The sequence below is a fragment of the Lentzea sp. NBC_00516 genome (genome assembly GCF_036346835.1).
GTDB classification, from domain to species: domain Bacteria; phylum Actinomycetota; class Actinomycetes; order Mycobacteriales; family Pseudonocardiaceae; genus Lentzea; species Lentzea sokolovensis.
The window spans coordinates 5,269,605-5,323,343 of the sequence record NZ_CP107840.1 but is presented as its reverse complement, the minus strand read 5'-3'; the positions used below and the strand labels follow the sequence as shown (position 1 = coordinate 5,323,343).

General features: G+C 68.8%; 69 protein-coding genes and 2 tRNA genes (2 of these 71 running past the window's edge). 41 read left to right on the top strand and 30 right to left on the bottom strand.

Annotated elements, in window-relative coordinates:
• Positions 1-55, top strand: the end of a protein-coding gene (locus OG205_RS23475; protein ID WP_330270250.1) for a hypothetical protein. 122 nt of this gene lie to the left of the window's left edge; 55 of the gene's 177 nt are visible here — the last part of the coding sequence; the start codon falls outside the window, past its left edge; it ends in the stop codon at positions 53-55.
• Here the strand turns inward: OG205_RS23475 and OG205_RS23470 are convergent.
• Genes OG205_RS23470 through OG205_RS23430 form a run of 9 tightly spaced genes read right to left on the bottom strand, consistent with a single transcriptional unit; the run spans position 52 to position 8,281 of the window.
• The gene (locus OG205_RS23470) at positions 52-747 is read right to left on the bottom strand and encodes a sirohydrochlorin chelatase (protein ID WP_330270249.1); all 696 of its coding nucleotides are present in this window, start codon (positions 745-747) and stop codon (positions 52-54) included. The two genes, OG205_RS23475 and OG205_RS23470, sit on opposite strands and share 4 nt — an antisense overlap.
• A complete protein-coding gene (locus OG205_RS23465) occupies positions 744-1,616 on the bottom strand; it encodes an ABC transporter permease (protein WP_330270248.1) in 873 nt (290 codons plus the stop codon). Before OG205_RS23465 ends, OG205_RS23470 begins: the two co-directional genes overlap by 4 nt.
• Entirely contained in the window at positions 1,600-2,376 is a 777-nt protein-coding gene (locus OG205_RS23460) for an ABC transporter ATP-binding protein (RefSeq protein ID WP_330270247.1), read from the bottom strand. Before OG205_RS23460 ends, OG205_RS23465 begins: the two co-directional genes overlap by 17 nt.
• Before the next feature lie 31 nt (positions 2,377-2,407).
• A complete protein-coding gene (locus tag OG205_RS23455; protein ID WP_330270246.1) occupies positions 2,408-3,457 on the bottom strand; it encodes an ABC transporter substrate-binding protein in 1,050 nt (349 codons plus the stop codon).
• A 14-nt stretch (positions 3,458-3,471) separates the two neighbouring features.
• Positions 3,472-4,818 (bottom strand): sulfate adenylyltransferase subunit 1, encoded by a 1,347-nt coding sequence (locus tag OG205_RS23450; protein ID WP_330270245.1) that lies wholly within the window; start codon positions 4,816-4,818, stop codon positions 3,472-3,474.
• Positions 4,819-5,718: a sulfate adenylyltransferase subunit CysD gene (gene cysD / locus OG205_RS23445; RefSeq protein WP_330270244.1), complete on the bottom strand. Its 900-nt coding sequence runs from the start codon at positions 5,716-5,718 to the stop codon at positions 4,819-4,821.
• A complete protein-coding gene (locus tag OG205_RS23440) occupies positions 5,715-6,410 on the bottom strand; it encodes a phosphoadenylyl-sulfate reductase (protein WP_330270243.1) in 696 nt (231 codons plus the stop codon). Before OG205_RS23440 ends, cysD begins: the two co-directional genes overlap by 4 nt.
• On the bottom strand, positions 6,407-6,565 hold the full coding sequence (locus OG205_RS23435; RefSeq protein WP_030472080.1) for a hypothetical protein: 159 nt from the start codon (positions 6,563-6,565) through the stop codon (positions 6,407-6,409). Before OG205_RS23435 ends, OG205_RS23440 begins: the two co-directional genes overlap by 4 nt.
• Positions 6,566-6,601: 36 nt before the next feature.
• The gene (locus tag OG205_RS23430) at positions 6,602-8,281 is read right to left on the bottom strand and encodes a nitrite/sulfite reductase (RefSeq protein ID WP_330270242.1); all 1,680 of its coding nucleotides are present in this window, start codon (positions 8,279-8,281) and stop codon (positions 6,602-6,604) included.
• 369 nt (positions 8,282-8,650) lie between these two features.
• Between OG205_RS23430 and hemW the strand changes: the two genes are divergently transcribed.
• A complete protein-coding gene (gene hemW, locus OG205_RS23425; RefSeq protein ID WP_330270241.1) occupies positions 8,651-9,859 on the top strand; it encodes a radical SAM family heme chaperone HemW in 1,209 nt (402 codons plus the stop codon).
• On the opposite strand, the gene OG205_RS23420 is transcribed toward hemW, so the two are convergent.
• Complete coding sequence (locus OG205_RS23420; protein ID WP_319978633.1) at positions 9,860-10,054, bottom strand: hypothetical protein; 195 nt, start codon at positions 10,052-10,054, stop codon at positions 9,860-9,862.
• A gap of 125 nt (positions 10,055-10,179) precedes the next feature.
• On the opposite strand from OG205_RS23420, the gene hrcA reads away from it, so the two are divergent.
• The 6 genes from hrcA to OG205_RS23390 all read left to right on the top strand — a co-directional run bounded on the left by hrcA (position 10,180) and on the right by OG205_RS23390 (position 15,187).
• Positions 10,180-11,202: a heat-inducible transcriptional repressor HrcA gene (gene hrcA / locus OG205_RS23415; protein ID WP_330270240.1), complete on the top strand. Its 1,023-nt coding sequence runs from the start codon at positions 10,180-10,182 to the stop codon at positions 11,200-11,202.
• A 43-nt stretch (positions 11,203-11,245) separates the two neighbouring features.
• Positions 11,246-12,394 carry a molecular chaperone DnaJ gene (dnaJ, locus tag OG205_RS23410; protein ID WP_330278210.1) on the top strand — a complete coding sequence of 383 codons (1,149 nt, stop codon included), beginning with the start codon at positions 11,246-11,248 and terminating at the stop codon, positions 12,392-12,394.
• Positions 12,391-13,122: a 16S rRNA (uracil(1498)-N(3))-methyltransferase gene (locus OG205_RS23405; protein WP_319978631.1), complete on the top strand. Its 732-nt coding sequence runs from the start codon at positions 12,391-12,393 to the stop codon at positions 13,120-13,122. The genes dnaJ and OG205_RS23405 overlap by 4 nt, the downstream gene beginning before the upstream one ends.
• Before the next feature lie 482 nt (positions 13,123-13,604).
• Positions 13,605-14,261 carry an alpha/beta hydrolase family protein gene (locus tag OG205_RS23400; protein WP_330270239.1) on the top strand — a complete coding sequence of 219 codons (657 nt, stop codon included), beginning with the start codon at positions 13,605-13,607 and terminating at the stop codon, positions 14,259-14,261.
• A 9-nt stretch (positions 14,262-14,270) separates the two neighbouring features.
• The gene (locus OG205_RS23395) at positions 14,271-14,861 is read left to right on the top strand and encodes a TetR/AcrR family transcriptional regulator (RefSeq protein WP_330270238.1); all 591 of its coding nucleotides are present in this window, start codon (positions 14,271-14,273) and stop codon (positions 14,859-14,861) included.
• A gap of 8 nt (positions 14,862-14,869) precedes the next feature.
• A complete protein-coding gene (locus OG205_RS23390; RefSeq protein WP_330270237.1) occupies positions 14,870-15,187 on the top strand; it encodes a histidine triad nucleotide-binding protein in 318 nt (105 codons plus the stop codon).
• On the opposite strand, the gene OG205_RS23385 is transcribed toward OG205_RS23390, so the two are convergent.
• Complete coding sequence (locus OG205_RS23385) at positions 15,184-15,966, bottom strand: GNAT family N-acetyltransferase (RefSeq protein WP_330270236.1); 783 nt, start codon at positions 15,964-15,966, stop codon at positions 15,184-15,186. The two genes, OG205_RS23390 and OG205_RS23385, sit on opposite strands and share 4 nt — an antisense overlap.
• A gap of 11 nt (positions 15,967-15,977) precedes the next feature.
• The gene (locus tag OG205_RS23380) at positions 15,978-16,724 is read right to left on the bottom strand and encodes a GNAT family N-acetyltransferase (RefSeq protein WP_330270235.1); all 747 of its coding nucleotides are present in this window, start codon (positions 16,722-16,724) and stop codon (positions 15,978-15,980) included.
• A gap of 145 nt (positions 16,725-16,869) precedes the next feature.
• Here OG205_RS23380 and OG205_RS23375 point away from each other — a divergent pair, with 145 nt between their 5' ends.
• From OG205_RS23375 to OG205_RS23325, 11 genes are read left to right on the top strand one after another with little or no spacing between them, the layout of a single operon-like run.
• Positions 16,870-17,919 (top strand): PhoH family protein, encoded by a 1,050-nt coding sequence (locus OG205_RS23375; protein WP_330270234.1) that lies wholly within the window; start codon positions 16,870-16,872, stop codon positions 17,917-17,919.
• 5 nt (positions 17,920-17,924) lie between these two features.
• A complete protein-coding gene (gene ybeY, locus OG205_RS23370) occupies positions 17,925-18,470 on the top strand; it encodes an rRNA maturation RNase YbeY (protein ID WP_030474423.1) in 546 nt (181 codons plus the stop codon).
• 4 nt (positions 18,471-18,474) lie between these two features.
• Positions 18,475-19,761, top strand: coding sequence for a hemolysin family protein (locus tag OG205_RS23365; RefSeq protein ID WP_330270233.1), 1,287 nt, complete (start codon positions 18,475-18,477; stop codon positions 19,759-19,761).
• Positions 19,754-20,086, top strand: a complete 333-nt coding sequence (locus tag OG205_RS23360; protein ID WP_319978623.1) for a cytidine deaminase — start codon at positions 19,754-19,756, stop codon at positions 20,084-20,086. Before OG205_RS23365 ends, OG205_RS23360 begins: the two co-directional genes overlap by 8 nt.
• A 53-nt stretch (positions 20,087-20,139) precedes the next feature.
• On the top strand, positions 20,140-21,036 hold the full coding sequence (gene era / locus OG205_RS23355; RefSeq protein WP_330270232.1) for a GTPase Era: 897 nt from the start codon (positions 20,140-20,142) through the stop codon (positions 21,034-21,036).
• Positions 21,036-21,788, top strand: a complete 753-nt coding sequence (recO, locus tag OG205_RS23350) for a DNA repair protein RecO (RefSeq protein ID WP_330270231.1) — start codon at positions 21,036-21,038, stop codon at positions 21,786-21,788. Before era ends, recO begins: the two co-directional genes overlap by 1 nt.
• Positions 21,789-21,835: 47 nt before the next feature.
• Positions 21,836-22,660: an isoprenyl transferase gene (locus OG205_RS23345; protein WP_330270230.1), complete on the top strand. Its 825-nt coding sequence runs from the start codon at positions 21,836-21,838 to the stop codon at positions 22,658-22,660.
• On the top strand, positions 22,657-23,055 hold the full coding sequence (locus tag OG205_RS23340) for a YbjN domain-containing protein (RefSeq protein WP_189159908.1): 399 nt from the start codon (positions 22,657-22,659) through the stop codon (positions 23,053-23,055). Before OG205_RS23345 ends, OG205_RS23340 begins: the two co-directional genes overlap by 4 nt.
• A 23-nt stretch (positions 23,056-23,078) precedes the next feature.
• Positions 23,079-23,510, top strand: coding sequence for a hypothetical protein (locus OG205_RS23335; RefSeq protein ID WP_330270229.1), 432 nt, complete (start codon positions 23,079-23,081; stop codon positions 23,508-23,510).
• Positions 23,507-24,517 (top strand): permease, encoded by a 1,011-nt coding sequence (locus tag OG205_RS23330; RefSeq protein WP_330270228.1) that lies wholly within the window; start codon positions 23,507-23,509, stop codon positions 24,515-24,517. Before OG205_RS23335 ends, OG205_RS23330 begins: the two co-directional genes overlap by 4 nt.
• Entirely contained in the window at positions 24,514-25,215 is a 702-nt protein-coding gene (locus tag OG205_RS23325; RefSeq protein WP_330270227.1) for a TIGR03943 family putative permease subunit, read from the top strand. The genes OG205_RS23330 and OG205_RS23325 overlap by 4 nt, the downstream gene beginning before the upstream one ends.
• 583 nt (positions 25,216-25,798) lie before the next feature.
• Here OG205_RS23325 and OG205_RS23320 read toward each other — a convergent pair.
• Genes OG205_RS23320 through OG205_RS23310 form a run of 3 tightly spaced genes read right to left on the bottom strand, consistent with a single transcriptional unit; the run spans position 25,799 to position 26,834 of the window.
• Complete coding sequence (locus OG205_RS23320) at positions 25,799-26,197, bottom strand: Fur family transcriptional regulator (RefSeq protein ID WP_090100492.1); 399 nt, start codon at positions 26,195-26,197, stop codon at positions 25,799-25,801.
• Positions 26,194-26,544 carry an ArsR/SmtB family transcription factor gene (locus OG205_RS23315; protein ID WP_089950753.1) on the bottom strand — a complete coding sequence of 117 codons (351 nt, stop codon included), beginning with the start codon at positions 26,542-26,544 and terminating at the stop codon, positions 26,194-26,196. The genes OG205_RS23320 and OG205_RS23315 overlap by 4 nt, the downstream gene beginning before the upstream one ends.
• A gap of 11 nt (positions 26,545-26,555) precedes the next feature.
• Positions 26,556-26,834: a hypothetical protein gene (locus tag OG205_RS23310; protein ID WP_330270226.1), complete on the bottom strand. Its 279-nt coding sequence runs from the start codon at positions 26,832-26,834 to the stop codon at positions 26,556-26,558.
• A gap of 17 nt (positions 26,835-26,851) precedes the next feature.
• Here OG205_RS23310 and OG205_RS23305 point away from each other — a divergent pair, with 17 nt between their 5' ends.
• Positions 26,852-27,226: an antibiotic biosynthesis monooxygenase family protein gene (locus OG205_RS23305; RefSeq protein WP_330270225.1), complete on the top strand. Its 375-nt coding sequence runs from the start codon at positions 26,852-26,854 to the stop codon at positions 27,224-27,226.
• Here the strand turns inward: OG205_RS23305 and OG205_RS23300 are convergent.
• Positions 27,213-27,890 (bottom strand): hypothetical protein, encoded by a 678-nt coding sequence (locus tag OG205_RS23300; protein ID WP_330270224.1) that lies wholly within the window; start codon positions 27,888-27,890, stop codon positions 27,213-27,215. The two genes, OG205_RS23305 and OG205_RS23300, sit on opposite strands and share 14 nt — an antisense overlap.
• A gap of 93 nt (positions 27,891-27,983) precedes the next feature.
• On the opposite strand from OG205_RS23300, the gene OG205_RS23295 reads away from it, so the two are divergent.
• The 3 genes from OG205_RS23295 to OG205_RS23285 are packed head-to-tail and all read left to right on the top strand — an operon-like array spanning position 27,984 to position 30,818.
• Positions 27,984-29,369, top strand: coding sequence for a glycine--tRNA ligase (locus OG205_RS23295; protein WP_330278209.1), 1,386 nt, complete (start codon positions 27,984-27,986; stop codon positions 29,367-29,369).
• A gap of 42 nt (positions 29,370-29,411) precedes the next feature.
• On the top strand, positions 29,412-29,918 hold the full coding sequence (locus OG205_RS23290; RefSeq protein WP_330270223.1) for a hypothetical protein: 507 nt from the start codon (positions 29,412-29,414) through the stop codon (positions 29,916-29,918).
• Positions 29,919-29,954: 36 nt separating this feature from the next.
• Positions 29,955-30,818, top strand: coding sequence for a hypothetical protein (locus OG205_RS23285; protein WP_330270222.1), 864 nt, complete (start codon positions 29,955-29,957; stop codon positions 30,816-30,818).
• Here OG205_RS23285 and OG205_RS23280 read toward each other — a convergent pair.
• Both OG205_RS23280 and OG205_RS23275 read right to left on the bottom strand, forming a co-directional pair.
• Positions 30,808-31,683, bottom strand: coding sequence for a serine hydrolase (locus tag OG205_RS23280; RefSeq protein ID WP_330270221.1), 876 nt, complete (start codon positions 31,681-31,683; stop codon positions 30,808-30,810). The genes OG205_RS23285 and OG205_RS23280 overlap by 11 nt on opposite strands.
• 16 nt (positions 31,684-31,699) lie before the next feature.
• On the bottom strand, positions 31,700-32,431 hold the full coding sequence (locus tag OG205_RS23275) for a peptidase E (protein WP_330270220.1): 732 nt from the start codon (positions 32,429-32,431) through the stop codon (positions 31,700-31,702).
• 60 nt (positions 32,432-32,491) lie between these two features.
• On the opposite strand from OG205_RS23275, the gene OG205_RS23270 reads away from it, so the two are divergent.
• The 5 genes from OG205_RS23270 to OG205_RS23250 are packed head-to-tail and all read left to right on the top strand — an operon-like array spanning position 32,492 to position 36,508.
• Entirely contained in the window at positions 32,492-33,157 is a 666-nt protein-coding gene (locus OG205_RS23270) for a YdcF family protein (protein WP_319978606.1), read from the top strand.
• On the top strand, positions 33,157-34,395 hold the full coding sequence (locus OG205_RS23265; RefSeq protein WP_330270219.1) for a deoxyguanosinetriphosphate triphosphohydrolase: 1,239 nt from the start codon (positions 33,157-33,159) through the stop codon (positions 34,393-34,395). Before OG205_RS23270 ends, OG205_RS23265 begins: the two co-directional genes overlap by 1 nt.
• Before the next feature lie 44 nt (positions 34,396-34,439).
• Complete coding sequence (locus tag OG205_RS23260) at positions 34,440-35,447, top strand: serpin family protein (protein WP_330270218.1); 1,008 nt, start codon at positions 34,440-34,442, stop codon at positions 35,445-35,447.
• Complete coding sequence (locus OG205_RS23255; protein WP_330270217.1) at positions 35,444-35,938, top strand: serpin family protein; 495 nt, start codon at positions 35,444-35,446, stop codon at positions 35,936-35,938. The genes OG205_RS23260 and OG205_RS23255 overlap by 4 nt, the downstream gene beginning before the upstream one ends.
• A 51-nt stretch (positions 35,939-35,989) precedes the next feature.
• On the top strand, positions 35,990-36,508 hold the full coding sequence (locus OG205_RS23250) for a Scr1 family TA system antitoxin-like transcriptional regulator (protein WP_330270216.1): 519 nt from the start codon (positions 35,990-35,992) through the stop codon (positions 36,506-36,508).
• Here OG205_RS23250 and OG205_RS23245 read toward each other — a convergent pair.
• Positions 36,505-36,681, bottom strand: coding sequence for a hypothetical protein (locus tag OG205_RS23245; RefSeq protein WP_157512840.1), 177 nt, complete (start codon positions 36,679-36,681; stop codon positions 36,505-36,507). The two genes, OG205_RS23250 and OG205_RS23245, sit on opposite strands and share 4 nt — an antisense overlap.
• Positions 36,682-36,766: 85 nt before the next feature.
• Here OG205_RS23245 and OG205_RS23240 point away from each other — a divergent pair, with 85 nt between their 5' ends.
• Complete coding sequence (locus OG205_RS23240; protein WP_319978601.1) at positions 36,767-37,324, top strand: carboxymuconolactone decarboxylase family protein; 558 nt, start codon at positions 36,767-36,769, stop codon at positions 37,322-37,324.
• Between the two features lie 4 nt (positions 37,325-37,328).
• A complete protein-coding gene (locus OG205_RS23235) occupies positions 37,329-38,141 on the top strand; it encodes a class I SAM-dependent methyltransferase (protein ID WP_330270215.1) in 813 nt (270 codons plus the stop codon).
• Position 38,142: 1 nt separating this feature from the next.
• On the opposite strand, the gene OG205_RS23230 is transcribed toward OG205_RS23235, so the two are convergent.
• Together OG205_RS23230 and OG205_RS23225 are read right to left on the bottom strand one after the other, a co-directional pair.
• Positions 38,143-38,769, bottom strand: a complete 627-nt coding sequence (locus OG205_RS23230; RefSeq protein ID WP_330270214.1) for a dioxygenase family protein — start codon at positions 38,767-38,769, stop codon at positions 38,143-38,145.
• Between the two features lie 111 nt (positions 38,770-38,880).
• A complete protein-coding gene (locus OG205_RS23225; RefSeq protein WP_442916834.1) occupies positions 38,881-39,753 on the bottom strand; it encodes a sigma-70 family RNA polymerase sigma factor in 873 nt (290 codons plus the stop codon).
• A gap of 26 nt (positions 39,754-39,779) precedes the next feature.
• Here OG205_RS23225 and dnaG point away from each other — a divergent pair, with 26 nt between their 5' ends.
• From dnaG to OG205_RS23210, 3 genes are read left to right on the top strand one after another with little or no spacing between them, the layout of a single operon-like run.
• The gene (gene dnaG / locus OG205_RS23220; RefSeq protein WP_330270212.1) at positions 39,780-41,669 is read left to right on the top strand and encodes a DNA primase; all 1,890 of its coding nucleotides are present in this window, start codon (positions 39,780-39,782) and stop codon (positions 41,667-41,669) included.
• Positions 41,669-42,169 carry a hypothetical protein gene (locus OG205_RS23215; RefSeq protein WP_330270211.1) on the top strand — a complete coding sequence of 167 codons (501 nt, stop codon included), beginning with the start codon at positions 41,669-41,671 and terminating at the stop codon, positions 42,167-42,169. Before dnaG ends, OG205_RS23215 begins: the two co-directional genes overlap by 1 nt.
• 24 nt (positions 42,170-42,193) lie before the next feature.
• The gene (locus OG205_RS23210) at positions 42,194-42,934 is read left to right on the top strand and encodes a trans-aconitate 2-methyltransferase (RefSeq protein ID WP_330270210.1); all 741 of its coding nucleotides are present in this window, start codon (positions 42,194-42,196) and stop codon (positions 42,932-42,934) included.
• Between the two features lie 6 nt (positions 42,935-42,940).
• Here OG205_RS23210 and OG205_RS23205 read toward each other — a convergent pair whose 3' ends face one another.
• Positions 42,941-43,246, bottom strand: a complete 306-nt coding sequence (locus tag OG205_RS23205; protein ID WP_330270209.1) for a hypothetical protein — start codon at positions 43,244-43,246, stop codon at positions 42,941-42,943.
• 143 nt (positions 43,247-43,389) lie between these two features.
• Here OG205_RS23205 and OG205_RS23200 point away from each other — a divergent pair.
• Together OG205_RS23200 and OG205_RS23195 are read left to right on the top strand one after the other, a co-directional pair.
• A tRNA-Asn gene (locus OG205_RS23200) sits at positions 43,390-43,462 on the top strand.
• A gap of 70 nt (positions 43,463-43,532) precedes the next feature.
• Positions 43,533-44,390, top strand: coding sequence for an oxygenase MpaB family protein (locus OG205_RS23195; protein WP_330270208.1), 858 nt, complete (start codon positions 43,533-43,535; stop codon positions 44,388-44,390).
• On the opposite strand, the gene OG205_RS23190 is transcribed toward OG205_RS23195, so the two are convergent.
• Positions 44,345-44,806 (bottom strand): GNAT family N-acetyltransferase, encoded by a 462-nt coding sequence (locus OG205_RS23190; RefSeq protein ID WP_330270207.1) that lies wholly within the window; start codon positions 44,804-44,806, stop codon positions 44,345-44,347. The genes OG205_RS23195 and OG205_RS23190 overlap by 46 nt on opposite strands.
• 85 nt (positions 44,807-44,891) lie before the next feature.
• Here OG205_RS23190 and OG205_RS23185 point away from each other — a divergent pair.
• Together OG205_RS23185 and OG205_RS23180 are read left to right on the top strand one after the other, a co-directional pair.
• A tRNA-Ile gene (locus OG205_RS23185) sits at positions 44,892-44,966 on the top strand.
• Between the two features lie 124 nt (positions 44,967-45,090).
• Positions 45,091-45,522, top strand: coding sequence for a hypothetical protein (locus OG205_RS23180; protein WP_330270206.1), 432 nt, complete (start codon positions 45,091-45,093; stop codon positions 45,520-45,522).
• 39 nt (positions 45,523-45,561) lie between these two features.
• On the opposite strand, the gene OG205_RS23175 is transcribed toward OG205_RS23180, so the two are convergent.
• Positions 45,562-46,119, bottom strand: a complete 558-nt coding sequence (locus OG205_RS23175; RefSeq protein ID WP_330270205.1) for a TetR/AcrR family transcriptional regulator — start codon at positions 46,117-46,119, stop codon at positions 45,562-45,564.
• Between the two features lie 110 nt (positions 46,120-46,229).
• Here OG205_RS23175 and OG205_RS23170 point away from each other — a divergent pair, with 110 nt between their 5' ends.
• A complete protein-coding gene (locus OG205_RS23170; RefSeq protein WP_330270204.1) occupies positions 46,230-46,931 on the top strand; it encodes an SDR family NAD(P)-dependent oxidoreductase in 702 nt (233 codons plus the stop codon).
• Here OG205_RS23170 and OG205_RS23165 read toward each other — a convergent pair.
• The gene (locus tag OG205_RS23165) at positions 46,928-47,659 is read right to left on the bottom strand and encodes an AraC family transcriptional regulator (RefSeq protein WP_330270203.1); all 732 of its coding nucleotides are present in this window, start codon (positions 47,657-47,659) and stop codon (positions 46,928-46,930) included. The two genes, OG205_RS23170 and OG205_RS23165, sit on opposite strands and share 4 nt — an antisense overlap.
• Positions 47,660-47,734: 75 nt before the next feature.
• Between OG205_RS23165 and OG205_RS23160 the strand changes: the two genes are divergently transcribed.
• Genes OG205_RS23160 through OG205_RS23150 form a run of 3 tightly spaced genes read left to right on the top strand, consistent with a single transcriptional unit; the run spans position 47,735 to position 50,385 of the window.
• Positions 47,735-48,847, top strand: coding sequence for an MFS transporter (locus OG205_RS23160; protein ID WP_442916833.1), 1,113 nt, complete (start codon positions 47,735-47,737; stop codon positions 48,845-48,847).
• A gap of 31 nt (positions 48,848-48,878) precedes the next feature.
• The gene (locus tag OG205_RS23155) at positions 48,879-49,748 is read left to right on the top strand and encodes an exodeoxyribonuclease III (RefSeq protein ID WP_330270201.1); all 870 of its coding nucleotides are present in this window, start codon (positions 48,879-48,881) and stop codon (positions 49,746-49,748) included.
• Positions 49,749-49,764: 16 nt separating this feature from the next.
• Complete coding sequence (locus OG205_RS23150) at positions 49,765-50,385, top strand: hypothetical protein (RefSeq protein WP_330270200.1); 621 nt, start codon at positions 49,765-49,767, stop codon at positions 50,383-50,385.
• Here OG205_RS23150 and OG205_RS23145 read toward each other — a convergent pair.
• From OG205_RS23145 to OG205_RS23125, 5 genes are all read right to left on the bottom strand, one after another.
• The gene (locus tag OG205_RS23145; protein WP_330270199.1) at positions 50,341-51,672 is read right to left on the bottom strand and encodes a HAMP domain-containing sensor histidine kinase; all 1,332 of its coding nucleotides are present in this window, start codon (positions 51,670-51,672) and stop codon (positions 50,341-50,343) included. The two genes, OG205_RS23150 and OG205_RS23145, sit on opposite strands and share 45 nt — an antisense overlap.
• Positions 51,669-52,340 (bottom strand): response regulator transcription factor, encoded by a 672-nt coding sequence (locus OG205_RS23140; protein WP_330270198.1) that lies wholly within the window; start codon positions 52,338-52,340, stop codon positions 51,669-51,671. Before OG205_RS23140 ends, OG205_RS23145 begins: the two co-directional genes overlap by 4 nt.
• 4 nt (positions 52,341-52,344) lie before the next feature.
• Entirely contained in the window at positions 52,345-52,476 is a 132-nt protein-coding gene (locus OG205_RS23135; protein WP_330270197.1) for a hypothetical protein, read from the bottom strand.
• Entirely contained in the window at positions 52,473-52,835 is a 363-nt protein-coding gene (locus OG205_RS23130) for a hypothetical protein (RefSeq protein WP_330270196.1), read from the bottom strand. Before OG205_RS23130 ends, OG205_RS23135 begins: the two co-directional genes overlap by 4 nt.
• Before the next feature lie 92 nt (positions 52,836-52,927).
• Positions 52,928-53,739, bottom strand: partial view of a hypothetical protein gene (locus tag OG205_RS23125; protein ID WP_330270195.1) — the 3' portion only. 61 nt of this gene lie beyond the right edge of the window; the window shows 812 of its 873 coding nt (coding positions 62-873); its start codon lies beyond the right edge, outside the window — the gene reads right to left on this strand; the stop codon is at positions 52,928-52,930.

The window sequence follows — 53,739 nt, the reverse complement described above, 5'->3', positions numbered from 1 at the left end:
GTTGCTCGGCATCGGCTGGGCAACCGTCGGCTACCTGTCGAACCAGAAGGCTTAGGCGGCGACGGTCTGCCGCGCCAGGGCGAAGTCGTACCGGTCCAGGACGAGCTGCGCGACCTCGACGTCGTCACCCAACGGCCGCGCTACGACGGCGTCGCCCGCGAGCGTCGCCACCTTGTCCGGCAGCAGGCCAGGAGCGAGGAACCACGACGACACGGCGATCTTCGTGGCCCCCCTCATCCGCAACCGCTCGATCGCCTCGGGCACGGTCGGCGACGCGATCGACGCGAACGCCGCCTCCACGCCTGCCCAGCCCGACTCGTGAGCCCAGCGCCGGGCCACGCGCGCCACGGCCTCGTTCGCCGGAGCGTGCGAGGACCCGGCGCCGGCCAGCACCACACCCAGGTTCTTGTCCCCGAACGAGACCCCGGCCTCGGACAGCCGGCGCAGTGCGGCCGACTCCAGTCGCGGGTCCGGGCCCAGCACATCGGTGACGACGGCAGGCACCCGAGACTCGGCCACGGCGGCCGGCACGTCGACGCGGGCGTGATAAGCCTTGCCCAGCAACAAAGGCACGACCACCGCGGGCTCGCGCAACACGTCGTGAAGCCGAGGCGCGCACAGGTCGAGGAAGCAGCCGCGCACGTCCAGCTCGGGCCGCAACGACCGCACCACGTCCAGCAGAGCGTGGATCGATGCGGCCGAGCGGGGATCCCGACTGCCGTGCGCTACGGCGACAAGCGGAGTCACAGCGCCCCCGTCAGACCACGAGCCCGCAGCACGGCGCGCTCCAACGGACGGAACAGCAGCAGCTCGATCCCGATGCCCACCAACAGGATCAGGAAGATCGCCGCGATCACCATGTTGATGTCGTTCAACGACGACCCGTTGTGCAGGTACTGCCCGAGACCGATGCCGAGCTGGGGCGAGGTCGCGATGATCTCCGCGGCCATCAGCGACCGCCACGAGAACGCCCAGCCCTGCTTCAGACCGGCCAGATAGCCGGGAAGAGCCGCCGGAAGCAGGATGTGCCGAGCCGAAGCCAGCCGTCCCGCGCCCAACGCGCGTCCCACCCGAGGCAGCAGCGGCGGAATCTGGTCGATACCGGCCACCAGCCCGTTCGCGATGGACGGCACCGAGCCCATGAGCACCACGAAGTAGATCGTGGACGGCGTGACGCCGAACCACAGGATCGCGGCCGGAACCCAGGCGACGGAGGGAAGCGACTGCAGACCGGTCAGCAACGACCCGATCGCCGCCCGCACCACCCGCACCTTGGCGACCAGCAGACCCAGCGGCGTGGCGATCAGCACCGCCGCGAGGAACCCGAGCACCGCGCGGTGCAACGAGGTCCACAGGATGCCGAACGCCTCGCCGGTGGAGATCGAGCGGACGAGCTCGTTCCACACGTTGACCGGGGCGGGCAGCTGGAACTCCGGCAGCAGAGCCGAGGCCCAGAGTCCCTGCCACACGCCCAAAAGCAGTGCGAAGGCGATGATCGGTGGCACGCCGGTCTTCAGGAAACGCTGACCCAGCGACGCTCTGTGCGCCTCGATAGGCGCATCCAGTGCGTCGAGACCAGCGCCGACCTTGTCGAGCGTGTCAGGAGGCGTGGCCACTGATGACCTCTCGCAGATGAGTGTTGATCTCGTCCAGAACCTCGTCACGCGAGTCCGTCACGTCCCACTCGCGCACGACGCGGCCAGGACGTGACGACAGCAGCACCACCCGCTGGCCGAGTCGCACGGCCTCGCGCACGTCGTGCGTCACGAAGATGATCGCGGTGTTCGTGGTCTCCCACACCCGGATCAGCTCGGCCTGCAGCACGTCGCGCGTGATGGCGTCGAGCGCGGCGAACGGTTCGTCCATCAGCAGCAGGGCGGGAGCGCCGTCGGAGGACACGGTGGTGGACGCCAGCGCGCGAGCCAGAGCCACGCGCTGACGCATACCACCGGAAAGCTCGTGCGGACGCTTGTCCGCGACGTCGCCGAGCCGCACCAGTTCGAGCAGCTCCTGAGCGCGACGCCTGCGCGCCAGACGGCCGACACCGGCGAACCGCAGCGCCAGCTCGACGTTGCGCGACGCCGTCAGCCACGGCATCAGAGCGGGTTCCTGGAACATCACGGCAGGGCGCGAGGTGTTGATCTGCAACTCACCCGACGTCGCGGCGTCCAGGCCCGCGACGATGTTCAGCAGCGTGCTCTTGCCGCAGCCGGAAGCGCCGAGAAGGCACACGAACTCACCCGGCTTGACCTTGAGGTCGACGCCGTCGAGCGCCACCACGGCCGAACTGCCGTGGCCGAACACCTTGCGGACTCCCGTCAGTTCGACGGCGACGTCCACAGTGGACCGAACAGTGGTCTCGAGCGTGGCGGTCATGGTCGTGTGCCTTCCCCTCAACGACTCGGAACTACTTCTTGTCCAGGCCCGCTGCTTGGACCTGCGGCTTGCCCTGTGCCTGCAGAACCTTGTTCAGCAACGTGAAGTCGGCGTACCCGGCGACGTTCGCGGCCTCCTTGGCCACCCCGGCGGTCACGGCGTCCTTCGCGAGCTGCGGGAAGTGCTTGGCCTGCGCGTCGGTGGTCAGCTCGATGTTGTCCCACGCGGCGTCGAGGATCTTGTCGCCGAGCTTCTTGGACGTGAGCTTCTCCAGCGCGGCGTTGGCGGCCTTCTTCGCCTCGTCCTTGTTCGCCTTCGCCCAGTCGATCGCCGCGACGTGGCCCTTCAGCACGGCCTCGACCGTCTCCGGGTGCTCCTGCAGGAACTTCGTCCGCACGATGACCACGGTGGTCGGGAACGCCCCGCCGTCCCACAGCGTCTTCTCGTCGAGCAGCACCTTGCCGCCACCCTCGTTGACGATGCGCGCCGACCACGGCTGCGGCGCCCAGGCTGCCTGGATGTCGCCCTTCTTGAACAGGTCGAGCGACGCGGCGTTCTCCACGTTCTGCACGGTGACCTGGCCGGTCAGGTTCTTCTCCGCCAGGTACTTCTTCAGCGACACGTCCTGCGTGTTCGCGAGCTGCGGCGTGGCGACGACCTTGCCCTTGAGCTCCTCGATCGAGTTGATCTCGGGCTTCACCACGAGCTGCGCACCACCCGAGGTGGCACCCGCGATGAGCTTCACGGCCTCGCCCTTGGACTTCGCGTAGGCGTTGATCGCCGGTCCTGAGCCGATGTAGGCGATGTCGAGGGACTCGCCCAGCAGGGCGTTCACCTCGTCGGGGCCCGCGTTGAACGTCTGCGTCGTCAGCTTGGTGCTGCCCAGCTCCTTGGCGTACAGGCCCTGCTCGACGCCGATCAACGCGGCGGCGTGGGTGATGTTCGGGAAGTACCCGAGGCGGACCTCGGCGGCGGCACCCTTGGACTCGGCGGCGGGGGTCTCACCGCTGCCGGCGCGGCTGCAACCGGACAGGGCTGTCAGTGCGATCAGTGTGACGGCGATGGCGGGCTTGAGGTTCACGGGGAAATGGCCTTTCAGGGACCGGGGGAGACGAGGGCGTGGTCGTCGGGGGTGGCGTTGACGCCACCCCCGGTACAGCTCTCCACGCCGTCCTCAAGCAGCGGCAGCGGAGCCCCGACCAGTCCGGCGGCGAGCGTGGAACCATCGCTCGCGTCGATCACCAGGAAGGACCCGGTGCGCCGGCTGAAGCTGTAGTCGTCCAGCGGAACGGGCTCGGCGAGGCGCAGAGCCACTCGGCCGATCTCGTTGAGCTCCAACGAACTGGGGCTGTCCACACTGGACAGGTTCTGCTCGTCGAAGCGGTCGCGCAGGTCGGTGACCATCGCCTGCACGGTGCGCGTGCCGTGCTTGACGAGGACTCGGGCGCCGGGTCGCAGCGGCTTCTCCGCGAGCCAGCAGAGGGTGGCGTCCAGTTCGTCGGTGACCGTGGGCTCGTTGCCCGCCACCGAGATCAGGTCACCGCGGGAGATGTCGATGTCGTCCGCCAGCAGCAGCGTGACGGACTGGCCCGCCGCCGCCTCGGTCAGTTCGCCATCGGCTGTGTCGATCTTCGTGACCGTCGAGCGACGGCCCGACGGCAGCACCACGATCTCGTCGCCCGGCTTGACCGTGCCGGCCGCGATCAGACCGGCGTAACCCCGGTAGTCGAGGTGCTCGGCCGTGCGCGGGCGGATCACGTACTGCACCGGGAAGCGGAACGGGGCGTCGTGCGGGTCGGGCTCGACCGGCACGTTCTCCAAGTGCTCCAGCAGGGTCGGGCCGGAGTACCACGGCGTGTTCACGGACTTGTCCACCACGTTGTCGCCCGCCAGCGCGGACACCGGGATCTGAACGACCGCGTCCTCGGTGTAGCCGAGTGCCGTGGCGTGAGCGGTGAACTCCTTGGCGATGCGGGAGAACGTCACCTCGTCGTAGTCCACGAGGTCGATCTTGTTGACCGCGAGGACGAGCCGGGGCACGCCCAGCAGCGCGAGAACCGCCGCGTGGCGCCGGGTCTGCTCGATGACGCCCTTGCGCGCGTCGACGAGCAGCACCGCCAGCTGCGCGGTGGAGGCGCCGGTGACCGTGTTGCGGGTGTACTGCACGTGGCCGGGGGTGTCCGCGAGGACGAAGCTTCGTTTCGGCGTCGCGAAGTACCGGTACGCCACGTCGATCGTGATGCCCTGCTCGCGTTCCGACCGCAGGCCGTCGACCAGCAGTGACAGGTCCGGCGTCGCGAGACCCCGGTCGGCGCTCGCCCGGTGGACGGCGTCGAGCGTGTCCGCGAGCACGGACTTGGTGTCGTAGAGCAACCTGCCGACGAGCGTGGACTTTCCGTCGTCCACGCTGCCAGCGGTAGCCAACCTCAACAGGTCGCTCATTTAGAAGTAGCCCTCCCGCTTGCGGTCTTCCATGGCGGCCTCGGACAGCCGGTCGTCGGCCCGCGTGGCGCCGCGCTCGGTCAGTCGTGACGCGGAGACCTCGGCGATCACCGCTTGGATGTCGGCGGCGTCGGACTCGACGGCGCCCGTGCAGGAGCCGTCACCGACCGTGCGGTAGCGAACTGTCTTGCGCAGCAACGTTTCGCCGTCGCGCACCGTGCCCCACGGGCCTTCGGCGAGCCACATGCCGTCGCGCAGGAACACGTCGCGCTGGTGCGAGTAGTAGATGTCCGGGAGCTCGATGCCCTCGCGCTCGATGTAGTTCCAGACGTCGAGCTCGGTCCAGTTCGACAGTGGGAACACGCGGACGTGCTCACCGGCGCGATGCCGGCCGTTGTAGAGGTTCCACAGCTCAGGGCGCTGGCGCTTCGGGTCCCACTGGCCGAACGCCGTGCGCAGGCTGAAGATCCGCTCCTTCGCGCGGGCGCGTTCCTCGTCCCGGCGGCCGCCGCCGAACACCGCGTCGTACTTGTGCTGCGTGATGGAGTCCAGCAGCGGCACGGTCTGCAACGGGTTGCGGGTGCCGTCCGGACGCTCTTCCAGTCGGCCGTCGTCGATCCAGTCCTGGACCTTCGCGACCTCCAGACGCAGCCCGTGTTGCGCGACGACGCGGTCGCGGAACTCGATGACCTCGTCGAAGTTGTGCCCGGTGTCGACGTGCAGCAGCGGGAACGGCACCGGCGCCGGGTAGAACGCCTTGATCGCGAGGTGCAGCAGCAGCGTCGAGTCCTTGCCGCCGGAGAAGAGGATCACCGGCCGGTCGAACTCTCCCGCCACCTCGCGGAAGATGTGGATCGCCTCGGATTCGAGACGTGCCAACGTGTCGAGCGCGAGTGTCATCCGTGCAACCCACATTCCGTCTTGGACTGACCGGCCCACCGGCCGCTGCGGGCGTCCTGTCCCGGCAGCGGCTTCGCGGTGCACGGCAGGCAGCCGATGGAGGGATAACCCTCCTGCACCAACAGGTTCTCGAGGACGCCCTTCTCCTGGATGTAGGCGTTGAACTCGTCGTCGCTCCACGGCGCGATCGGGTTGATCTTCACCAGGCCGTTGCGGTCGTCCCACTGCACGATCGGCGTGTTCGCCCTGGTCGGCGCGTCCACGCGGCGCACGCCGGTGACCCACGCGTCGTACTTCGCGAGCTCCCGGCGCAGCGGCACGACCTTGCGCAGGTTGCAGCACTTGGCCGGATCCGACTGGTACAGCAGGCCGAACTCCGCCTCCTGGTCCGCGACGGACTGCTCGGCCGCGGCGTTCACGATCCGCACGTCCGGGTAGACGACACCGACCGCGTCCCGCACGCCGATCGTCTCCGGGAAGTGGTAGCCCGTCTCCAGGAACAGCACGTCGAAGTTCGGCTTCACCTTGGCGGCCAGGTCGATCAGCACGGCGTCCTGCATGTTGGAGGCGACGATGTAGTTGTCGCCGAACGTCCGCGCCACCCACTCCAGCGCCTCTTCGGCGTTCGCGTCCCTCAGCTCCAGTTCCGCGGCTTCGGCGACGATCTTGAGGTCTTCCTTGAGATCGCTCACTTCTTCACCTCCTGCGGCAGGTTGAGCCCGACGAACGAGACCTTGAAGACGCGGCGGCACCCGGTGCACAGCCACGCGTAGCTGGGTTCCTCCTGCGGCCGGAGGTCCTCGTCGCCGCAGTAGGGGCAGTAGAACGGCGTCGCCCTCTCACTCATCGCAGCCTCCGCTGAGACACGTACGTCGGCTGGCGGTCATCGCAGCGAACCCTCTTCCGCCCGGCCGACCCACTGCGCGAACCGCTCGTCCTCCTCGCGCTGGGCGACGAAGTTCCGCACGATCCGCTCGACGTACTCGGGCAGCTCGTTCGCCGTCACCTTGTGGCCGCGCAACTTCCGGCCGAACCCGGCGTCGAGGCCGAGGCCGCCGCCGAGGTGCACCTGGAAGCCCTCGACCTGGTTGCCCTGCTCGTCCGTGACGATCTGGCCCTTGAGACCGATGTCCGCGGTCTGGATGCGGGCGCAGGAGTTGGGGCAGCCGTTGATGTGCACGGTGATCGGCGCCGTGACGCCGTCGACGATGTCCTTGAGGTTGGCCTCGAGCTGCGTGACCAGGTCGTTGGCGCGGGCCTTGGTCTCGACGATCGCGAGCTTGCAGAACTCGATGCCGGTGCAGGCCATGATGCCGCGACGCCACGGCGACGGGTCGACCTGCAGGCCGAGCTTCGCGAGACCGCTCTTGAGCTCGGGGATCTCGGACTCGGCGACGTCCAGCACGATGATCTTCTGCTGCGGCGTGAAGCGGACGCGCGTGGAGCCCGCCCGTTCGGCGATCTTCGCGACCTCGACCAGGATCGAGCCCGAGACGCGGCCCGCGACCGGCGCGGCACCGACGTAGTACAGGCCGTCCTTCTGCCTGTTCACACCGATGTGGTCCAGTTGCTGCTTCAGGGTCTCCGGCGCCGGGCCGTCGATCATCTTGCGCTTGAGGTACTCGTCCTCCACGACCTGGCGGAACTTCTCCGGGCCCCAGTCGGCGACGAGGAACTTGATGCGCGCACGGTGGCGCAGCCGGCGGTAGCCGTAGTCGCGGAAGACGGAGATGACCGCCTCCCACACGTCCGGCACCTCGTCGAGCGGCACCCAGGCGCCCAGACGCTTGCCCAGCATGGGGTTCGTGGACAGGCCACCGCCGACCCAGAGGTCGAAACCGGGGCCGTGCTCGGGGTGGTTCACGCCGACGAACGCGATGTCGTGGATCTCGTGCGCGACGTCCTGCAGGCCCGAGATGGCGGTCTTGAACTTGCGCGGCAGGTTCGAGAACCGCGGGTCGCCGATGTAGCGCTCGAGGATCGTGTCGATCGCCGGCTGCCCGTCGATGATCTCGTCCCGCGAGATGCCCGCGACCGGCGAGCCGAGGATGACGCGCGGGCTGTCGCCACACGCCTCCATCGTCGTCAGGCCAACGGCTTCGAGCTTCTGCCAGATCGTGGGAACGTCCTCGATCGCGATCCAGTGGTACTGGATGTTCTGCCGATCGGTGATGTCCGCGGTGTCACGCGCATAGGTCTGCGAGATCTCGCCGAGGACCTTCAACTGCTGCGTGGTGAGCGCGCCACCGTCGCTGCGGACGCGCATCATGAAGTACTCGTCGTCCAGCTCTTCCGGCTCCAGCGTGGCCGTGCGGCCGCCGTCGATGCCGGGCTTGCGCTGTGTGTACAGCCCGTACCAGCGGAAACGTCCGCGCAGGTCGGCTGGGTCGATCGAGTCGAAACCACCGTGGGCGTAGATGTTCTCGATGCGGGTGCGGACGTTGAGCGGGTTGTCGTCCTTCTTGCTCCGCTCGTTGGGGTTCAGCGGCTCTCGGTAACCGAGTGCCCACTGTCCCTCGCCGCGACGCTGCTTGGCGCGCGGTGACGTCTGCGGCGGGACCATCGCCATCCTCCGGGGTTTCGAGGCGCTCGGTGCGCATGCGAGCCCGGAGGTGCTTGTGGTGGGGGCGTCGTCAGCGCGCCGGGCGCCGACGGGAACAAATCAGCGCGCGGTCAGGCCGAACGACGGCACATCGCGCTGGAGACACGACGGAAGTCGACGTGGCGGCGGGCCACGAGGCGGACTCCAGTCGAATGCATGTCCCCAGTGTGCCCCGCGTCCAGTACCTGGTCCACCAACAACCGAATGCTGGGATTGACGAGGGGAAGTTGACATCCTAGGCTGGTTTCACTCCGTAATACTTCTGTCACCGACAGATACTTTCCCTGGTCGAACACCGCCATTCGGGCCGTGTAGGGGACACTGGGAGTCATGCCCTCCGCTTTGCCCGAAGGCGAGCCCGCGCCCGCCGACGGTGCGCTTCCCGCTTCCGCTCTCGCCGGTGTCGGTTCCCGCCCGTTCGGCATCTACGTGCACGTGCCGTTCTGCGCGACCCGCTGCGGCTACTGCGACTTCAACACCTACACGCCCGGCGAACTGGGTACTTCCGCCTCACCCGAGTCGTGGCTGGAGGGCCTGCGCCGCGAACTGGACCTGGCCGTGTCCGTTCTCGGGACCGCTCCGCTGGCCGAAACCGTGTTCGTCGGTGGCGGTACGCCATCTTTGCTGGGCGCTTCGGGTCTCGGCGAGGTGCTGGACGCGGTGCGTCAGTCGTTCGGCCTGGCTCCCGGCGCCGAGGTGACCACCGAGTCGAACCCCGAGTCGACGTCCGTTCCGTTCTTCGAGGGCATCCGTTCAGCCGGCTACACGCGCGTGTCGCTGGGCATGCAGTCGGCCGCGCGGCACGTTCTCGCTGTGCTGGACCGCAAGCACACCCCCGGCCGTCCGGGGGAAGCGGCGCTGGAGGCCAGGAAAGCCGGCTTCGAGCACGTGAACCTGGACCTGATCTACGGCACGCCGGGGGAGCGCCCCTCCGATCTGGCTTCGTCGCTGGACGCCGTGCTGGCCGCGGGCGTCGACCACGTGTCCGCCTACGCGTTGATCGTGGAGGACGGCACGGGTCTGGCCCGCCGCATCCGCCGCGGCGACCTGCCCATGCCGGACGACGACGTGCTGGCGTCGTCGTACGAGATGGTCGATTCCGTTCTGAGCGGCGCCGGGTTCTCCTGGTACGAGGTGTCGAACTGGGCCACTTCGGTGGAAGCCCAGTGCCGGCACAACGTCCTGTACTGGAAGGGCGCGGACTGGTGGGGCTTCGGGCCCGGTGCGCACAGCCACGTCGGCGGAGTGCGCTTCTGGAACGTGAAGCACCCGGCCCGCTACTCGTCCCTGCTGGCCGAGGGCACGTCGCCCGCCGCCGGTCGCGAGCAGTTGTCGGCCGAGGATCAGCGCGTCGAGCGCGTGCTGCTGGAACTGCGCCTCGCCGAAGGACTGCCCGTCGACGTGCTGGACGACGCCGGTCGTGAGGAGGCCAAGCAGGCCATCGCCGACGGACTGCTGGAGCCGTACGACGACCGCTGCGTGCTGACCGACCGCGGTCGCCTGCTCGCCGACGCCGTGGTCAGGCGCCTGCTGCCGTGATCACCGGGCGCGCAGGTCGTGCTGACTGCGCACCTCGACGATCTCCTGGCCTTCTTTCTCGTACGTCACCGTGCCCCACCAGAGCCCGTCCTCCCGGCGGGCCTCTTCCCAGACAACCGTGCCCCTCCACCACTCGTCGCCGCTGAGCACCAGGCATGGTTTGCCGGGTGGCCGCAGCCACACCACGTTGTCCACGTTTGGACCCTAGCGACCGCCACCGACAAAAACCGGAGGCCGGATCGAGCACGACTTCAGAGGGGGCACCGGGCAGGAAATCGGCTGGGTAAACTCGGGAGCAGTGGACACGGAGGTGAACAGCGATGAACGCCGATGAGCGTCGGTTCGAAGTGTTGCGCGCCATCGTCGCCGACTACGTGTCCAACCAGGAGCCCGTCGGGTCGAAAGCCCTGGTCGAGCGGCACAACCTGGGTGTGTCGAGCGCGACCGTGCGCAATGACATGGCCGCGCTGGAGGACGACGGGTACATCGCCCAGCCGCACACCAGCGCCGGGCGCGTGCCGACGGACAAGGGCTACCGGCTCTTCGTCGACAAGCTGAGCGAGATCAAGCCGCTCTCGCAGGCCGAGAAGCGGGCGATCCGGAGTTTCCTCGACGGGGCGATCGACCTCGACGACGTGATGCGCCGCAGCGTGCGGTTGCTCGCGCAGCTGACCAGGCAGGTGGCGGTGATCCAGGTGCCGACGCTGTCGCGTGCGGCCGTGCGTCACCTGGAGGTGCTGCCGATCACGCCGTCGCGGCTGATGCTGGTGCTGATCACCGACACCGGCCGCGTCGACCAGCGGATCGTCGAGCTCGGGGACGTGATCAGCGAGGAGCACACGGCGCAGTTGCGCGGCGTGCTGAACCAGGCGATGGCGGGACAGCGGCTGGCCGAGGCCAGTGCCAAGGTCGCCGAACTGCCGGACGAGGTTCCGCCGAACCTGCGCGACCCGATGCTGCGGGTCGCTACTGTGCTCATCGAGACGCTGGTGGAGCACCCGGAGGAACGGCTCGTGCTCGGCGGTACCGCGAACCTCACGCGCAACATCACCGACTTCCCCGGCTCGCTCCGGCAGGTGCTGGAGGCGTTGGAGGAGCAGGTCGTCGTGCTCAAGCTGCTCGCCGCCTCCCGCGACCCCGGTCGCGTGCTGGTGCGCATCGGCGAGGAGAACGAGGCCGCTGAGATGCGCAGCACTTCCGTGGTGTCCATCGGCTACGGCAGCCGTGACAATCCGCTCGGGGGCCTGGGCGTCGTCGGACCGACGCGCATGGACTACCCCGGAAACATGGCGGCCGTCCGCGCGGTCGCCAACTACGTCGGTGAGATCCTGACCGGTCGTTGACCACACGTACTTGCAGTAGTTGATGAACATGAAAGCGAACAAGGTGGCCAGGGATTACTACGGCATCCTCGGTGTCTCGCAGGACGCGACGCAGGATGAGATCAAGCGCGCCTATCGCAAGCTCGCCAGGCAGCTGCACCCGGACGTCAATCCCAACGAGGAGGCCCGCTTCAAGGAGGTGACGGCCGCCTACGAGGTGTTGTCGAACCCCGAGAAGCGCCGCGTCGTCGACCTGGGAGGCGACCCGCTCGACTCGGGCGGCGGTGGCCGTCCCGGTGGAGACCCGTTCTCCGGCTTCGGCCTCGGCGACATCATGGACGCGTTCTTCGGCGCCTCGACCGGTGGTGGCCGTGGTCCGCGCAGCCGTGTGCAGCCCGGTTCCGACGCGCTCATCCGGCTCGACATGACGCTGGAGGAGTGCGCGGCGGGCGCCACCCGTGAGCTGACCGTCGACACGGCGATCCTGTGCGACCGCTGCCACGGCGCGGGCACCCAGAACAACTCCAAGCCCGTCCAGTGCGACACCTGCCACGGCCGCGGTGAGGTCCAGTCGGTGCAGCGCTCGTTCCTCGGCCAGGTCGTGACGTCACGGCCGTGCCCGGTGTGCCGCGGCTACGGCGAGGTCATCCCCGACCCGTGCCAGCAGTGCGCCGGCGACGGCCGCACGCGGTCGCGCCGCACGATCTCCGTGAACATCCCCGCCGGTGTCGCCGAGGGCATGCGCGTGCGCCTCGCGGGCCAGGGCGAGGTCGGTCCCGGCGGCGGCCCGGCAGGCGACCTCTACGTCGAGGTCGAGGAGCACCCGCACGAGATCTTCGAACGCGACGGCGCCGACCTGCACTGCATCGTCCAGATCCCGATGACGACGGCCGCCCTGGGCGCCACGTTGCCGTTGAAGACCCTGGACGGCGAGGAAGAACTGCAGATCGACCCCGGCACGCAGCCGAACACGCAGCTCGTCATGACGGGCCGCGGCATGCCGAAGCTGCGTTCCACCGGCCGCGTCGACGGCCGCGGCGACCTGCACGTGCACCTCGAGGTCCTCGTGCCGACCAAGCTCGACGCCGCCCAGTCCGCGTTGCTGCGCGACCTCGCCGAGATGCGCGGCGAGAACGAGCCCTCCCTGTCCCACAACGGCAAGGGCGGCGGCGGACTGTTCTCCCGCCTGCGTGCCTCGCGCGGCAACCGATGACACTGCCCGTCTTCCTCGTCTCGTCGTTGCCGGCGGGCGAGGAGTTCGTGCTGGACGGCCCGGAAGGCCGCCACGCCGCGACGGTGAAGCGTCTGCGCGTGGGCGAGGAACTCGTGCTGTCGGACGGATCCGGCGCCCAGGTGCGGTGCTCGGTGACGGCGGTGGAGCGCGACTCCTTGGCGTTGCGCGTGGTCGAACGCTGGGTGGAGCCCGAACCGGCGCCGCGCGTGGTGCTCGCCCAAGCGCTGGTGAAGGGCGACCGCGGCGAACTCGCGGTCGAACTCGCCACCGAGGCCGGAGTGGACGGCGTGGTGCCGTGGCGCGCCGCCCGGTGCATCACCAAGTGGGAGGACGGGCCGCGCGGCGCGAAAGCGTTGGGACGCTGGCGATCCACCGTGCGCGAGGCGGCGAAGCAGGCCCGCCGTTCGCGCGTGCCGGCGGTCGACGAACCCGTGAGCACGACTCAGCTCTCTCAGCGCGTGTCGTCGTCCGCGTTGACGCTCGTGTTGCACGAGAGCGCGACCGAACGGCTTGCCGACGTCCCGTTGCCCGAATCCGGAGACGTGCTGCTCGTCGTGGGACCTGAAGGCGGAATCACGCCGGAGGAACTCGACGCCCTGCGATCTTCGGGTGCACGGATCGTCCGATTGGGCCCAACCGTTCTGCGTGCATCTACCGCCGCAGCGGTTGCTCTTGGTGCCATTGGGGTGCGTACAGCTCGGTGGTGACCCCGATCACTCCTGGGATGAACATCGGATGGATTGGCTTGACGGAAGTTGTAGCGAATCCCAGGCCGATGGGGTTACCCTGGTTTCCAGAGGGGCTGATTGGTCTATCCGGAAACGGAGTAGACGATTAGACCTTCTGACCAAAAGACTCGCCGGACACCTCCCCCCTCGGTCCGGCGTCGGCGCCTCGCGGCGAAGCGACCCCCAGGCTTCGGACCGCGAGGCGCCCCTTTTGGTTTTGGTGCTGGCTGCTCGGCGCTGGCGCGCCTTCGCCGCCTGCACCAAAAGGGTGTCCTTTGGGGGCCGAGCCCCCAAACCCCACGCCGGGGGCAAGCCCCCGGACCCCCGGCCACCTCGCCTTCGGCATCGGGTGGCCCATCAGGTGCATGAGGCGCGGCCCGCTTAACTTGCCTATGGGCGGCGGTTGCTGGCCGTTGTTGTGTCTTCCTTGTTATTTATTGGCGTTGACGTAAGTTCTGCGTGTGCAGCGAATTGCTTACGGTGACCATCCCAGTCAGTTTGGCGAGCTTTACCTTCCTGATGGTGTTGCTCAGGGTGCTGTTGTCGTCATTCACGGTGGTTTTTGGCATCAGCGGTATGGCTTGGAACTTGGTCGGCCCCTTGCGGACGTGCTTGTCGCCGACGGATTCGCTGTCTGGAACATCGAGTACCGGCGAGTTGGCGGTGGTGGTGGGTGGCCGCGGACCGGTGAGGACGTGCTCGCGGCCATTGACGCTGTCGACATCGGGCCTGTCGTCGCGCTCGGGCACAGTGCTGGAGGGCACCTCGCTGTGTGGGCGGCCAAGCACAGCGCGCGAGTGGTCGGAGCGGTGGCTCAGGCCGCGGTGCTGGACTTCACGCGGCACATCACGCCGCGGGCGCTGGAGCTGTGCACCGAGGAGCAGTTCGCGGAGGCCTCGCCGGCCGCGCTGGTTCCCATCGGCAAGCCGGTGGTGTGCGTGCACGGTGACCAGGACGAGGACGTCCCGGTCGAGCAGTCCATCGGGTTCTGCGCGGTGGAGCCACAGGCCGAACTCGTTGTGGTGGAAGGGGCCGGGCACATGGACGTGATCACGCCGGGCACCGAGTCGTGGGAGAGGTGCCGCGCGGCTGTCGGGCGCCTTGCGGGCGGCTGCTAGAAAGGGCCGGTGCCGAAGGTTGTCGACCATGAGGAACGCCGCCGCGAACTCGCCGAGGCCGTGTGGCGCATCGTGCAGCGGGACGGGATAGACCACGCTTCCGTGCGCGCCGTCGCGGCCGAGTCCGGGTGGTCGAGCGGGTCGCTGCGGCACTACTTCCCGACGCAGGACGCCTTGCTGGGGTTCGCGATGGAACTCGCGTACCGGCGGTTCATCGCGCGGCTGGAGAAGATCGACACCTCGGCCGGGAACAGGGAGGTGCTGCGGTCCTTCGCTCACGAGATGCTGGCGATGGACGACGATCGGCGGGTCGAGGCGGCGGTGCTGTTGTCGTTCCTGCCGCGGGCGATGGTGGAGCCGTCGTTGCACGAGCTGGAACGTGTCGGCACGCGCGGGTTGTACGCCGAGATCGCGCGCGTTCTCGTTGCCTCACAGGAAGCCGGTGAGCTGCGGGACGGCGTCGTGCCGATGAAGGCCGCACGGCGGTTCATCGTGCTGATCGACGGGCTCAACATCCACCACGGGCTCGGGCCCGACGAGCTCACGGTCGACGACATGATCGAGGCCGTCGACGAGCAGCTGGACCGGCTGTTCGTTTAGCTTGGGGCATGTCCTGTTTGTTCTGCCGGATCGTCGCCGGTGAGATTCCCGCGACGATCGTGCACGAGACCAAGACGACGCTGGCGTTCCGCGACATCCAGCCCAAGGCGCCCGTGCACGTGCTGCTGATTCCGCGCGAGCACGTGCCGAACGCCGTCGACCTGAACGGCGACCAGCTCGGCGACCTCTTCGCCGCGGCGCGAGAGGTCGCCGACGCCGAGGGGGTGGCCGAATCGGGATACCGGCTGCTGTTCAACACCGGGCCGGACAGCGGGCAGGAGGTCTTCCACGCCCACCTGCACCTGCTGGGCGGCAAGCGTCTCTAACCGAGGGCCTGCAGCAGCGGTGCGTGGTAGCGGGTGCGGTCGCCGGGCAGGGTTTCGGCGCCCCGGACCATCCAGACGGCCTCACCCCACGACTCCATGCCGTGTTTCCGGACGTACGCGATCACTTCTGGGTCGTGCACGTCCACTCGCACACGGCCGTTGCCGACGGCCGAGTCGGCGATGAGCGCGCACGCGTCGGTCGGGGAGTCCGCGATGACCGGGCCGATCAGGAGGAGGTCGTCGCGCACGCGCCACGACCCGGCGATGCCGTGGTCGGAGACCCTGACGGATCCCCTGGTGAGCAACGACTCCCACAGGAACGGCCGCGTGAGACCGGTGACCTTGATGTCGAGTGCGACGAGGTCGTCGAGGTCGGCGTGCGTGGCGATATGCGATATATCGGCTGCCGGGCCCGTGAACTGGCCTGTGTGGATGTCGGTGAAACCCACGGCGTGGAAGCCGAGCTGTTCGTAGAGCGAGCGACCCATCGGCGTCGCGAACAACGTCGAGACGCCCGTATCCAATACATGGGACACCAGTCGGCGGGCGTGGCCCTGGCGTGCGGCGCGTTCGGCCACCAGCACCATGCTGACCGACGCCAGTTCCGGATAACGCGTCACGATCGTCGTGCCGACGAGGCCGTGCTCGTCGAACAGGCCCCAGCCCTCGCCGTGCGTGAGCAGGAACTCCCACTTGGTCTCATCGCGCGACCACGACCGGCTCTCGGCCAGGTCGGAGCACGCGGGGAGGTCGTCCAGGTCGAGTCGTCGCAGTTCCACAGATTCCCCAGTCATCCCAGCGCGAGCGACGCGGGCGCGAAATAACGCGCACGATCGCCGCCGACATCGTCCACGCCGTGCACCATCAGGGTGCAGCTCCCGCGCACCTCGTAACCCTTGCCCAGCAGGAACGCCGCCACGTCCGGGTCGCTGACGTCGACGCGGGAGGGCCCGGCGCCGGCGACCACGTCAACGATGATCTCGCACGCCGCCGCCGCGTTCGGTGCCACCAACGGCCCGATGACCAGCGTCTCACCCGTGCGCCGCGTGCAGACGAAGCCGTCCTCCGCGATGTGGGGCGTGTACACCGACGACGGACCGAACACGTGCGCCCAGAACGCTTCCCGCGTGAACCCGCTCGCCGCCTGGTCCAGCGCCACCACCGCGGGCAGATCGGCGTGCGTCGCCCGCCGCGTCACTCCGGTCGCCGCGCCATCGAGTTCGCCGTGGTGTGCCGAGGCTTGCCCGACCGAGTGAAAGCCGAGCCGCCGGTACAGCGGTTCACCCATCGCCGTCGCGTACAACACCGAAGGTCCCGTATCCAATACATCGGACATCAGTGCGCCCGCGATGCCCCTGCGCCCGGCCCACGAGCCGACCAGCACGCCGCTGATCGCCTGCATCTCGGGATACGGCGTGACCACGGTCGTGCCGAGCAACCCCGTCTCGTCGAAGGCGCCGAAGCCCGGACCGAGCGACAGCAACATCTCCCACTGCGCGGGCGTCCAGCTCCAACCCCGGTCCGTGATCAGCTTCATGCACTCGGGTATGTCGTCGACACCAAGCCTGCGGATCTCCACAGCTCCTGAGCACACACCGTGAGCAATGCGCTAGCCACCCATTTTCGGCCGGACTAGCATCGACGGCACCAGATCCGAGCGACAGGAAGCAGGCCGGGGCCACGTGGCCGACGAAACACAGCAGAGCAACAAGGAAGGTCAGTCCCGGTTCGCCGTGCCGGAAGGTGCGGTGCTCACGCTGCTCGGGTCGCGCGACGAGAACCTCCGGCTCGCGGAGGAACTGCTCGACGCCGACGTGCACGTGCGCGGGAACGAGATCACCTTGTCCGGCGACCCCGCCGACGTGGCCTTCGCCGAGCGCGTCTTCTCCGAGCTGATCACCCTCGCGGGCCGCGGACAGGCGATCGACAAGAACGCCGTCCGCCGCATCGTCGCGATGCTCAGCGCGAACGAGGCCGAGTCGCCCGCCGAGGTGCTGAGCCTCGACATCGTGAGCCGCCGCGGCCGCACGATCAGGCCGAAGACGCTGAACCAGAAGCACTACGTCGACGCGATCGACAAGAACACGATCGTGTTCGGCATCGGCCCCGCCGGCACCGGCAAGACCTACCTCGCCATGGCCAAGGCCGTGCAGGCGTTGCAGGCCAAGCAGGTCAACCGGATCATCCTCACCCGCCCGGCCGTCGAGGCCGGCGAGCGCCTGGGCTACCTGCCCGGCACGCTCTACGAGAAGATCGACCCGTACCTGCGCCCGCTCTACGACGCGCTGCACGACATGGTCGACCCGGAGTCGATCCCGCGCCTCACGCAGGCAGGCACGATCGAGGTCGCACCGCTCGCGTTCATGCGCGGCCGGTCCCTGAACGACGCGTTCATCATCCTGGACGAGGCGCAGAACACGACGCCCGAGCAGATGAAGATGTTCCTCACCCGCCTCGGCTTCGGCTCGAAGGTGGTCGTCACGGGTGACATCACCCAGGTCGACCTCCCCGGTGGCCAGCGCAGCGGTCTGCGGGTCGTCAAGGACATCCTCGAAGGCGTCGACGACGTGCACTTCTCGACGTTGACCAGCCAGGACGTGGTGCGCCACCGCCTGGTCGGCGACATCGTGGACGCGTACGACAAGTGGCAGGTCCAGCAGGACCTCGTCGACCAGAACGGGCAGCACCACGGACCCGGTGCGCGCCGGGGGAACCAGCGGCGAGGACGATAGGCGCCGTGAGCATCGAGATCGCCAACGAGTCGGGTGTCGGAGTCGACGAAGGGTCCATCGTCTCCGCCGCCCGCTTCGCGCTGGACCGCATGGGCGTGAGCCCGCTGGCCGAGTTGTCCGTGCTGCTCGTGGAGCTGGACGTGATGGCCGACCTGCACGAGCGCTGGATGGACCTGCCGGGTCCGACGGACGTCATGGCCTTCCCCATGGACGAGCTGGACTCCGCGCGCCGTCCCGACGCGGCGGGCCTCGGCCCGGCGCTGCTCGGGGACATCGTGCTGTGCCCCGCGTTCGCCAAGGACCAGGCCAAGAAGGCGGGCCACGGCCTGCTGGACGAGCTGCACCTGCTGACCGTGCACGGCGTGCTGCACCTGCTCGGCTACGACCACGCCGAGCCCGCGGAGGAACGTGAGATGTTCACGTTGCAGAACCGCATCCTCGGTGACTTCCGCACCGCGCGGGACGAGGCAGAGCGGGCCGCTCACCAGCGCAGCACCGACGACAAGGTGCTCGGCGCGGTCGGCCTGGACGAGAAGAACGAAGAAGCCTGACGCGATGACCGCGAACCCTGCCAGTGTGATCGTGCTGGCCGTTCTGCTCGTGCTCGCCGCCGGACTGTTCGCGTGTGTGGATGCCGCTCTCGGCACCGTGTCACGCGCACGAGTGGAGGCCCTGCAACGGCAGGGTCGCTGGGGCACCGGGCAGTTGCTGCACGTCCTCAACGACCGGCCACGGCACGTCAACCTGTTGTTGCTGCTGCGCCTGGCCTGCGAGATGTCGGCGGCCGTGCTGACCACGACGGTGTTCCTCGACTTCGTGGAACAGGACGGCCTCGCTGTCCTGTACGCCTGCCTGAGCATGCTCATCGTGTCGTACGTGCTCGTCGGCGTCGGGCCGCGCACCCTCGGCCGTCAGCACCCGTACGCCGTGAGCCTGCTCGCGGCCGGCACCGTCCGGCAGCTCGGGCGCGTGCTCGGGCCGTTGTCCAAGTTGCTGATCCTCATCGGTAACGCCATCACGCCCGGCAAGGGCTTCCGCGAGGGTCCGTTCAGCTCCGAGGTCGAGCTGCGCGAGCTGGTCGACATGGCGCAGGAACGCGGCGTCGTGGACGAGGGCGAGCGCGAGATGATCCACTCGGTGTTCGAGCTGGGCGACACCATCACGCGCGAGATCATGGTGCCGCGCACCGAGATCGTGTGGATCGAGCAGTCCAAGTCGCTGCGGCAGGCGCTCGCGCTGTCGTTGCGCACCGGCTACACCCGCGTCCCGGTGATCGGCGAGAGCGTCGACGACGTGCTCGGCGTGGTGAACCTCAAGGACATGATGCGGGCCACGCTCGCCGAGGGCGAGGACCCGAAGTGCGTCTCCGAGCTGATGCGCCCGATGAGCTTCATCCCGGACTCGAAGCCCATTGCTGACCTGCTGCGCGAGATGCAGGTGTCGCGCAGGCACATGGCGATCGTCGTGGACGAGTACGGCGGCACCGCCGGCCTGCTGACCATCGAGGACATCCTCGAGGAGATCGTCGGCGAGATCACCGACGAGTCCGACACCGAGGACCGCCCGCCGATCGAGCACCTGGAGGACGGCGCGGTGCGGGTCAGCGCGCGCCTGCCGGTGGACGACCTGGACGCGTTGTTCGGCACCGACCTCGACGACCACGAGGTCGAGACCGTGGGCGGCCTGCTCGCGCAACGGCTCGGGCGCGTGCCGCTGCCCGGTACCGAGGCGGAGATCGCCGGCCTGCGCATGCGGGCCGAGGGCGGCAAGGACGAACGCGGCCGCATCCGGGTCACGACGGTGCTCGTACGCCCCGCGCAGAAGGAGAACGAAGATGACTGACGTAGATCCGGAGAACGCCAAGCTCGTGACGCTCGCGCGGTCAGTCCGCGCACGCAACGGCGCCGCGGAAGGCGCGGCGGTGCGGGACCTCGACGGCCGCACCTACAACGCCTCCACGGTCTCGTTGCCGTCGCTGAAGCTCACCGCGCTGCAGGCGGCCGTCTCGGCGGCCGTGTCGAGTGGCGCGCAGGGACTGGAGGCGGCGGCGGTCGTCACCGAGGCGTCCCAGGTGGACGAGGCGTCGCTGGCGGCGGTGCGCGATCTCACGCAGTCAGGGCCGGTGCTCCTCGCGAGCGTTTCCGGTGAGGTGCGCGACCAGTTCTAGGTGGCCGGAAGGCCCCGCGAACGGCCATAACCAGCAAGAGGGACAATGGACGGATGGATGGTTACCGCTCCGGGTTCGCGTGCTTCGTCGGCCGCCCGAACGCAGGGAAGTCGACGCTGACGAACGCGCTGGTGGGCACGAAGGTCGCCATCACGTCCAGCAAGCCGCAGACCACCCGCCACACGATCCGCGGCATCGTGCACCGCGAGGACGGCCAGCTCGTGCTGGTCGACACCCCCGGTCTGCACCGGCCGCGCACGTTGCTGGGCCAGCGGCTCAACGACCTGGTGCGCGAGACGTGGTCGGAGGTCGACGTCGTCGGCTTCTGCGTGCCCGCGGACCAGAAGGTCGGCCCCGGTGACAAGTTCATCGCCGCCGAGCTGGAGAAGGTCGCCAAGCGCACGCCCGTGCTGGGCATCGTCACCAAGACGGACCTGGTGTCGCAGCAGCAGGTGATGGAGCAGCTGCTCGCGCTGCAGAAGATCATGGAGTTCGCCGAGATCATCCCGGTGTCCGCGGTGGACGGCTTCCAGGTCGACACGCTGAGCGACCTGCTGCTGAAGAAGCTGCCGGAGGGCCCTCAGCTGTTCCCGGACGGCGACCTGACCGACGAGCCCGAGCAGACCCTCGTCGCCGAGCTCATCCGCGAGGCCGCGCTGGAGGGTGTGCGCGACGAGCTGCCGCACTCCATCGCCGTCGTGGTGGAGGAGATGGCGCCGCGCGAGGGTCGCAACGACCTGATCGACATCCACGCGTTCGTGTTCGTGGAGCGGTCGTCGCAGAAGGCGATCATCCTGGGTCACCGGGGTGAGCGGCTCAAGCAGGTCGGCATGGAGGCCCGCAAGCAGATCGAGCGGCTGCTGGGCAGTCGTGTCTACCTGAACCTGCACATCAAGATCGCCAAGGACTGGCAGCGGGACCCGAAGCAGTTGCGCCGCCTGGGGTTCTGATGGCACATCTGTACGGCGACACCGGGATCGTGCTGCGCGTGCAGAAGCTCGGTGAAGCGGACCGGATCATCACGTTCCTGACCCAGAAGCACGGCAAGCTCCGCGCCGTGGCCAAGGGCGTGCGCCGCACGTCGTCGAAGTTCGGCGCGCGGCTGGAGCCGTTCTGCCACGTCGACGTGCAGTTCCACCCCGGCCGGTCGCTCGACATCATCACGCAGGTGCAGACGCTGGACGCGTTCGGCGTCGGCATCGTCACGGACTACCAGCGCTACACGGCCGCGTGCGCGATCCTCGAGACCGCTGATCGCCTCACGGCCGAAGAGGGCGAACCGGTCTTGCGGCTCTACATGCTCGTGGCCGGGGCGTTGAGGGCGTTGTCGAACGGGGAGCGTGACCCGTCGCTGCTGCTGGACGCGTTCCTCATGCGCGCGATGGCGTTCGCGGGATGGGCGCCCGCGGTGAACGAGTGCGCGAAGTGCGGCAATCCCGGTCCGCACCGGGCGTTCAGCGTCCAGGCCGGTGGCTCGTGCTGTCCGACCTGCCGTCCGGCCGGCTCCTCGTCGCCCTCCCCGGACACGCTGGCGTTGCTCTCGGCGCTGCTGCACGGCCAGTGGACCGTGGTCGACGAGATCCCGCACATCGCCCGCCGCGACGCGAGTGGCCTGGTCGCGGCGCACCTGCAGTGGCACCTCGAACGGCAGCTGCGGTCGTTGCCTCTGGTCGAGCGAAAGGCGCAGCCGGCGGACGGCTAATGTGGCTGCTACCGACAACGGTTTTCGCTCGAAAGGTATCTGGTCCCATGCTGCGTCGCCGCCGCTCTGAGCGTGAGAAGCGCGTTCCGCGCCCGCCGGAGCCGCACGAGTCCGGTGCGACGCCTCCGGACATCCCGGCCGATCTGGTGCCCAAGCACATCGCGATCGTGATGGACGGCAACGGCCGTTGGGCGAACCAGCGCGGACTGTCGCGGGTGGAGGGCCACAAGCGCGGTGAGCAGGTCGTGCTCGACGTCGCGAAGGGCTCCATCGAGCTGGGCGTGAAGTGGCTTTCGCTGTACGCCTTCTCCACCGAGAACTGGAAGCGCAGCCCCGAAGAGGTCCGCTTCCTGATGAACTTCAACCGCGACGTGATCGCCCGCCGCACCGACGAGCTGGACGAGATGGGTGTCCGCATCCACTGGGCCGGCCGCTCGCCGCGCCTGTGGGGCAGCGTCATCAAGCAGCTGCAGGAGGCCGAGGTCCGCACGGCCGAGAACACCGTGCTGAACCTCGTGATGTGCGTGAACTACGGCGGCCGCGCGGAGATCGGCGACGCCGCCCGCGAGGTCGCACGCCTGGTCGCCGCCGGGAAGATCAACCCGGACAAGGTCGACGAGCGCACCCTCGCGAAGTACATGTACAAGCCGGAGATGCCGGACGTCGACCTGTTCATCAGGCCGTCCGGTGAGCAGCGGATCTCGAACTTCCTGCTGTGGCAGTCCGCGTACGCCGAGATGGTCTACCAGGACATTCTCTGGCCCGATTTCGACCGCCGCGACCTGTGGCGCGCCTGCGAGAAGTTCGCGGACCGCGACCGTCGCTTCGGCGGTGCCGTCGACAAGCCCGGTGAGGAGGTGGCGTCGTCGTGAACGCGAGTGGTGAGGCCCTGGAGGCCGCACGCAAGGCGTTGGAGCTGTTCCACGACGTCTCCGTGGACGATGACGGCGCGCTGAGCTTCCGCCACGGCGACGTGCCGTGCGCGGTGCAGGGCATGGAACTTGCCGAAGGGCTGACTGTTCTCTCGCTGACGGTCGTCGTCGCGTGGGACCTGCCGGCCGAGGCGGCAGGGTGGGTCGCTGAACGCGCTGGTCAAGGCCTGTTCGGAACGCTCGGCGTGATTCATTCCGAACGCGGCACGGACGTGATGTTGCGCTACGCGTTCCCGGCGGACGGCCTCAAGCCGGAACCGCTCAGCACGCTCCTCATGTTGGTCGTCTCGACCGCGTCGCAGGTGCGCGGCGAGCTCCTCTCCCGCTTTTCTTGAGAAAGGACCCTTCCATGGGTGGCGTGATCATTTACGAGCCGGAAGAGGACTCGGACGTCAACGAGTTCCCGTGGACCGTCACGTTCGAGCCCTCGGGCGGCGACGACTGGGACTCGTTCATCTGCGGCCCGTACGAGCGTGACCACGCCGTCGCGCTGGCCGAGGCGGTGGCGCTCGACGACGCCGAAGGCGGCGTGCTGGCCATCGTGAAGCCGATGCTGCCCGCGCTGTCGGCGGAGGACGTTTCCGCCACGATCGACGAACTCCGCGAAGCCGCCCTCGAAGAAGAGGCCGACGCCGAGGAGACCGTCAACGGCACTCCCGTCGACTTCGACGACGACGACCTCGAAGAGGAGGAGGCGGAGTTCGACGAGCCGCCCTCGCCCGAGGAGATCCGCGAGGGCATGGCGCGCCAGTACCGCCGCCTGCTGGACCTGGACGCGGACGCGGAATGACGATCACCGGCGAGATCCGCTCGTCGAAGCGGCGCTCAGGCCCGCCTCGGCTGAAGATCACGTCGTTGGAGGTGCTGTGCGGGATCCTTGTTCTCGCACTGCTCTTCCAGTCCAGGCTCGTCGACCTGCTCGACGTGCCGAAGCTGCGCACGGCCTCGACGGTGTTCGTGGCGATCTGCGTGCAGGCGATGCCGTTCCTCGTGCTGGGCGTGCTGATCTCGGGCGCCATCGCGGCGTTCGTACCGGCCTCGGCGCTGCGGAAGCTGCTGCCCTCGAAGACGGCGCTGGCCGTGCCCGTGGCCGGTGTCGCGGGCATCGCCCTGCCGGGGTGTGAGTGCGCCTCGGTGCCGGTGGCGAAGAGGCTCATGCAGCAGGGGGTAGCCCCGGCCGTGGCGCTGACGTTCCTGCTGGCAGCGCCCGCGGTGAACCCGATCGTGCTGGTGTCGACCGCCGTGGCGTTCAACGACACCCCGATGATGGTCGTGGCGCGGTTCGTCGGCTCGCTGCTGACCGCGATGGTCATGGGCTGGCTGTGGGTGCGCTTCGGCAAGATGGAGTGGATCGCCGAACGCGCGCTGGCGCGGCTGGGAGACCACTCGGGGCAGAACAAGTGGTCCGTCTTCGCCGAGAGCGCGCGGCACGACCTCGTGGACGCCGGCGGGTTCCTGGTGCTGGGCGGGCTGTTCGCGGCCACGTTCAAGACGTTCGTGCCGGTCGCGTGGATGCAGACGCTGGGCGGCCAGATCGTGCTCGGCGTGATCGTGATGGCCTTCCTGGCCGTCATCCTGGCGCTGTGCTCGGAGGCCGACGCGTTCGTGGCCGTCGCGTTCTCCGCGCTGCCGCTGCTGCCGCGCCTGGTGTTCCTCGTCGTCGGCCCGGCCGTCGACGTGAAGCTGATCGCGCTGCAGGCAGGTGCGTTCGGCAAGTCCTTCGCGTTCCGCTTCGCACCCGCCACGTTCGTGGTGGCGGTCTTGTGCGCCGTCGTGACAGGAGTGGTGCTGCTGTGAGGCGGGAAACCCAGAACATCCTGCTGGTTCTGCTCGGCGGCGCGCTGCTGAAGATCAGCTTCTCCGGGCTCTACCTCAGGTACGTGCAGAAGAGCCTGCTGCCGCTGCTCATCGCGGCCGGCGTGATCATGATCGGCCTCGCGCTGTTCGCGATCATCCGGGACATCCGCCGCGGCAAGGCCGCCGACGACGGCCACGAGCACTCGCACTCGTCCCGCTCGACGTGGCTGATGCTGCTGCCGGTGCTGGCGGTGTTCCTGATCTCGCCCCCGGCGCTGGGCGGCGACGTCGTCAACTCGGCCGCCGACACGAACCAGACGCAGCGCTCCCGCAACCTGCTCGGCGAGCTGCCGTCCGGCGACGTGATCCCGTTGTCCATGACGGAGTTCGTCACGCGCACGGCGTGGGACGAGTCCGGCACCCTGGACGGCCGCCGGGTGAAGCTGACCGGGTTCCTGCTGCGCGCGGACGGCGACACCTACGTCGCGCGGCTCGCGATCTCGTGCTGCGCCGCCGACGCCCGCCCGTTGAAGGTGCGGGTGACCGGGGACGTGCCCGCGCTGCCGGACGAGCAGTGGGTCGAGGTGACCGGGCAGGTCGTGCCGAAGTCGGCCTCCGAGAAGAACTCGTGGGTGCCGACCTTCACCGTGGAGTCGTTCACGGCCGTGGCCGAGCCGGTCGAGCCGTACGAGTCCTAGGCCTACAGCCCGCTCGTCACCGATATATCAGTTGCGGCGATCCCTGCCTGCCCGGCCTTTGCAACGAGTCTTTTGCGGACGAAGTCCAAAGACCTGTTGCAAAGGTGCGGGTTGGCTTGTGTGCGGGCCGTTGTGTTCCAGCGGGGTTGGTCGCGTTCCTGACGTTCGGTCGCCTTGCGAGGGTGGTCCTGCGGGTCGTGACGAAGTGCGGGGTTGCGATTGGGGCTTGACCTTGAGCCTCTGGCGGGATGCTTGACGGCCGGAAAAGGCCGGGCTGAAAAGCGCCCGGCCGTGCCCGAGAGGGGAGCATCCCGCCCCCTCAAGGTAAAGCCCCAATCGCCATGAGCGGGGTGCACCGCTTACCCGGCGGCCTAGGTTCAGACGGCTCGCTCCGCATCGCCACGCCAGGCTTCGTACGTGGTTGCTTTTGTGGGGGCCGCGCCTGGTGGCACCGCGCGGGGCGGGGTGCGGTGGCTGGCGCCGGTTCCAGCGGGGTGGTTGCGCTGGCGTGCGGGCCGTCGCCTTGCGAGCCCGTGTCACCGCGCTGCTGCCGTGACCGCCGCGCCGCTCCCGCGTCAGAGTCCTACTTGAGGCCCTTGGCCGTGCACTCCGCGCACGTGCCGAAGATCTCGACGGTGTGGCTGACCTCGGAGAAGCCGTTCTCGGCCGCCACCCGGTCCGCCCACTTCTCGACGGCGGGACCCTCCACCTCGACCGTGCGGCCGCAGTGGCGGCACACGAGGTGATGGTGGTGGTGCGCCGAGCAACGACGGTAGATCGCCTCGCCGGAGTCGGTGCGCAGGACGTCGACCTGGCCGGCGTCCGCGAGGGACTGGAGTGTGCGGTAGACCGTGGTCAGGCCGATGCCCTCGCCGCGGCGGCGCAGTTCCTCGTGCAGTTCCTGGGCGCTGCGGAAGTCGTCGAGCTGGTCGAGCAGGTTCGACACCGCGGTGCGCTGCTTGGTGGACCTCAGTCCGGTCACAACTTCTCCTCGACGTGCGTCACAGCGTCCACCACGATGTGCGCCAGGTGTTCGTCTACCAGTCGGTACACGACCTCGCGGCCGTGTCTTTCGCCGTGCACCACGCCCGCCGACTTCAGCACGCGCAGGTGCTGGCTGATCAGCGGCTGGGCGACTCCCAGTGCCTCGACCAGTTCGTGCACGCAGCGGTCGTGTTCCCGCAGTTGCAGCACGATGGCGATGCGGACCGGGGCGGCCAGCGCGCGCAGCAGGTCGCCGGCCTCGGCGAGGGTGTGCGCGGAACGGGGTGGCGCGGGCGCGGGGGCCGCGCGTTCGGGGGAGTGCTCGCCGTGCAGCTGGACGGTCATGGCGGCGCACCTCACCTGGTAGGGATTTTCACAACCAATTCTACGGTGATGATGAGCAGTACGAGCAGGACCACCACGCGCAATGTGCGGTGAGCTGGGGAAAGAACCTTCCAGGTGGCTGCCAGCAACACGCCGGCGCCCACGATCAGCACACCGAGCAGCACCGCGCCGAGGGTGCCGCCCACCAACACGCCGGTGATGAACAGACCGAGCACGAGCACGAACGCCACGACGGGGCGGACGCGCGCGAGTGGGCCGTCGCCGGGCAGGAGAGGGCGCTTGGAGGTCACCGTGCCATCCTTGCACCGTGCTGCTGGTGTGCCGCTTCCGCGTATCCGATCCCGAGTCGTTCACCTCGCGCGTCGAGCAGGCGTTGAAGCTGCTGACGGCTCAGCCGGGGTGCCGCGGGGGCACGCTGGCGCGGTCGACCGACGAGGACGACCGCTGGGTGCTGACCGTCGAGTTCGAGTCCGTGGTGGCCTACCGGCGCGCGATGTCGCCGTTCCCCGTGCGCGAACACGTCATCCCGCTGCTGTCCGAGGCCCTGACCGACGAGCCCGCCATGTACGAGCCGAAGCTGACCAGTGCGGCCGGTGAGGTCGAGACGCACACGAGCGTGCTCGCCGAGGACGCGTTCACGGTGCGGCTCGGCGAGGCTGCGGGTCCGGCTACTCCTCGCTAGCGATCTTCGTCATCTCCGCGAGGAACTCCTCGTCCGATCCGTCCGGCAGCAGCTCCAACGCCCTGCGCGCGGCCTGCGCGGCTTCGGCGGTGCGGCCGAGGATGTGCAGCGTCTTGGCCTTGCCGTACGCCGCGTACGGAGCGGGGGTCTGGTCGAACGCCGTCAGTGCGTCCTCGTAGCGCTCGTGCTCGAAGTAGTACCAGCCGAGGTTGTTGTGGAGCGGCCCGAGCCAGTGCGTCAGGTTCGGGTGCTCCGCGATCACGTCGAGCCCGACCTGCGTCCACTTCTCCGGGTCGTCGACCAGGGCCACCATGTGCGCGGCGTCCGCGGCGAACCACAGGTCGCCGCGCTTCTTCGCGAGGACGAACGCCGCCACGAACAACGGTTGCGCGGCCTCCGGATCACCGCCGGAACGGTGCAGCCTGCCGCGTTCCAGCAACGCGCGCACGCGGCCCGTCGAGTCGGGGGACACGAGCGTCTCCGCCTCGTCGATCAACGCGTGACCTGCGGCGAAGTTGTCGCGCAGACCCTCGACGCGGGCGAGTTGGGTCAGCACCTCCGCGCGCCCGTCGTCGGACGCCTCGTCGTTCAGCGCCGCACGGAGCCGCGCCTCGGTGCCGCCCAGGTCGGCGAAGTCCCACAGCTCTCGCAGCCGGTCTTCCATCCGTGCAGGGTAAGGCTCCGGTCGCCCGTTCGGGGCGTGACGTGACGGGCTAGGCTTGAGCCCCCGATTCTCATTCGCCCGATGGAGTTCCCCTTGCCCGCCGATCGCATCGAGACCGTTGTCAGCCTCTGCAAGCGCAGGGGGTTCGTCTACCCGTGCGGGGAGATCTACGGCGGTACCCGCTCGGCATGGGACTACGGACCTCTCGGCGTGGAGCTCAAGGACAACATCAAGCGTCAGTGGTGGAACTTCATGGTCCGCGGCCGCGAGGACGTCGTGGGCCTGGACTCGTCGGTGATCCTGCCGCGTGACGTGTGGGTCGCCTCCGGTCACGTCGAGGCGTTCGTCGACCCGCTCGTCGAGTGCGAGTCGTGCCACAAGCGGTTCCGCGCGGACACGCTGTCCGAGGAGTACGCGGAGCGCACCGGCAAGGAGGTCGCCGAGGGCGACGTCTCCGACGTGCCGTGCCCCAACTGCGGCGTGCGCGGCACCTACACCGAGCCGAAGATGTTCAACGGGCTCCTGAAGACGCACCTCGGTCCGATCGAGACCGAGGAGGGCCTGCACTACCTGCGCCCCGAGACCGCGCAGGGCATCTTCACGAACTTCCTGAACGTGCAGACGACGTCGCGCAAGAAGCCGCCGTTCGGCATCGGTCAGATCGGCAAGTCGTTCCGCAACGAGATCACGCCGGGCAACTTCATCTTCCGCACCCGCGAGTTCGAGCAGATGGAGATGGAGTTCTTCGTCGAGCCGGGCACGGACGAAGAGTGGCACCAGTACTGGATCGACGAGCGCACCCGCTGGTACACGGACCTGGGCATCTCCAAGGAGAACCTGCGTCACTACGAGCACCCGAAGGAAAAGCTGTCGCACTACTCGAAGCGCACCGTCGACGTCGAGTACCGCTTCCAGTTCGGCGGCCAGGAGTGGGGTGAGCTCGAGGGCATCGCGAACCGCACCGACTTCGACCTGACGACGCACTCGAACCACTCGGGCGTCGACCTGTCGTACTTCGACCAGGCCACGAACTCGCGCTTCAAGCCGTTCGTCATCGAACCCGCCGCCGGTGTCGGCCGCCCGATGATGGCGTTCCTGCTGGAGGCCTACTCCGAGGACGAGGCCCCGAACGCCAAGGGCGGCGTGGACAAGCGCGTCGTGCTGAAGCTCGACCGCCGTCTCGCGCCGGTCAAGGTCGCCGTGCTTCCGTTGTCGCGCAACGCCGACCTGTCGCCCAAGGCCCGCGACCTCGCGACGGCCCTGCGCCGCAACTGGAACGTCGACTTCGACGACGCCGGAGCCATCGGCCGCCGCTACCGCCGTCAGGACGAGATCGGCACGCCGTTCTGCGTGACGATCGACTTCGACACGCTCACCGACCTCGCCGTGACGGTGCGGGAGCGCGACACGATGTCGCAGGAGCGCGTGGCGATGGACCAGCTGGAGTCGTACCTCGCCGCACGCCTGATCGGCTGCTAGTCAGGCCGCTCAGTTCGGGAGAGCAGTGGCCGAGGCCGGCAAATGATGATCATCGGTCAAGGGCCGGTACCGGCGTGGGTGTGGGTGTCCGCGCCGCGCGTCGAGCGGATCAGGACGCGGCTGGCGCTGACGGGCCTGCCGCTCATCGGCTTGGCGCTGGTGTTCGGTGTCGCGCTGGTCGTGATCGGGCTGAACCTGCCGTCCTCCCACAGCCCGATCAACGTGATCGGCGTGATGACGGCCGGGATCGGCGCGTTCTGCGGGATCTTGTCCGGCGTGAGTCTCGTGACGGCTCGGTCGTGCGCTCGAGGTGAGTTCGTCGACGTGAACGGGGCTCGGCTGGTCCGCCGCCTTCTCGGGGCGTGGTGGGGCGGCGCGATCTTCTGCGTGCTGGTCGCCTGGTTCGCCGAGGTGATGGCGCTGAACGTGACGACTCGGCCGGTTCCCCTCACGGTCGGGTCGGCGGTGTACCTCGCGGTGCTGGGCCTGCTCGTCGTGCTGGGCGGCGTCGCGTTCTTCACCGCGCGCAAGGTGTTGCGGGTCGGCTGAGGCAACAATCCCGGGCGCTCTCGCGTGTAGAGAGGCGTGACGGGGGAACAGATCAGGAGGCGCGGCCTGGTGCAGGCCGCGGTGGGTGTGGCGCTGGTCGCCTGGGTGGTGGTGTCCTCGGCGCTGGCCGACGTCGGGAACCCGCAGGTCCTCCTGGGCGCCGCGGTGAGTGGCGGGCTGGTGTGCCTGTGCGCGGTGGCGGGCGGAGTGGTGGCCACGCGAATCACCGACGAGGCATCGGCCGCTCGCCTGCGGCACGTGTTCGTCGTGCTCGAAGGGGCCGCGCTGTCGCTCCTCTTCCCGTTCTACTGGTTCGGGCTCGGCCTCGAGCCGGCGGGCGGGTCCGGATACTTCCTCGTGGGATTCGTGTTCGTGATCGTGCTCGCGATCCCGGTGGTCACCGCGCTGGCGCTCGTGGTGCTGGGCAGCCGTGCCGTGCACATGATCGTCGTCGATGCCTTCGGGCCGATCGTGCCGGACTCCGGGGCCGAGGCGCCCGCCCAGCGGATCAGGGTGCTCGGCACAGTGCTCGTCACGGCGGGTGTCGCGTTGTCGGCCGGGGTGCTGGCGGTGGCGTTCACGGCACCGCCGCTCTGGCTGGTGCTGGAACTCCCCGGCCTGCTGGTGACCCTCACGCCGGTGCTGCTCGGCGTGTTGCTGGTGCGCGTGCAGGACGTCTACGCGGCTCGGCGGAGGAACGTCGCCGCGTACCTCGTCCTCCCCGGCGCCTGCGGGTACGCGGTGGCCAAGGCCGGGTCCATCGGTGGCGCTTCGGGGATGCTGGTCGGCGGGTTGATCTTCGGCGCGGTCGTGCTCCTGGTGATCGCGCTTCTCGTGGTGCGCGAGTTCACCGGAATGTGGGACCGGCCGTGGCAGGAGACCCGGCGGGTCAGCCGTTGACGCCGAGTTTCGCGAGGACGGCCGTGGTGACCGCGTTGATCGACTGCCTGGCCGTGGTCCAGGAACCGGTCGGGTTCGTGGTGAGCACCGCGACGGCGTAGCGGTCGTCGAGCACGCCCGCGCTGTGCAGGTAGACCTCGCTCGGCAGGTAGTACATCCAGCCCTGCTTGGCGTAGGCGCCGGTGACCCCGAGCAGCCCGAACGCCTGGTCGAAGCCGTCGGCGGCGGTGGCGGGCGCCTTCGACAGCGCGCCGACGATCGCGTCGCGCTCCGGTGAGCCGAGGATGTGCTGGTAGAGCCGCACCATGTCGTTCGCGGTGATGACGACCTCTCCCCACTGCGAAGGATCGTCCGGGGCGTGAGTGCCGGTCAGGCCCGCTTCGGCGGCGACGCGGCCGATGGCGTCCATGCCGTCGAACCTCGTCCACAGCACGTCCATCGCGTTGTCGTCGCTCGCGCTCAGCGCGCGGTCGATGAGGTCGGTGTCGCCTGCCGACAGCTGCTGGTGCAACGCGTCGAACGCGAGGATGAGCTTCGCCAGCGACGCCGAGTAGAACGGCTTGTCGCCCTGCTCGGAGACGACCTGGTTCGTCTGGAGGTCCAGCACCGCGACGCCGACGTCGGACGAGCCACCCGCGGCCGCGACATCCGAAATGTCAGCGGCTGATATATCGGATATCGCCGACGACGACGAGCCCGTATCCGATATATCGGCGTCGCCGGGATCCAGTGAGCCGTCACCGGTATCCAATACATCAGGACCACGCGATATATCAGCCGACGGCTTGCCGTGCGCGTGGCACGGCGCCGCCTCCGGGACGACGAACACGGCCGCCACGAGGAAGAGGATCAGAGCCCAGCGCACACTTCCAAGGTCCGTCTCACAGGAGCCTGGTGTCGAGCTTTTCCTCCTGTGCGGTTGCTGAAGAATCCTCCCTGACCACCACGTATGCGCCGGAACCCTGCCGTTCCGTCACCGCCTCGACGAGCTCGGTGCCCCGGTAGAGCAGGCCGACGCCGTCGTCGGTGCAGTGCGTCGTCGGCAGCACCCCGGCGGCCACCGCGTTGTGGATCTTCGGACGCCGCTGCTCCTCGGAGTCGTAGTGCACGCCGTTGCCGTAGGGCAGGAAGCCCAGGCCGTTCGTGACGATCCGGAGGTCCGGGCCGAACGAGTCCGTCGCGCCGCCCGTGTGCCAGCAGATCGAGCCCGCCGACACGCCGCTGAGCACCACGCCGGCCTCCCACGCCTTGCGGAAGACCGCGCCGAGGCCGTGCACCTCCCAGACCGCGAGCAGATTCGCCACCGAACCGCCGCCCACCCAGACGACGTCGTGGGACAGCACGTAGTCCTCGAGGTCGTCGGTCGGCGGCATCGTGAAGAGGTTCAGGATCGACACGTCGACGCCCGCGACCTTGCCCGCCTCGGCCATGTTCGCGTTCATGTTCCGCTGATCGCCGCCCGCGGTGCCGACGTGGCACAGGCGCGGTGTGCGGCCGTCGACGCCGGAGAGGTCGAGGGCGAAGTGGATCAGCTTGTTGAACTCGACGACGGTCCGGCGTCCGGAGCGCAGACCTCCGGACGTGGCGAGGATGGTGGGCTGCTCAGCAGGCATGACGATGATCCTCGCAGGGGCGTCAACGCGGCACCCGCCCGGTCTGGGAGCATGCATGGTGTGCGGACCACGCCCCTCAAGCCCCTCGCCCGGATTCGCCGGATCGTGTTGCGCCTCGTCTTCGGAGCGCTGGTCATCGGCGTGCTCGTGGGCGGCGGCACGGCGTTCCGCGTCTGGCAGGTCGCCCGCGTCGACGACTGGACGAAGGCCGACATGGCGATCGTCCTCGGTGCCGCGCAGTACAACGGCGTCCCGTCCGACGTGCTCGCGGCACGCCTGGAGCACGCGCTCGGCCTCTACCAGGAGGGCGTCGTCGGCTACATCGCCACGACCGGTGGCCGGCAGCCCGGTGACAACTTCACCGAGGGCCAGGTCGGCAAGTTGTGGCTGGTCAAGCGCGGTGTGCCGGAGGACAGGGTGCTCCAGGTCGGCGAGGGCGCGGACACGCTCGGGTCGTTGCGGGCCGTCGCGTCCGTCGCCAAGGAACGCGACCTGAAGACCGCTGTGATCGTCAGCGACCCGTGGCACTCGCTGCGCGCCCGCACGATGGCCGAGGACGCCGGTCTGCACGCCTGGACGTCGCCGACCCGCAGCGGTCCGAACGTGCAGACGCGCGAGACGCAGTGGTTCTACATCAAGCGCGAGACCGGAGCGTTGCTGTACTACCGCCTGATGAAGGCTCACGCGGGCGTGTTCGACGAGCTCAAGCTCCCTAAAATCGGCTGATGGGATACACCGGCCACGACGCGGAGCGCCTGCTCTCCGAAGACCCCAAGAGCGCCGCGCTGCCGGGCGCCCGCACCGACACGCGCACGCCGTTCTCCCGTGACCGTGCCCGCGTGCTGCACTCCGCGGCGTTGCGCAGGCTCGCCGGCAAGACCCAGGTCGTCGGCCCCGGTGAGGGCTCCGAGGTCACCGGTGTGCCGCGCACGCGCCTGACGCACTCGCTGGAGGTCGCGCAGATCGGCCGCGGCATCGGTGAGGAACTCGGCTGCGACCCCGACATCGTCGACACGGCCGGCCTCGCGCACGACATCGGGCATCCGCCGTTCGGGCACAACGGCGAGAGGGCGTTGAACGAACTCGCGGGTCCGTGCGGCGGGTTCGAGGGCAACGCGCAAACGTTCCGCATCCTCGCTCGCCTCGAACCCAAGACCGCGCACGGACTGAACCTCACACGTGCCGTGCTCGACGCGTCGACGAAGTACCCGTGGACGCGCACGCCGGGCATCGTGAAGTTCGGCGTGTACGACGACGACCTCGAAGTGTTCGAGTGGATGCGTGCGGGCGCACCGGACCGTGAGCGGTGCATCGAGGCGCAGGTGATGGACTGGTCCGACGACGTGGCGTACTCGGTGCACGACGTCGAGGACGGCGTGCTGGCCCACCGCATCAGCCTCGGTGCGCTCGCCCGTCCCGACGAACGGGGCGCCATCGCGTCGCTCGCCGCGAAGACGTTCTCCGACGAGTCCGTGGCCACGCTCGAAGCCACCGCCGAGGAACTGCTGAAACTGCCGGTGATCGAGTACTGGACCGACCGCGAGTACGACGGCTCGCTCGGCGCGCAGGTGGCGTTGAAGAACCTCACCAGCGAACTGGTCGGCCGCTTCGCCTCCGCCGCCGTCACCGCGACCCGCGCTGTACACGGCGACGGGTCGCTGACGAGGTACAACGCCGCGCTGGAGGTCCCGAAGCAGGTCGCGGCGGAGGTGGCGCTGCTCAAGGCGATGGCCGTCCGGTACGTGATGAGCGACCCGGCGCGCCTGGCCATGCAGGCGAAGCAGCGCGACCTGATCACCGATCTCGTCGCCCGCCTGATGGAGCGCCCGACGCTGCTCGACCCGGCGTTCCGCCCGGTGTTCGCGGCCGCTTCCTCTTACGCCGCAAGGCTTCGCGTCGTCATCGACCAGGTCGCGCTGCTCACCGACGCGCAGGCCGTGGCCTGGCACCGCGCATCGGCGTAGGTTCGAGGGGGTCCGTGCCGAAGTCCGATCCTCGGGGAGAATCTGTGACCGACCAGGCCGACTTCGCCCTCAACCTGCACCGCGTCGCCGTACCCGATCCGTCGTCGAACGCGTGCTGGTCGCCGTTCTCGGTGGCCAGCGCCCTCGCACTGGCCCGCGAAGCCGCCCGCGGCGAGACCCGCGCCGAACTCGACGGCCTGCTGCGGGACTTCGACGCCTCGGACGCCACGGACGTGCCCGAACTGGCCGTCGCGAACACGTTGTGGGCCGACGACGACCTGACGATCGACCCCGGCTTCTCGCTCGCCGGTTCGGTGCGGCGCACGGCGTTCTCCGACCCCGCGACGGTCCGCAAGCTCGTCAACACCGACGTCGCCGAGACCACCCGCGGCCTGATCCCCGAACTGCTGACGGACGCGCCGCCCGCGGACGCCGCCGCGATCATCGTGAACGCCCTGTACCTCAAGGTCGGCTGGCTGAACCCGTTCTCCGACTGGGAGACCGCCGCGAAACCTTTCCACGCGCCCGGCGGCGACGTGGACGTGCCGACGATGAAGGTGACCGAGAAGTTCCGCTACGCCCGCCACGACGGCTGGCAGACGATCGTGCTGCCCGCCGACTCGGGCGTCGAGACGCTGATCCTGCTGCCGGACGAGTCGCTGGACCAGCCGCTGAGCCCGTCCGTGCTCGCCGCGCAGAACTTCACCCGGCTCGAACTCTCACTGCCCAAAGTGGACGTACGGGCGAGGTTCAACCTCAAGAACACGTTGCGGCAGTTGGGGGTCGAGCGCATGTTCACGCGCGGCGCCGACTTCTCCGGCCTCTCACCGGACGAGCGGATGTTCGTCGACGACGTCGTGCACGAGGCCGTGCTGCGCCTGGACGAGCAGGGCCTCGAAGGCGCGGCGGCCACCGCCGTCACGTTCCGGACGGTGTCGATCGAGATCCCGGTGGACCCGATCGTGGTGACCGTCGACCGGCCGTTCCTGGTCGCGGTGCGGCACGCGCGGTCCGGCGCGATCTACTTCCTCGCGCAGGTCGCCCGTCCTTGACCGGTCAGACCACCTTCGCGCTGGACCTCCACCGCGTCGCCGTGCCCGATCCCGATGCCAACGCGTGCTGGTCGCAGTTCTCCGTCGCCTGCTGGTCGACGTGTTCGACCCGTTGGCCGCGCTCGGCCAGGACCGAGGGCTGGCAGACGATCGCGTTGCCCGCCGGGTCGGAGGTGGAGGCGCTGGTGCTGCTGCCGAACCAGTCTCTGGAGCAGCCGCTGCCGCCGTCCGCGTTCGACGTGCGTGACAGCACCGCCGTCGAGCTGTCACTGCCCAAAGTGGACGTTCGGGAGAAGTTCGAACCGCGGGACACGCTGGAGCGGCTCGGCGTGGGCACGATGTTCACTCCCGGAGCCGACCTCGGCGGGCTCTCGCCTGACCCGCTGTTCGTCAGCGCGGTGACCCACGAGGCCGTGCTGCGCCTCGACGAACAGGGCCTGGAAGGCGCTGCCGCGACCGCCGTGACCACTTTCGGGGTCCATTCGCCCTGATGACGAGCGTTTCGCACGGCGAGATCATGATCATGGCTTTACCGTTCCAGCATGACCCAGCACGGTGCCGGCGAGCAGCTCGTCGTGCTCGCCGCGGCGGGCGCCACCCAGATCACCTGCTTCAGCGGCGTCACCATTCCCGTCCTGCTCAGAACCGAGTGCTACGCGAAGGCGCTGGCCAGGGCGCTGGGCCTGGCGCCGACGCCGGAGCTGCAGCGCGACGGCGTGTTACCGCAGTGCGTGTTCTTCATCCACGAGTACGCGCTGCAGACCGTGGTCGGCGGCAACCGGCTGATGGAGGACCAGGTCCTGCACCTGCTGTTCCACGCGCCGTCGATCCGGATCGTGCCGGCCAGCGCGGGCGGGGCGGCAGCCGTCGGGCTCGACTACGCGCTCGTCCAGTACGAGCACGAGCCGCCGCTGGTCTACCTCGCGAACTGGACGCTCGCCAGTGACACCGCGACCGTGGAACGGGCCGTGGCCATTTTTCAGCGCATGCACGCCGTCGCTCTCGACAACGAGCGGTCGCGTGACGTGCTGATGGAGTACGTGGCCGTCTACGACCGCTAAGGGGTGTTGCGGCGCAGGAACAGCCGCATACCGTCCTCGCCCGGAAGCGCGCACAGCAGCAGTTTGACGTTCTGGTGCCGCACCGGAACCGCGCACGAGTCGCCTGCCAGCAATGTTCCCGCGAGCAGGCCGGCCGACTCGTGGTCGATGTCCAGCACGAAGTCGTTGCTCATGGATGGACCCTATGAGCTGGCCGCCTCGCAACCCAGTCACCCAAAGGTGTTGTCACGTTCCGGTGGACTGTCTCGTCCACAGGGAATGACGAGGATCAAGGGAATCACGAAGAAGGACGCGGGCCCGCTGCTCAAGGCCGTGTACTGGTTCGCGCGGCGTGAGTTCGGGGCGGTGCCGGAGCCCGTCACGGTGATGGCGCACCACCCGAAACTGCTGATGGCGAGCGGTCGCCACGAGCTGGCGGTCAAGAAGGCGATCCACGGGCCGTTGTTCGAGCTGTGCGTCTACCGGACGGCGGTGAAGCTCGGCTGCTCGTGGTGCGTGGACTTCGGCGCCATGCTGATGAAGCACGGAGGCCTCGACATCGAACGCCTCAAGCACATCGACGAGTACGCCACCTCACCGCTGTTCACCGACCTCGAACGCAAGGCGCTCGCCTACGCCGACGCGATGACCGACACGCCCGTCGCCGTCACCGACGAGCAGGTCGCGGAGCTGGAGAACTTGCTGGGGCGCAAGGAACTCATCGCGCTGACCTACCAGATCGCGCTCGAGAACCAGCGGGCCCGGTTCAACAGCGCGTTCGACATCAAGGACCAGGGCTTCACCAGTGGTGATGCCTGCCGCGTACCGACAAACTAGAGCGGTGGAGAAGATCGCCCTGACGGGTGCGCAGGAGACCATGCTCGCCACGCTGTACGGCAGGGCGCTCGACAGCGAGCGCCCCGCGTCCGTGCTGCACGACACCGAGGCCAAACGCGCCGTCGATCGCATCGACTACGACTTCGGCAAGACCGGGATGAACACGACGTCGGCGGTCGGCGTCGCCATCCGGGGGCGGGTGCTCGACGACTGGACCCGCGAGTTCCTCCGGCGCAATCCCTCCTGCACGGTCCTGCATCTGGCCTGTGGGCTGGACACTCGCGCGCATCGGATCGAACGGCCGGACACCGTGCGGTGGATCGACGTCGACATGCCGGACGTCGTCGCGTTGCGGCACAAGCTCTTGCCCACGCCCCAAGGCGACTACCGGCTGGTGGCGTCGTCGGTCACCGAGGACGCGTGGCTCGCCGAGGTGCCCGCCGACCGTCCGGTCGTCGCGGTGTTCGAGGGCCTCTCGATGTATCTCACGCAGGCGGAGGGCCATGCGCTGATCAGCCGGATCACCCACCGGTTCGCCGGTGGTGAGCTGCTGTTCGACGTGTACGGCTCGTGGGGAATCAAGCTGCAGAAGCTCGTGCCGGCCGTGCGCAACGCCGGCGCGGTGTTGCACTGGGGCGTCGACGATCCTCGCGAGATCGAGGCACTGCGTCCCGGACTGACCACAGTGGACGCCTGGCGCAGCGTGGACCTGCCGCACCTGGACGCGTTGCCCAGGTCCGGCAGGATCCAGATGAAGGTCGTCAGCGCGATCCCGAAGCTCCGCGACGTCGGGAAGCTGCTGCGACTGCGGTGGTAGTTCAGGAGTCGATGACGAAGTCGAACTTGGCGGTGTAGCGGTTGCCGACGAGCGGGCCGAGCTCGACCTCGCACTCGCGGTCGAGGTAGGCGTCGCGCCGGTTCAGGTAGGGCATGTTCATCCCGTACGCCCTGAGGTTGTCCGGGAAGAACAGCTGCGTGGTGAGGATCGGGCCGCCCCGCGCCTGCACCTTGACGTGGATGTGCGGGGTGCGGCCCGGGTAGTCCTTCGGCACGATCGTCTCCAGCACGTACGCGCCGGAGGCGTTGCTGAACTGGTGGCCGCGCATCTTGAACGTGGTGTTGTCGTACACACCCCGGTCGTCCGCCTGCCAGAAGTCCAGCAGTGCGTTGGGAATCGGCGCGCACTTCATCGTGTAGACGAACCCGGTGATGCTGAGCACGATCCCGGTGACGCCGGGGGTGCGCAGGTTCGTGCGCTGCGGGGAGTTCCGCTTGAAGTAGGGACCTTCGATGTTCGACGGGGTGTCGTCGTCATCGACGCAGGTCGGGGTCAGGGGGAGAGGCGCGCTGCGCGCCGTGGTGGTGCCGGCGGCGGTCAGTGCGACCACAGCGGCCGCACCGGTCGCCAGGAACGCCCGGCGTGAGGGGTTGTCATGTTCGGGCATGTTCGAACTCCGGTGGTTGCAACCCGCGGCAGGGGGCTTGGGCTGGACCAGCGGACAGGACGTTAGCGACGAAACGATCCCGGCTCCAGTTACGGTCCAGACCAAAACCCGTCAGAACGCGACGTGGGTGAGCTTGTCCGGGTTCGCGATGTCGTAGACGGCCACGACCTTGCCCTCGTGCACGGTGAACAACGTCACGCGCGCCGTCACGTCGCCGTACGCCGGCATGGTGAAGCCGAGCTCACCGTTGACGAACACCGGCCGGTGCTCCTCCGGGAAGCCGTACTTGCGGATGAGACCGAGGAAGAAGCGCGCCACCTTGTCCGCGCCGGTGACCGTCTGGACCGCGGTGCGCACCTTGCCGCCGCCGTCGCCGATCATCACCGCGTCCGGGTGCAGCAGGGCGAGCACGGCGTCGAGGTCCCCGTTCGCCATGGCCCGCAGGAACTTCTCCAGCACCTCCTGCTGCTCGGCCAGCGCCGCGCGGGGCGGCGGTTCGGCGTCCGCGACGGCCTTGCGGGCACGGGACGCGTGCTGGCGCGCGGAGGCCTCCGAGACCTGCAGCACCTCGGCGATCTCGGTGAACGGCAACGAGAACGCGTCGTGCAGCACGAACGCCACGCGCTGGTCCGGGGTGAGCCGGTCGAGCACCACCAGCGCCGCCATCCGCACGCCGTCGGAACGCACCACGCTCTCCAGCGGGTCGTCCTGCTCACCGGTCGTGAGCAACGGCTCCGGCAGCCACGAGCCGACGTACGTCTCGCGGCGCACGGCGGCCGAGCGCAACCGGTCGAGGCAGATGCGGCTCACCACGGTCGTGAGCCACCCACGGGCGTCTTTCACGCCGTCGGCCTTCGCGAACCGGGGCCACGCCTCCTGCACGGCGTCCTCGGCGTCGGCGAGACTGCCGGTCAGCCGGTAGGCGACGCCGATGAGGTGCGTCCGGTGGAGTCCGAAGACGTCAGCGGTGGTCACGCTTGGCAGTTTGCCAGGGCATTAGACTCAGAGACGTGGCAGGACGCATCAGGGAAAGCGACATCGCATTGGTGCGTGAGCGCAGCCGGATCGACGAGGTCGTCGGTGACCAGGTTTCGCTGAAGCGGGCGGGCGGGGGCGCGCTCAAGGGATTGTGCCCGTTCCACGACGAGAAGACGCCGTCGTTCAACGTGCGCCCGTCGCACGGCACGTTCCACTGCTTCGGCTGCGGCGAGGGCGGCGACGTGATCGCCTTCGTGATGAAGGTCGAGCACCTGTCGTTCGTGGAGTCCGTCGAGCGGCTCGCGGACCGTGCGGGCATCCACCTCACCTATGAGGGCGGCGGCGCGACGATCCAGCGCGACCGGGGCACGCGCGGCAGGCTCATCGAGGCGCACAAGGTGGCCGCCGAGTACTACGCGGAGCAGCTCGCGACGCCCGACGCGCAGCAGGCGCGGGAGTTCCTGGCCGAGCGCGGGTTCGACGAGGCCGCCGCCCGCCAGTTCGGCTGCGGTTTCGCGCCCGGCGGCTGGGACAAGCTCACCAAACACCTGCTGGGGCGTGGGTTCGAGCTCCAGGAACTGATCAAGTCACAGCTCGTCAAGGAGGGCAAGCAGGGGCCGATCGACCGGTTCCACCGGCGGCTGCTGTGGCCCATCAAGGAGATCAGCGGCGACGTCGTCGGGTTCGGCGCGCGGCGGATCTTCGACGACGACCCGATCCAGGCGAAGTACCTCAACACCAGCGAGTCGATGATCTACAAGAAGTCGCAGGTGCTGTTCGGGCTCGACCAGGCCAAGCGCGAGATCGCCAAGCGCAAGCAGGCGGTCATCGTCGAGGGCTACACCGACGTGATGGCGATGCACCTGGCCGGCGTGCCGACGGCGGTCGCCTCCTGCGGCACGGCGTTCGGCACGGACCACATGAACGTGCTGCGCAGGCTGCTGATCGACGACGACGTGAACGGCGAGGTCATCTTCACCTTCGACGGTGACGAGGCCGGCCAGAAGGCCGCGCTCAAGGCGTTCGAGGGGGAGCAGCACTTCTCCGCGCAGACCTACATCGCGGTCGCGCCGGACGGCATGGACCCGTGCGAACTGCGGCAGGCCAAGGGCGACGTGGCCGTGCGCGACCTGGTGGCGCGGCGCATCCCGCTGATCGAGTTCGCGATCAAGGCCCAGCTCAAGGCGTACGACCTCGACTCGGTGGACGGCCGCGTCGAGGCTTTGAAGAAGATGGTGCCGTTCGTCGGGCAGATCAAGGACAGGGCCAAGCGCGACGGGTACGCGACGCGTCTGGCCTGGTGGGTGGGCTGGGACGACGAGGCGATGGTCGTGCGCCGGGTCCGTCAGGTCTCCAGCGGCAAGACGCCGGTCGCGACCCCTCAACGGGCCGATCCGAACCAGATCGCGCTGAGCGTGGAGGTCGACGGCCCGGCCCGGCCGAACCCGCGCGACCCGAGGCTGATCTTCGAGCGGGAGGTGCTCAAGATCGCGCTGCGGCTGCCCGAGTACGCGGGGCCGCTGTACGACTCGCTGCCGGACGAGTCCTTCACGGACCCGGCGTACGTGGCGCTGCACCGGGCCATCCGCGAGGCCGGCGGCGCCTCCTGCGGGCTGGAGGGCTCCGCGTACCTGGACGCGATCTCGCAGTCGTGCTCGCACGCGTCGGTGCGGTCGGTGATGACCGAACTCGCCGTGGAACCGTTGGCGGTCAAGCAGAACGACGAGTTCCGCTACGTGTCGATGGTGATCGCGCGGCTGCAGGAGGTGCAGGTCGGCAAGCAGGTCGAGGACGTGAAGTCGCGCCTGCGACGGCTGTCCCCGATCAAGGACGCCGACGAGTACCGGGCGCTGTGGGGAGACCTGGTGGCGATGGAGGAGTACCGCAAGGCGCTCCTGCAGCAGAGTGCTGGAGTGCTGTAGTGGGGTTGTTCCGACGGGTGTTCGGCGATGGCGCGCCGGACGGGTTCACCGGTGTGCTGGAGCGCGACGAGACCGTGATCGCGCACGCGCCTGTGCAGACCGGCGGTCACCTGGTGGCGACGTCGCTCGGGCTGTGGGTGCCAGGCGAGTCGCCGCGGCGGATCGGCTGGCACCTGATCAGCAAGGTGAAGTGGGAGGGCGCGCTGCGGGTGGTCGAGGCCGTCGAGGCCTCCACCGAGGGCGCCGTGGTGTTGCTGGAAGACCTTCCCGCGCAACGGTTCGCGCTGGACGACCCGCGCCGGGTGCTGCGGGCGATCAGCCAGCGCGTCGAGGGGTCGATCCGGGTGCGGGAACGCGTCGAGTCGCCCGGCGTGTGGATTCTGCAGCGCAAGATCCCCGGCCGTGACGGCGTTGTGTGGCAGGCGCGCGGGGATGCGGGCGTGGATCTCGCTGACGTGCGCTCGGCCGTGGCGGTGTTCGCCGAGGGGCTGGCACGCTAGCAGTACGCGTGTACTGTTAGTCGTATGTGGGATCCGGCGCAGTATCTGGCCTTCGCCGATCACCGTGCGAGGCCGTTCTACGAACTTGTGGCGCGCGTGCGGGCTTCGGAGCCTCGCCGCGTGGTGGACGTGGGCTGCGGGCCCGGCAATCTGACCGCGTCGCTGTCCTCGCGGTGGCCTTCGGCCGTGGTCGAGGCGTTCGACTCGTCGCCGGAGATGGTCGAGGCGGCGCGGGCGGCCGGCGTCGATGCCCGCGTGGACGACGTGACGACGTGGGAACCGTTGCCGGACACCGATGTCGTGGTGTCCAACGCGGTCCTGCAATGGGTCGCGTCACATCCCACGATCGTGTCCAAGTGGATCGCGGCGCTGCCGTCCGGCGCGTGGCTCGCGTTCCAGGTCCCCGGCAACTACGCGGACCCTTCGCACCGCCTGATCCGTGAGGTGGCGGGGGAGGCGTTGGCGCACGTTTTCCGTGCGGAGAAACCGGTTCTGGACCCTGTGGACTACGCGGACCTGCTCGGTGACTGCGCTGTCGCGGACGTCTGGGAGACCACGTACGTGCAGCGGCTCACCGGACCGGACCCGGTGCTCGAATGGGTGACTGGCACGGCTTTGCGGCCGGTGCGCGCGGCACTGTCCTCAACGGACTGGGAGGCCTATGTCGCGGAACTGGCGCCGCGGCTGCGTGAGGCGTATCCCCAGCGAGCCGACGGCGCCACTTGGTTCCCGTTCAGGCGGATCTTCGCGGTAGCGCAGGTGTGAGTCCCGTCACGTTCGCGGCGTCACCGGAGGCGTGTAGGCCTTGCCGTTGGTCTCCTCCTCCTGGTGGCGCCACGGAGCCTTCTCCGCTGCCTTTCCGGCGGCGTCCGCGGCCTTTCCCGCAGCGTCCGCGGCCAGATCCTTGGCCTGAACTGCGGCTTCGAACGCCTTGTCCTTCGCCTGTGCCGCCGTCTTGCGCACCGTCGGGTTCGCGGTGAAGCGGTGCCAGAGGCGCACGATCTGGTCGTAACGCTCTCGTCCGGCCTTCGCGCCGAGCACGTAGCCGATCGCCGCGCCGACCAAGATGCCCTTCATGTGACGTCTCCTCTCGCATCGTGCCTGGTCAGAGTCTGTGTTGCGGCCAAGTGGGGGGTACCTGCAAAACCCCTTTCCAGGCTCATGTAGAGTTACCCACTGTCAGGAGGAACCAAGCCTGACGAGCTAGAACAACCGAACATTCCCCCATAGCTCAATTGGCAGAGCATGCGACTGTTAATCGCAGGGTTACTGGTTCGAGTCCAGTTGGGGGAGCTACCGCCTAGACCCTAGTCCACCGACTGGGGTCTTTCGCTTTGTGCGGGTTTGCTTCAGCTTGGGGTGCATGGCCCGCTACGCGAATCTTCGTCGCATCTCCTCGCTGGACCCGGTCGCGGACCACGAGGAGATCATGCGGATCTCGGCCGGCCTGGAGTTCCCGTGGGACTACCAGAAGTCGCTGGAGATGGCGCTGTTCCGCACGTACTGCGTCCCGACGATCTCGGGCCTGCTGGAACGCACCGGCGAGTTCGAACGGCGGCCGCAGAAGCGCTACGACGACACCGCGATCCTGATGGCCGAACTCGTCGAGCACGGCTACGACTCCCCGCGCGGACGTGAGGCGCTGCGCGTGGTCAACCGCCAGCACGGCCGTTACGACATCTCGAACGACGACATGCGCTACGTGCTGGCGACGTTCGTCTACGACCCGATCGACTGGCTCCAGCGCTACGGCTGGCGCCCGCTGACGCACAACGAACGGCTGGCGGGCTTCCACTTCTACCGCGCGGTCGGCACCCGCATGGGAATCCGGGACATCCCGGCCGGCTACGACGAGTTCCTGGCGTTCAAGACGGCCTACGAGCAGAAGCACTTCGTGTTCGCGCCGTCGAACCGCCGCATCGGCCAGTACACGCTCGACCTGTTCTGCTCGTGGTATCCGTCCGTGGCGCGTCCTGTGGTCGCACGAGCCGTGGTCGCGATGCTGGATCCGGCGATGGTCCGCGCGTTCGGCTTCACCGCCCCGCCTTCGTGGGTCGGCGCCGTAGGACGGCAGGCGTTGCGCCTGAGGGCTTTCGTGGTGCGTCAGATGCCGGTGCGGAAGGGTTTCAAGCTCACGAGCACCCCCAACCGCACCTATCCGGGCTACCCGCGCGGCTACCGGCCGTCGGACCTGGGCGCGACCTCCAGCACCGCCCGCTGACCGTTGAGCACGAAGCCCATCGCCTTCAGGAACTCGTTGCCGGGCTTGAAGTCGTCCAGCCGGACGTGCACGCGCGTGACTTCGGGAAAGCGTTCGGTGAGCGCCCGTGCCATCTCCCGTCCGATGCCCCACCGGCGCAGGTCCTTCGGCACCAGGAAGAACCTGATGTCGGCCTGGCCCGGCGCGGGGTGGTCCACCACGAGGTCCACGAACCCGATCATGCCCTGAGCCTGCGCGACCAGCAGGTGCTTCTGCTCGAACGCGGCACCCTCGGGCAACGCGTAGAAGAGACTTTGCACATCACCGGGTCCAGAAGGATGGCCCGTGGCAGCCTGGAACCAGTCGTCGCAGTCGGCGAACAGCGCCAGCACCCCGGGCTCGTCCGCCGGGGTGAAGTCGCGGAGGGTCAAACGCACGTGTCCAGCCTATGTGTCGCTCGCCACGGGGGTGCGCAAGGGCCGTTCGGCGTGATCGGTATCCTCCACGACGCAGCGTGAGCGGGGGGAAGTAGCTCAGTTGGTCAGAGCAGCGGACTCATAATCCGTCAGGTCGTGGGTTCGAGCCCCACCTTCCCCACTAGAACTACCAGTGCGACGGGGCTCCTCGAAGATCCAGGATTGATCGTCTGTCCATGTCGCCGTCCAGCAGTACTCGCGCCAACCCGGCCCACCGCACCCCGCGACTCGCTTAAGGTGCCGGAATGGCGGAGGACGGGTTCGTCGAAGTACGCGGGGCCAACCGGGGCAACAACGTGCTCCCGCACCTCTTCGCCGTGGCGTTGATGGTCACCGGACCGATCGTCTACGCGGCCAACGACGGTGGCACCGTCGGCATCGTGCTCACCGTGGTGATGCTGCCGCTGGGCATCGCCGTGTGGCGCGGTACCGAGCGCGCCAAGCGGCGGCTGCTGCGTCTGGACGCGGTGGGTCTGCCCGCGATCGCCGTGGTCCTGTCGGTGGAGCCGATCAGCGAGGACCCCACGGTCCGCGTCCGGCTCCTGATCAAGGGCCCGGACGTGCCCGAGTTCGTGATCGAGCACGACGCCAGATACGACCCCAGCCTGAAGCCGGGGAACAAGCTCGTCGCGTCGGTCGACCCCGACGACCACCGCGACTTCGAACTGGACTATTAGGGAAGGTCGTGGGTTCGCGCCCCACCTTCCCCACAAGATCTACTGCGCGCGCAGGCCGTCGACGTAGATCGACAGGAAGCGGCGCCACTCGCCGGGAGAATCGCGGATCACCTGGGCCATGGCCCTGGTCAGCGTGGCCATGTCCGTGATCGAGAAATCAGGACGCAGGCCGCCGCCGGCGATGGCGTGCATGATCAGGGTCTCGGCGTGGCCCGCGCCGCGGTGACAGGCTGAGACGACTTCCGGGGCGTTCGGGAGGTCGCGGGCCAGGATGTCGTTGAGTCCGCGGTCTTCTGCCTGCAGGGCGTAGAGGTCTTCGAGGTAGACGACGAACGCGTGCCACGGGTCCTGGTCCACCAGGGCCTTCTCGCCGATGACGTCCAGGGCGGCGAGGCGTTCCGGGAAGATCGCCGACACCAGGTCCTCGCGGGTCGGGAAGTGCTTGTAGAGCGTGCCGATGCTGACTTCCGCGCGGCGTGCGATGTGTTCCATGGGGACGTCGAGGCCGCGTTCCGCGAACAGCTGGGTGGCCGCTGCCAGCAGCTTCTCCCGGTTGCGTGCCGCGTCCGCACGCAGGGGCTTCGACGCGGTGACCATGGGCGGGATCCTACTCGTGGGTTAAGTCGAGGGTGCCCTCAAGTTTTGTGGTAGCGTCGGTCCGGTAAGTCGAGGGTTACCTCGAATTAGCGTTCGGAAGGACGAAACCCATGTCTCCCACCGCAGTTGTGCTCGGGGTCGGCCCTGGGCTCGGCATGTCCATCGCGCACCGGTTCGGTCGCGAGGGCTACGACGTGGTGCTGATCTCGCGCAGCGCCCAGCGGCACGAGAGCTACCTGGCTTCGCTTGCCGAGGCGGGGGTGAAAGCGCGGGCGTTCGCGGCCGACGTGCGTGATCGCGTACAGCTGTCGTCCACTTTGGACTCGATCGGGCCGGTCGACGTCGCCTACTACGGGCCGGGTGCGACCGACCTGAACGACATGCCCGGTGAGATCACGACGACCACGTCCGACGAGGCGCGTGCCGCCATGGATTGGCTCTACCCGGCGATCGACGTCACGCAGCACGTGCTGCCGGGCGTGGTCGAGCGCGGAGGCGGGCTGCTGTTCGCCGGCGGACTGAGTTCGGTGCTGCCGATGCCGGTGCTCGGTGCTCTCGCACTGTCGTCGGCCGCGCTGCGGAACTACGCGCTGACGCTCAACGCGGCGCTCGCGGACAAGGGCGCCTACGCGGGCACGCTCACCATCGGCGGCGTGGTCGAACGCGGCGACATCCACAAGCTGGTCGAGTCCAGGCCCGAGCAGTTCGGGGGTCTGGCCGGACACACGCTCGACCCGGACGACATCGCCGAGACCGCGTGGCAGATGTTCGTGAAGCGGGACCGCGCGGAGGAGGTGTTCAACGTTCTCTAGAGGTACGAACCGGGGGTGTGGCCGAGTGAGCGGCGGAAGACGTCGATGAACGCGCTCGCGGTCGCGAATCCGCACTGCAGAGCCACGGCGGTGACGGGCTGGCCCTCGGCCAGCAGGCGCAGGGCGTGGTAGAGCCGCAGCTGCGTGCGCCACTGGGGGAAGGTCATGCCCATCTCGTCGCGGAACAGCCTGGTGAGCGTCCTGCCGCTCGCGCCGGCCTCCCGTCCCAGCGCTTCGAGACCGCGTGCGTCCGAGGGGGCGGTCTCGAGTGTCGCGCAGACCGCCGCGAGCCTGGGGTCGTGGGCGGCGGGGACGCGCACGGGTTGTTCGGACGCGGTGGCGAGTTGGTCGAGCAGCACCGAGCGCATTCGTTTGCCCGCAGGGGTTTCTCGGTCGGTGAGCTCTGTGTAGGTGATCAGAAGTTCTCTCAGTAGTGGCGAGACTGCGAGAGCTGTCGGCTCGTGGAGCTTCAACGGATTCTGCGTGAGGCCGAGGAAGTGCAGCCGTGTGACGCCGTACGCGCGGTGCGAGTGCACGGCGCCGGACGGGATCCACAACGCACGGTGCACGGGCGCGATCCATCTCGACGTCTCGGTGTGCACGGCCACGACGCCGCGGCTGGCGTAGACGATCTGGTGTTCGTCGTGCCAGTGCGCGCTGACACCACTGGCGGCTGCCAGGTCGCGGCTCGTGGTCGGCGCCGCCGGCAGATGGCGAGAATTCGACATACATCGGCAGAATATCGGAATCGCGAACGTACCGGACGGGGCCACGATCGGTACGTGAACAACTCTCGCTGGCGGATGTCGGTCCTGGTCGCCGGTCACGCGGTGGACGACCTCTACCAGGGCGCGGTGCCGGCAATCGTGCCTTTCTTCGTGCTCGAACGCGGTTACAGCTATCTCGCGGCGGCCGGCATCACGGTCGCCGCGACGCTGCTGTCGTCGGTCGTGCAGCCGTTGTTCGGGGTGCTGACGGATCGGCGGCCCATGCCGTGGCTGGTTCCCGTGGGCATGACGCTGGCGGGTGTGGGCATCGGGTTGTCCGGGCTGAGCGACTCGTACGTCCTCACGTGGCTCGCGATCGCGTTGTCCGGTCTCGGCGTCGCCGCGTACCACCCGGAAGCCGCTCGTCTCGCGCGTCGCGTCGCGCAGGACAGTCACGTCGGCATGAGCTGGTTCGCGGTGGGCGGCAACGTCGGGTTCGCGCTGGGACCGGTGCTCGTCACGCCGGTGCTGGCGTTCGGCGGGCTCGCGTGGAGCCCGTTGCTCGCCGTTCCCGCGCTGGTGGGAGGCGTGTTGACGTTCGCTGCTTTGCGTGGCGTGCACGGCGCTTCGGCCGCGGTCCCGGTGGTGGTGGGTCGCGACGACTGGGGCCAGTTCGGTCGGCTGACCGCGGTGATCGTCGCGCGGTCGATGGTGACGTTCGGGCTCGGGACGTTCCTCGCGATCTGGGTGACGCAACGGGTCGGCGGCGGTCCGGCGGCCGGCGCGGCGGCGCTGGTCGTGCTGTTCGGGGCCGGTGCCGCCAGCACGTTGCTCGGCGGCGTGCTGGCCGGGCGGTTCGGGCGCGTCCGGGTTCTGCAGGTGTCCTACGCGGCTGCGATACCTGCCGTCGCGGGCGTCGCGTTGGTGCCCGGTCCTGCCGTGTACCTGATGGTGGCGCTTACTGCCGTGGCGTTGTACGTGCCGTTCTCGCTGCACGTCACCCTCGGCCAGGACTACCTGCCCAACCGTCTCGGCACCGCCAGCGGCGTCACGCTGGGCCTCGCCGTCAGCGTCGGTGGCTTGGGATCGCCGGTGGTCGGTGCCGTCGCGAGCGCTACGAACCTCCAGTGGGGCCTGCTGTCTCTCGTAGTGCTGCCCATCGTCGCGTGGGTGGCCGCACGCGGTTTGCGATCACCTGTGCGCGTGTAGCTCGATGCGGGCTCTAGCCGCTGTGACTACCGTGGAGCGCGTGCGAGTGGCGACCTGGAACGTGAACTCCGTCAAGCAACGCGTGCCCCGCCTGCTGCCGTGGCTCGACCAGCGACAGCCGGACGTCGTGTGCCTGCAGGAGACGAAGCTGGCCGACGACGCCTTCACCGCCCTGCTCGGAGACGCCCTGAAGGAACGCGGCTACGAGGTGGCGCTGTTCGGCGAAACCCAGTGGAACGGCGTGGCCCTCCTCTCCCGCGTGGGCCTGGAAGACGTAGCTGTAGGCGTAGCCGGCGCACCGGGCTTCCCGCACGTCGAGGCCCGCGCCGTAGCTGCGACGTGCGGCGGCGTGCGCGTCCACTCGCTGTACGTGCCGAACGGCCGTGAGCCCGAGTCGGACCACTACAAGTACAAGCTCGAATGGCTCGCCGCCCTGCGCGACGTGCTGGAGGCAGGGCCTTCTGACGCACTGGTGTGCGGCGACATCAACATCGCGCCGGCCGACGCCGACCTGTTCGACCCCGAGGCCTACATCGGCCAGACCCACGTCACCGAACCCGAACGCGCCGCCTTGCAGGCCATCGAAGCGTTGGGATTCCACGACGTCGTGCGCGACCGGTGGCCGACGGAGCGGATCTTCAGCTACTGGGACTACCGGGCCGGCATGTTCCACCGCGACCTCGGCATGCGGATCGACCTGATCCTCGCGTCCAGCTCCGTCGCGCCGCGGACCAAGGCCGCCTGGATCGACCGGCACGCCCGCAAGGGGACCGGGCCGAGCGACCACGCGCCGGTGATCGTGGACCTGGACGAGGCTCCTGACGGGGACATCGGGCCCGTGGTGCCGCCGCCGTCCTCGCCGGGTTCGAAGAAGAAGGTCAAGCTGCCGCAGGCGAAGTGACCACTAGATTGATCAGATGGACCCCGGAGTACCCGACGTCCCCTTCGACCGCTGGTGGCACGCGATGCGCGACGTCGCCGCGACCGAGGACACGGCGCTCGCCTGGCGCCGGCACCGGTACACGTTCGCCCACGAGCTCGGGCAAGCGCTGGCCGGCGGTCTGACGGGGCCTGCCGTCTACGGGGTGTGGCTGCAGTGGGGACTGCTGTACGTCGGGCAGACGCTGGAGGCCGGACGCAGGCTGAAGGACCTCGCGATCGGCGAAAGCCACCACCTGGCGAACACGTTCCCTCCCGAGATCTGGCACCGGGTCGTGGTGGTGGGGTGGTCGCAGCTGCCACCGGCTGCCGAGGCGATCGACAGGCTGGGCGTCAAGGCCGTCGGCGAAGGGCTCGAGCACCGGTTGCAGGCCTCGTTGCGGCCGTTGGCCAATGCGGCACGCCGAGTGTCGGACGGCACCTGGCGCGAGGTGGACTGGGAACGCAGCAACTCGCTGGGCGCCCGCACCGGAAGGCAGATCGACGAGCTGTTCGTTGCCCTGCAAGAGATCTGGAACGTCGCGGCGGCGTCGCCGGACGGCGCGGCCCTGCCGTCAGCCGGCCGCGTCGTGTTCCCGTCCCGGATGCTGAGGTCCTGACCGCAGCGTCACGGTGAAGGCGGCCCCGCCCTCCGCGGCGGGCCCGGCCGTGATCGTCCCACCCATCCGCGTAACCAGCCCGTGCACCAACGCGAGCCCCACGCCGGTCCCGACAGGCCGAGAGTCCTGGTAGCGCGCGTGCAGCACCCCGCGGTCGAACGCGACGGCGTAGTCCTCGGCGGCCAAGCCGGGGCCGCCGTCCCGCACCTCCAGCACGGACGACAACGCGAGCACGACGGGACGTCCGGCAGGGGTGACGCGCAACGCGTTCTCCATCAGGCCGTCGATGACCTGCCGTAGGCGCCGGGCGTCGGCCTGCACCACCGGCGAGGACGACACGTCCAGTACGAAGGTCACTCCTCGGGCGTGGCAGCGGGCGTGCCACACCTCGGCTGCCGTGCGGACGACGGGTTCCAGGGACACGGTCGCCATGTCCAGGCGGAAGTCGTCCGCGCCCAGGCGGGCCAGGTCGAGCAGGTCGGTGACCAGGCGGTCGAGGCGGCGGGACTCCTCCAGGATCACGGTGCCCACAGGGGCGACCTGTGCGCCGGAGACGACGCCGTCCGCCAGGGATTCCGCGAAGCCCGTCACTGCGGTGAGCGGGGTGCGGAGTTCGTGGGAGACGGAGAGCAGGAAGTCGCGTTGGCGGGATTCGCTGCGTTGCAACGCGTCCGCGAGCGAGTTGACGGCCGTGCTCACCTCGGCCAGTTCGTGGGTGCCGGCCACCGGGACTCGGAGGTCTCGGCGGCCCGCGCTCATCGCGTGGGCCACGGAGGCGACTCGGCGTAGCGGGCGAGACAGGAACGTGCCCAGGGCGAGGCCGGCGAGGCAGGCCACGGCCAGGCCTATGCCCAGGGCGCCGAGGATGTTGCGGACCAGTTTGCGGTAGGTGCCGGTGGTCTCGGTCTCCTGGACCAGGGCGAAGCCGCCCGCCCCCGACGGACGGGCTTCCACGTTCAGACGGCCGCTCGCCCCGGACACAGGAGAACCTGACAGCACCTCGCGGTAGCCGACGGCGCGGACCGCGCGGACCGCGGCGCGATCGGCGCCCGTGACGTCGCCGGCGGCGGTGATCCGGACGATCGCGATGTCCTGGCCCTCCAGGATCTGTTCCACGCGGTTGTTCGAGATCTGGCCCGCCACGACGTCGGCCTGGGAGCGCAGGAACTCGCGGCTCACCTGTTGCGAGGTCGAGAGCACCAGGCGCAGCGACACGAAGCCGGCGACGACCACGGCCACGAACGCGACTCCCAGGCACAGCAACGCGATCCGGCCGGCGAGGTTCACGACGCGTCCGCCGAGTAGCCGACGCCGCGCACTGTCCTGATTGGACTCAACGAACCGAACTTGGCTCGTAGCTGGGCTATGTGGACGTCAACGGTCCGTGTGCCGGCCACGGACGAGTAGCCCCACACGGCGGACAGCAGCTGCTCGCGCGAGAACACCTGACGTGGATTCTTCATCAGGTACGAAAGCAGCCCGAACTCCGTCGACGTCAACGACACCTCGTCAGCACCGGCGAACGCGCGCCGTTCGCCGACATCGAGCCGTACGGAACCCACCTGCAGAACGTCCGGCGCGGGGCCGGACGAGCGACGTAGGACCGTGCGCACGCGCAGTGCCAGTTCGCGTGGACTGAAGGGCTTGGTGATGTAGTCGTCGGCGCCCAGTTCCAACCCGAGCAAGCGGTCCACCTCGTCGTCTCGGGCCGTCACGAACAGCACCGGCGTCCAGTCACCGGCGGCGCGCATGGCCCGGCAGACCTCGATGCCGTTCAGCACGGGCAGGCCTACGTCGAGCACGACCGCCACGGGCGACAGCGACCGGACCGCGGCCAGTGCCGCGTCCCCCGAGGACTCCAGGTGCACGCCGAAGCCGTCGCGCCTCAGGTACAGCGCGACGAGTTCGGCGATCGCCGGTTCGTCCTCCACGACGAGCACCAGGCCACGTTCCACGCGTTCACCCCGGCTGGTTGATGTCCGACTCGATGCTGTTCAGCGTTGATTCCACATCATCGAGGTCCGACACCGGCGCCTCACCCCGGCACGCCGTCAGCGACACCAGCAGAACCAGAGCCGCGACCCACCTCACTTGGACCCGCAGTGCTCGGACTTGAACTTGGTGACGCGCTCGCCGGCCTTCGCCAGCTTCACGAGCTGCGCGTCCCGCAGCTTCAGCCGTGCGTCCAGGACGTCCGCGCGGGCCGTGTTGCCGGCCTTGCGGGCGTCGGCGGCCTTCTGCTCGATCCACTTCTTCGAGCCCAGGGTCTCGGGACTGCCGTTGATCTTGTCCGTCAGCGCCTTGACCTTGGCCTCGACGCGAGGCACGCGGTTCGAGCAGATCTGCTGCACCTTCTCCGGGCTGATCGTGATCGGTTCCTGCGCCGACGCGGTCCCCGCGCCCAGCAGCAGCATCCCCAGAACGAGCCCACCGATTCGCGAAATGTTCATGGCACAGAACGATGACCGCCCACGATCAGAGCACGGTCCGCCGAATGTTCGGGTTCTGCAAAGATCACCCCGGCAACGTCAGCGCGGCAACGTCAACGCAGGGAGATCCCGCGCGTGGCCGCCGCCTGCGCCATCGGCCGCAACCGGTCCCACACCCGTTCCGACCGCAGCTCCTCCGCCGCGCTCACCGCCCGCAGCCCCACGGCCTGCCCCTCGTCGAGGTCGCCGTCGAGGAAGTGGCACGAGGCCAGCGCGATCAGGCAGAACGTGCCGCTGCGCGCCATCGCCGGCCCGAACCTCTCGATCGCCGCCGACAACGCCGGAATCGCCAGCCGGGTGTCGCCGAGCTCGGCGTGGATCGTGCCGGTCATCGCGGTCAGGTCCGTCTCGTCGTGGAACCGCACCCAGTCCGGCGCGCGTTCAGGGTCCGCGGAGGCGAACGAGTCGTGTGCCTTGCCCAGCGCGCGCAACGCCTCGGCGGAACGGCTTTGGCGCGCGTACGCCCACGCCTCGTTCAAATACATGATGCTCGACGCCAACGGCGCGAAAGCACCCCTCTGGAAGTAAGCCAGCGCATCGCCCGGTGCGCCGTGATGCAGATGCACGCGCCCACGCCGATAAACGATGTTGGTCGTCAGGTCTTCGTCATGACGCGCCAAATCCAGCGCACGGTCGAAATGGTGGTAAGCGGCCCCGACCTGACCGCAGTCGAACGACGTCCACCCGGCCAGGTTGTGCAGATCCGCGACGGCGGACAGCAGGCGCGCCCGCACGGTGTCCGAGGCCTCGGCGGTCAGAAGCTGTTGCGCCCAATAGATCCGCACGACGACGGCGTCGCGGCACGCCCCTCCGCCGTACTGGTAGTCGACCGAGCGCAACGAACGGGTCTGCGCCTCCAGCTGCT

Coding starts and splice junctions, on each gene's coding strand:
- OG205_RS23265 (WP_330270219.1), top strand. CDS start 33,157: ATGGGATACACCGGCCACGACGCGGAGCGCCTGCTCTCCGAAGACCCC.
- OG205_RS23390 (WP_330270237.1), top strand. CDS start 14,870: ATGTCCTGTTTGTTCTGCCGGATCGTCGCCGGTGAGATTCCCGCGACG.
- OG205_RS23180 (WP_330270206.1), top strand. CDS start 45,091: ATGGCGGAGGACGGGTTCGTCGAAGTACGCGGGGCCAACCGGGGCAAC.
- hemW (WP_330270241.1), top strand. CDS start 8,651: ATGCCCTCCGCTTTGCCCGAAGGCGAGCCCGCGCCCGCCGACGGTGCG.
- OG205_RS23275 (WP_330270220.1), bottom strand. CDS start 32,431: ATGCCTGCTGAGCAGCCCACCATCCTCGCCACGTCCGGAGGTCTGCGC.
- OG205_RS23240 (WP_319978601.1), top strand. CDS start 36,767: ATGACGAGGATCAAGGGAATCACGAAGAAGGACGCGGGCCCGCTGCTC.
- OG205_RS23290 (WP_330270223.1), top strand. CDS start 29,412: ATGATGATCATCGGTCAAGGGCCGGTACCGGCGTGGGTGTGGGTGTCC.
- OG205_RS23205 (WP_330270209.1), bottom strand. CDS start 43,246: ATGAAGGGCATCTTGGTCGGCGCGGCGATCGGCTACGTGCTCGGCGCG.
- OG205_RS23300 (WP_330270224.1), bottom strand. CDS start 27,890: ATGGAAGACCGGCTGCGAGAGCTGTGGGACTTCGCCGACCTGGGCGGC.
- era (WP_330270232.1), top strand. CDS start 20,140: ATGGATGGTTACCGCTCCGGGTTCGCGTGCTTCGTCGGCCGCCCGAAC.
- OG205_RS23430 (WP_330270242.1), bottom strand. CDS start 8,281: ATGGTCCCGCCGCAGACGTCACCGCGCGCCAAGCAGCGTCGCGGCGAG.
- OG205_RS23250 (WP_330270216.1), top strand. CDS start 35,990: ATGACCCAGCACGGTGCCGGCGAGCAGCTCGTCGTGCTCGCCGCGGCG.
- OG205_RS23230 (WP_330270214.1), bottom strand. CDS start 38,769: ATGCCCGAACATGACAACCCCTCACGCCGGGCGTTCCTGGCGACCGGT.
- OG205_RS23315 (WP_089950753.1), bottom strand. CDS start 26,544: ATGACCGTCCAGCTGCACGGCGAGCACTCCCCCGAACGCGCGGCCCCC.
- OG205_RS23450 (WP_330270245.1), bottom strand. CDS start 4,818: ATGAGCGACCTGTTGAGGTTGGCTACCGCTGGCAGCGTGGACGACGGA.
- OG205_RS23130 (WP_330270196.1), bottom strand. CDS start 52,835: ATGAACATTTCGCGAATCGGTGGGCTCGTTCTGGGGATGCTGCTGCTG.
- OG205_RS23150 (WP_330270200.1), top strand. CDS start 49,765: ATGGACCCCGGAGTACCCGACGTCCCCTTCGACCGCTGGTGGCACGCG.
- OG205_RS23170 (WP_330270204.1), top strand. CDS start 46,230: ATGTCTCCCACCGCAGTTGTGCTCGGGGTCGGCCCTGGGCTCGGCATG.
- OG205_RS23195 (WP_330270208.1), top strand. CDS start 43,533: ATGGCCCGCTACGCGAATCTTCGTCGCATCTCCTCGCTGGACCCGGTC.
- OG205_RS23435 (WP_030472080.1), bottom strand. CDS start 6,565: ATGAGTGAGAGGGCGACGCCGTTCTACTGCCCCTACTGCGGCGACGAG.
- OG205_RS23380 (WP_330270235.1), bottom strand. CDS start 16,724: ATGAAGCTGATCACGGACCGGGGTTGGAGCTGGACGCCCGCGCAGTGG.
- OG205_RS23165 (WP_330270203.1), bottom strand. CDS start 47,659: ATGTCGAATTCTCGCCATCTGCCGGCGGCGCCGACCACGAGCCGCGAC.
- OG205_RS23245 (WP_157512840.1), bottom strand. CDS start 36,681: ATGAGCAACGACTTCGTGCTGGACATCGACCACGAGTCGGCCGGCCTG.
- OG205_RS23210 (WP_330270210.1), top strand. CDS start 42,194: ATGTGGGATCCGGCGCAGTATCTGGCCTTCGCCGATCACCGTGCGAGG.
- OG205_RS23175 (WP_330270205.1), bottom strand. CDS start 46,119: ATGGTCACCGCGTCGAAGCCCCTGCGTGCGGACGCGGCACGCAACCGG.
- OG205_RS23330 (WP_330270228.1), top strand. CDS start 23,507: ATGACGATCACCGGCGAGATCCGCTCGTCGAAGCGGCGCTCAGGCCCG.
- OG205_RS23405 (WP_319978631.1), top strand. CDS start 12,391: ATGACACTGCCCGTCTTCCTCGTCTCGTCGTTGCCGGCGGGCGAGGAG.
- OG205_RS23345 (WP_330270230.1), top strand. CDS start 21,836: ATGCTGCGTCGCCGCCGCTCTGAGCGTGAGAAGCGCGTTCCGCGCCCG.
- OG205_RS23160 (WP_442916833.1), top strand. CDS start 47,735: ATGTCGGTCCTGGTCGCCGGTCACGCGGTGGACGACCTCTACCAGGGC.
- cysD (WP_330270244.1), bottom strand. CDS start 5,718: ATGACACTCGCGCTCGACACGTTGGCACGTCTCGAATCCGAGGCGATC.
- OG205_RS23460 (WP_330270247.1), bottom strand. CDS start 2,376: ATGACCGCCACGCTCGAGACCACTGTTCGGTCCACTGTGGACGTCGCC.
- recO (WP_330270231.1), top strand. CDS start 21,036: ATGGCACATCTGTACGGCGACACCGGGATCGTGCTGCGCGTGCAGAAG.
- hrcA (WP_330270240.1), top strand. CDS start 10,180: ATGAACGCCGATGAGCGTCGGTTCGAAGTGTTGCGCGCCATCGTCGCC.
- OG205_RS23360 (WP_319978623.1), top strand. CDS start 19,754: ATGACTGACGTAGATCCGGAGAACGCCAAGCTCGTGACGCTCGCGCGG.
- OG205_RS23365 (WP_330270233.1), top strand. CDS start 18,475: ATGACCGCGAACCCTGCCAGTGTGATCGTGCTGGCCGTTCTGCTCGTG.